Consider the following 57,671-nt stretch of genomic DNA (forward strand, 5'->3'; position numbering starts at 1 on the left):
TGGTTTCCTCCATCTGCTTCGGCGTTGTGTTCTTCGGAAAGTATTTTTTCAGCTTGCTTGTGTTGATTTTCAAGGTTTCTTTCTGGTTGCCCTTTTCCTCCGTCATAATCGCAAATATCGTATCCATGTCAAGCCGCCCGCTCTGGCTTAACTGTTTCATCCGCTGTGCCTGTGAGAGTGAGGGCGTTGCTTCTTCGCTCTCCATCGTGGCAAAGAGGTTTTCCTGCTCGTCTTTCTTCAAGAAGGACAGTTCCACCGCAGGCGTGAGGGCGATTTTCCCCTCGTCCACCATCTGCAAAATCGGCGGTATCAGTTCCGTCAGGCGGATAAAACGCTGCACGGTCATCCTGCCCACGCCGAAGCCCTGTGCCACCTTGTCGTCCGTCCGCAACTTCGTCACAACTTGTGACGAGGTTAAGTCTGTGCGGAAACCCTGCCGCTTCATGGCTTCGGATTTCATCTTGTAAGCAAACGCCCGCTCCGATGGCAGGATATTCTCACGCTGCAAATTGCTGTCTACAAGGGTGATGATGGCTCGGTCACGGTCTAAGGGCAGGACAAACGCAGGCACGGTATTTATCCCTGCAAGTTCAGAAGCACGGACACGCCGCTGTCCTGCAATCACTTCATAACCGTCCCCGTCCTCTTTCGGGCGTGTGATTATCGGCGTGACAATGCCAAATTCCTTGATGCTTTCCGCTAACTCTGACAGTGTTTCATCTTCTGCCACATGAAACGGATTGTCGGGGAACGGGTACAAGTCTTTGGTCTTTAACACCTTAAAATCCTGTTTCTTCATTCACATATCTACCTTTCTTTCGCTCTGCTTCTATGATTTTTCTGCAATTCTTCCAACACTTCGGGCGGTATTTTTGACAGCAGCCGCCCCATCTGCTCGTTGGTTCTCTGCAATTCAAATATCTTCTGATTCGCTTTCTGCACCTTTAGTTCCTGCTCGTACTTTTCATCACGCATACGCCCCGCATAGTCTGATTCCTGCCCAATTCTCTCTTTCAAACTGTCGATATACGCCTGCTGTTTCCCGATTTCCTTAGAGAATTTCTCCACGTCTGGCAGCCATGCAGAGAGTAAATCTAACGCTTTATCCCTTTTCTTCCCTGCGTTAAAGGCGTTGATGTCGGATAGGGCAGACACGATTTCTTCATACTGTTTATCAAGCCTGCCGCCTAATTTATAGAGCCATGTGGGGACGTGTTTCCGCTTGGTTTCCATTGAGGACTGCCCCCGTTCAAGCTGATTCCACCGTGAGGACATCCGCTCATGGTAGGCGGTCTGCCACTCGGATAATGATTTCTGGTTGCCTAAGATAGCTTTCGCTGACAGCTTATTGTCTGGCGTAATCGGCACAAAGCAGAGGTGCATATGGGGCGTTCTCTCGTCCATATGGACGACAGCGGAGAGGATATTCTGCTTTCCAACACGCTCCGAAATGAAGTCAAGAGCCGTCTGGAAATACGCTTTTTGTTCTTCGGGCGGTAACTGGTTCATAAATTCTGGTGAAGCTGTGATGAGCGTTTCCACCATCATCACGCTGTCTTTCCTTGTCCTGCACCCCGCTTCGGCTACCATGCGGTTAATCTCTTTCTTGTAGGTGTACTTTGGTGGTGCTATGAGATGGTAATTGTTTTTAGAGCGTTCCATATCTATATCTGGGTTGCTTTTGTAGGCTTCTTTCTTCCGCTCGTTGTGGCGTTCACAAGCCGCAACGCCGCCCGCTTTTCGTTTCTGGAAACGCAGGATTGCATAAGGCATAGGCGGATTCCTCCTTTCTTTCGGCGGGTGACCGTCCTTTGGGGTGACAGCGGTGACGGTGGTGACAGCAGTTTTGGGATACCCCCTGCCGACTGCCGCAACTGTCACCCTCACCCCCTGCATGACGGTCATGTCGATGATGACGGTGTTTTTGGGATACCCCCCTCGCAAGAGCCGTCACCGTCATGCCGCCATTCTTTTATCCGAAGCCGTAAGGCGTAGGATAGCAGGGCACAGCCCTGCCTTAAGGGAGTCCAGAGGGAACGTCTGGCACACGACTTTGCAGGGCAAAGTGTAGTGTGTTACACCCTGTAAACGCAGTCGGAAAAATCGGAATGATTTTTCTGACCGCAGGGGTGGTTTTACACGACCGAAAAGGGCGAGTAAATCTCACGCCTGCATTTTGCGTTTACGGGGTGTTCTCCCGTAGGGATGACAGCGGCAGGGTATCCTAAAATCACTGTCACCACCGTCACTGCTGTCACCCGCAGGGCAGAGCCGCCAGCTTTACATGGCTTTAAGCGTCAATGACAGTAACAGGGGGGTATCCTAATATCGCTGTCACCACCATCACCGCTGTCACCCGCCCTCCTTGCAAGGGCAATCCGCCTGCCGTCTTTCCTGCGGCTGTACTGGTAGCAGATACGGTTCTCGCTTAAAAATGTGGTGCGGTATTCATTCAGCCATTTCGTAATCACCGTGGGTATGGTTTCCGTTTCCCCCATAGCGGCTAACAGTTCCGTTGCCGTGCCTATCCATTCTTCCTTATCCCTCATAAAATCCACCAACCGAAAAAGGACATCTGGTATCGTTTCTTTCGCAAGCTGCTCCTGCGTTTTCCGCTCCACAAGCTCCCAACGGCAATCACGGAAACGCAGCGTGTATTCCTGATAAGGCGTGTCCCTGCCCGTCACATACAGCTTGGCGGTGTCAGACGCACGTTTCTCCTTTTCCAGAACAAAGGTAGCGTCCGCACTCCCCGTTAATCCTGTCGTCCCAGACACCTTGTTGAACACGTCGCTGTCATTCTGCTTTCGGATGTGGTGTACGACAATGACCGCCAGAGAGTGCCTGTCGGCAAAGTCTTTGATGAGGGAGATGTCCCCATAGTCGCTTGCATAGGCATTGTCTTTTGAAGCTGTACGGACTTTCTGCAAGGTATCAATGACAATGAGCCTGCTGTCTGGGTAATCTTTCAGATAATCTTCAAGCTGCACGATAAGACCGTCTGACAGCTTGCAGCTTGCCACGGCAAAGTGGAGCCGCCCGCTTGCTTCGTCCGTCAAACGAAATAACCTGTCCTGTATGCGGCAGAACGTGTCCTCAAGGCAGAGGTAAAGCACATCGCCCTCCATTGTCGTCATGTCCCATAAGGGGATTCCCTGCGACACGCATAAGCACAGCTTCAGCATGAGCCAGCTCTTGCCTATCTTCTGTGAGCCGCAGAACAGCGACAAGCCTGTGGGGATAAGGCTGTCCACCACAAAGGACGGCTTCTCAAGCGGCTCATAAAGGAGCGTTTCGGCGTTGACTGTCTGTAACTTCTGCATGGGTTTCCTCCTTTCGGGCAGTTATCTTGTTTTTGTTGCACATAGGCGTTGACCTCCTTAAAAATAGATTTACTCCCACGAAAAAAGTGAGAGTATGTAATGCCGCCAATCCCACACAAATAAAAAACAGATTTCTTTTTCGGGCGGTGTCGGTCACGGTTGGAGATATTTCTTCAATTTCCGCCTTTACTTTCTCCTTTGCAATCGCAACAGATTTCTGTATTGCCGAAGCGGTGCAATGCTCCATAGCGGCGATTTGGTAAAAATTGAACTCATACTCGTAGTAGAGCAGGAAACGCCGCCTTTGTATCTCTGGAAGGCTCCCAACCGCCTTATAGAGCGTTTCATTCCGTTCTTCCTCAACCATGCGTTCATCAAGGCTCTTAGGCACACGCAACGCCCGTCTGTAAAGGGTTTCGTCCCATACCTCGTTAAACTCCCTGTGCCGCTCGTCCCATTAGAAAAGATTCCTGTTCCTGCGCTCCATCTGCCGAAACTCCATAAAGAACTGTTCCGACACTTCCAACTCGTGGGATTTGCCCTGCCCGTCCTTAAAGCTGATAAAATACCTTGTGCCGCTTTCCGTGGATTCCTCCCGAAGCGTGTATGCCTTAACCCTGTATGCCATCCTGTTGTCCTCCTGCAAAAAATGAGTGAGGGGATTTCCATCCCTCACCCAGTAGCCCGCAGGATGGCAGGCTGTTTTAGAAGCTATAAAATTTTCCGCAGCTTCTTCCGCAGATGGTCTAACCTCGCATAGATGGCACCAGTTGTCAAATGCACAAGCGGGGCAATCTCCTTTGTGGAATACCCCTGCATTTTCAGCAGGACGATTTTCAAGGTACGCCCGTCCACCGTGACTAATACTTGATAGAGATTTTCGCTCTCAATCTCTTCCAGTAACTCCGCAACCGTACCCACTTCCGCCTGCCGCTCCCTGCCTGCCATGTCCTCAAGATATTCCGCAACGTCATTCGTCCATCGGTAAAACCGCCTGTTGGAATTGAAGTCTGCCCTGTCCGCCATGCGTATCTGCTCAATGGTCGCTTCATCAACGCCGCACTCACGCAGCAGCTTTTCCTCCGCTTCTTTCCAGATACGCCATTTCCTGTCCTCCCGTCCGTGGTTGTATGCCATTCTTACTTCCTCCAATCAGAATTGATTGAGAGGGCAGAGAAAAGCCCCCTCATCTTCCCAAAGGAAAAAACAAGGGGGCTGAACGCCTTAAATTTTAATTTTCTATTATCTTTCTTAGTTTTATTAGGATTCTGGCTTTGCGTTTGTTTACAACGCTCTGGGTTATGCCCAACCTCGCCCCGACTTCACGCTCGGAAAGTCCGTCAAAAAAGATTGCCTGTATCAGCTCCTGTTCACTATCCGACAGCAAAGGCAGGGCGGCTTTCAGCCTGTCCACCATGACCGCATTGACAACGGTTTCTGCAATGTCCACCGCTTCATCAGTGATAAAGTCCAGAGGATTCCCCTCGCTGTCCGTAAATCCGTCGAGAGATAGCAGTCTATTCTTTGTATCTAATTTTTGCAGATAACGCCACCGTTCCTTGTCACGGTAGAAGTCTGTGTATTGCTCCCTCACGACTTCAAGCAGACAGCCTTGAATGGGGATAAACAGCTTGTCCATATAGGTCTGGTCGGATTCCCTGCAACGGCAGAACTCCGTGTAGGATAATTCCACATAGCCGCCACTTTCTCTGATATATACCTTTCTTGGTGCATATTTCACCATAAATACCTCCCATCTGAATTTTTGAAATGTAAAAAATCCAGATGGAGAGGCGGAGAACGACACCGCATATCAGAAACAGCCCTACGGCACTTTCCAACAAAAATCGACAAAAGAAAAACCGCAAAGGCTCTGTGACCTTTACGGTTATAGGAAATAGTAATTCTATTGTATGGAGATTGTACTTCTACTTTCAAGGTGAGAAGTACCGTTGCACTGGCAGAAATTTTTTTAACTGGTTTCCTGCCGTTCTCTGATATGCTATGTATTGATAAATTTTGCTTCGTATGAGCAGATAGATAACTGCCCGAAAAAAGGACATAAAAAAATCCCTCCAAATTTAAAAACAAATTCAGAGGGTAATTTAGGGTATAACAAAATAACCCACCCGAATATCGTTTTTTTTATTTGGTGAGTTTGTTCTTTCAAATACGAAACAAAAAGAGCCGATGATTCGTGAATTGTTCCACAATTTCATCGGCTCTGCGTCTTAAGCGTCTGGCTCTTTGATGACAGTTATCTTCAAGTTGTCAACTTTAATCAATCTTTCTTGTCTGCATTTTGGACAATAAAGGGGATAATTCTCCAAAACAGTGTCCTTCCTAATTTTATTACGGGTTTTGCTCCCACAAACAGGACACAATATCCATTCGCATTTCATCATAATTAGTCTCTAATCCTTTCAAATCTCATTTTATATGACTTTTGCAAGCTGTTAAGCTAACTTGTGGAACATATGCCGAACCTTATCTATACGGCTATTCGGGCGGCGGGGTTGGCAAATAAATTTACCAATAGCTGGCTGGTATCCTTTTAACTCTGTCAAGCAGACTCCCTGCCCATTTGTGAAATAAGTTAAATCGTTCCTGTATTCTTGAATACATCTAGCAGGGATTTCTCCTTTCAGAATGACCTCGTCATTCTTTATCTGAGTACTTACAATATCTGCACAATACCTTGGAGCATCATGATACGCCCGTGAGAGATATTCCTGCGGTGCATAAATTTCAAAGTGGAGATATGGCTCTAATAGTTCTGTCCCTGCTTTTTTTAAAGCCTGCTCCAATACGATAGGGGAAAGCAGCCGAAAGTCTGCGGGGGTACTTACAGGACTATAATACAATCCATATTCAAAACAGATTTTACAGTCTGTCACTTTCCATCCATACAGCCCCTGCTCGCAGCCATAAAGAACCCCCTCCATAACCGCATTTTGGAACGATTGATTTAAATATCCAAGTGAAACTCTGCTTTCATACTGCACTCCGCTTCCAATAGGGAGCGGCTCTATGGACAACCCGACAGAAGCCCAGAAAGGATTTGGCGGGACTTCTATGTGGATGGTATATTCTGCTTTTCTAAGCGGTCTTTCCATATATATAACAGTAGGCTCTTTTATTTCTGCCTCCACATGATATTTTTCCTCAAGGATGGCACAAATGACTTCCATCTGCACATTCCCCAAAAAAGAAAGTATAATCTCATGCGTTGTAGTATCCACGTAATACTTTAAAAGAGGATCGCCATCTGAGATTTCTGTAAGTGCCTCAAGCAACACTTCCCGCTGTTCGGATTTCTTTACTTCAATTGTTGTTTGGAGCATAGGGAGCGGATTTTCAATAAATTTTCTCTGCGGCAACAGTATTTCGTTCCCCAAAATACTGTTTAGCTGCAAAACATCATTTGGTAAAATTACAATATCACCAGAGTAAGCCGTATCTGCTAAACACAATTCACCGTTTGTAGGAATACTCATCTCTGTAATTTTTATTTTCTCTTTTTCTGATATTCTGACAACGTCCCTCGAATGCAATGCGCCGCTGTACAGACGCACATAAGCCAAACGCCTCCTTTTTTCTGAATATTCAATCTTAAAAACCTGCCCGCATAGTTCAGACTGTTCTTTGGGCGTTGATGAATAAAGCCTGCCTGTAATTACTTCTATAAGCTGCCGAATCCCCAGATTGTTTTTAGCACTTCCGTGATAAACGGGAAATAACGTTCCGTTTTGGAATCTCCTGTTTTCTTCCTGTTCCAGTTCTGACATTTTAAACGGTTTCCCTGACATATATTTCTCTAATAGTTCATCGTTTCCCATAATTACCGCATCCCACTGTTCCATATCGTCATTGTCCGTTACATTTATATGGGGATGCTGCCCAACCTTTTGCTTCACTATAATTTCCGAAGAAAGCTTTGCTTTCATTTCTTGATATACCATTGGCAAATCAATCCCCTCTTGGTCAATTTTATTGATGAAAAAAATTGTCGGAATCTTCATTGTCTGTAGTGCATGAAACAGTATACGGGTCTGTGCCTGTATGCCATCCTTTGCAGAAACTAATAATACTGCTCCGTCTAATACGGATAAAGAACGGTATACTTCCGCCAAAAAATCCATATGGCCTGGCGTATCTATAATGTTGACTTTTACATCCTCCCACTGAAAAGATGTCACTGCTGTCTGGATAGTGATTCCCCTTTGACGCTCCAAATTCATTGTATCTGTCCTTGTTGTGCCTTTATCTACGCTCCCTGGTTCTGCAATTGCACCACTGGTATACAATAAACTTTCCGTTAATGTTGTCTTTCCTGCGTCAACGTGAGCCAGAATGCCTAAGTTAATTATTTTCATGTGATTTTCCTCCTATCAACACCCAAAAAAGGGCATAAAAATACCCAGTGATAAATACTCCTATCACTGGGTAAATAACTCCAATAGCCCCAAAACACTTATATGTTTTCGGGCATATAAAATTACATGATAAAAGTATTCTTAAACTGGGTACAAAAAACTAAGCCCCATATTAAAAGTGAAACGGGACTGCTACTTTTTGTTCCCACTATCAAATTGACAGTTTATTTAAGAATACCTTGCCGCATATTTATTAACTCCTTGTATAATACTGAATCTAATTATATTCCTTAACCCTTTATTTGTCAAGCTGACAAACTAAAGCAGAAAAAGCGGCAGGATTTCCCCCTGCCACTAATCATCTGTTTATGCAAAAATAATTTCCTTTTCCACAATCTCCCTCGCACAAGCCCTTATGTTATTGAGGCATCCTGTCCATTCTAAGGCGTTTTCTGCCTTTAGCTGTTCCGTTATGCCCTGTGCCTGTTTCATACCCTCTATGAGCCTTTCAAAGCGTTCCTGTGCCTGTCTGTTGATGTCGGCAAGGTAGGCGTTTAGCCTGCCGCTTGTAAGAAGATTGGTGTATGTAACTTTACGGTACTGTTTTAGATAATCTAAATGCCGTTGCCCCCAGATGCCTATTGCCTGTTCTTCTTCGGCGGGTACAGTTAAGCACGGTATCAAATAATCCCCTTGCCTTTCGTATTTGCCGCCCAGTTCCTCAAATAATGATTTTGCCATTGTCTGTTACCTCCACATTCTTTTTTATTTTGAATGTCCGCAAAATCCGTCCTACATCCTTGAATCGTTGGTATGCTGGAATTGGCTCCATCTGTTGCTTCTTTCATGTCCTCCAGTTTCCCATTCCAAATGGTCAACTGATTAACCAGGAGCTTGTCGGAAACTTTGGAGTAGGATAACATAACCGTCTTGGTTTCTGTCTGAGTAGTTCGCTGTTGCTGCTCACTCAAGTCAGATACATAGGTCACTTGATAGGTAACTTCCGCAAGTGCAACATTGCTTTCTGTATTGACATAGATACTCGCTGAGTCAAATCGGTAGTCCAGCATATAATCTTTATAAACTTGATTGATCGCTTTATTCTGATTTGCTTCCTCTTCTGAAAATGCCGAGTCCGTCATGTAGGGCTTGATACGAGTGTTATTTTCTCCTAGTTGGACCTTGGTGAAATATTGTGTGAGAAATTCTTTGACAAGCTCATCTGATAGGACTGTCGCTCTTTCCTCTTGCTTTTCCTTTGTCACAAGTTTATTGGCTTCTGCTCGTATTTGGTGCTCAGTTTGTTTTGAAACGGATTGTGAGCCAATCGTATAGCCAATCATGACCATAAAACTGACTGCGATTAAACCTCCTACTCCAATCAGAAATCGAGCTTTCACTTTATTTAACATGGCTTACTCCTTTATTAGTGATAGCCAAATCATAACAAGATTATCTTGGAAAATTTATCACAAGAAAAAGGACTACCAATCGGTAATCCTCCGTGTTAAACTATTCTATTTCTCCACCACTTTATAATAAAGCTTAAAACGAGAAATAGATTCAAAGCAATAAAAAATCCTGTAAAACTCCAAACTCCATTAGTTGCTAAATCTTCTGAATAGAGGTATCTCTCAGTAAAGAAGAGGTAAACTCCATAGATTTCAATAAAGACTAATCCACTGATGAGTCCGATAAGAAATAAAGCACCTGAAACTTTCACAATCCGATAAAGGACAAACAACATCAGTCCTATTGCTGCGATAATCAAAAGGCTTTGTAGAATTTGCTCCAACATCTTACACCTCTTTCTAGGCTAATTGCTTGCGATAGTAGTCAGCCTGTCTCTTGTCTAAATCATCAAGTTGGGCAACCAAATCAAGGTATTCTGCCTTCGTCACCTTATCTAAGCTTGGAAAATCATTCTCACGATTTGTGATGATGATTTCCAGCTGTCCAGTAATTTCACGCCTTGAAAAACTGTAATCAAAGGTCTCATCTTCATACTGTTCCTTTAAAGTTTGGTAGTTTGCCCTATCTTCTGAACTCGTAAAGCCTTGTGACAACCATTCTTCAAGTTGATAACGCATTTCTTCTACTGTTTTGGTCATGGTCTGTTCTCCTTTTGTGATTTCTTGACTTCATTTTACCGCGTTCAAAAATATTTGTCAGCCTTTTTTCTTATATCTCGAGTGCTAGTTGTTGCTTCTTTTGGGCTGTTGTATCTTCACTAAACTTGGCCAAAGCTGCATCTATCTCTTCAATCTCTGCTTCTTTTTCAACCAAGGGAGCCAAGACATCATACTTAGCCTTTACAAGCTGATATTCCTCTTCCTTGGGAAAGATTTTCTCAACTTCAACTTTGGCTACTTGTAGCTTATCTTTTAAATCCTTTACCAGCTCTTGCGTCTTTTCTTGGTCATCCAAAATATGGTCAATGGCATTACTGATCCGTTGAATGGTTCCCACGTCTGATTTCAAATCAAGGGCGACTGTATATTGGTTATCGCCTACAATCATCAAAGAAACAGTCTCTGGTAAAGGCTCACTAGGACCACGTGTTGTCATTTTCAAATCAAATCCTCTAAAGCTGGCAAGCGTTTTGACTTCCTTGGTCTCTGAGCGGTTATAGGTGATGAGTTTACGCAGATAGTCCCCAGCTTCAGCACGATTATCTATTGCTTGATTGTCAAATTGCATGACAAAATCTTGCGACTTTGTTGCCAAAGATTGGGCAATATCTTTATCATATTGACTCAACCGTTTTTCCATAATAGGGAGGTGCTTCTCGCTATAGGAAATGGTATGGCGATACTCGTCTTTGGAGCGATTAAAGGCGCGTTTTTGATTTTCTAAAACTGTCAGTTCATTTTCCAACTCCATTTTGAGCTTAAGGTAGGGATTACCAGTGGCTAAAGCCTTAAAGTCAGAAGCAGTCATGGTTTGTTCATCAATGTCTTCAGCTGATCTCACAGGATCTTTTGAGGTCATTATCTGCGTAATGTATTTGAGCTTATTCTCCTGTGTCTGCCAGAGGTAATTGTCGAAGCTCCCTTTAGTAATATAGTGATAAATATCTACCTCCTGGTGCATGTTTCCCTGACGAATCAATCTACCATTTCGCTGGACAATGTCTGAGGGACGCCATGGAACATCTAAATGGTGAACAGCTTTCATGCGTGATTGTACGTTTAGACCCGTTCCACCTTTTTCAGTCGAAGCCATGAGAATCCGTACTTCCCCACTATTGACCTTTCGTGAGAGAGAGTTTTTCTTCTCATCGGTATTGGCATCATGGACAAAGGCAATTTCTTCTTTTGGAATCCCTCGATCAACCAGCAAAGCTTTCAGTTCGTTGTAGACATCAAAGCCTTCTTCCTTACTTTTAGGTGTTCCAATATCAGAGAAAATCATCTGAGTGGCTTTGTATTCAGCTCCTTCACGGTAAATCCGCTCGACATTATCGACTACTTGAAGGATTTTCTGATTATCCGATAAGGAGTAAGCAGGGTCAATCAACCGCATATCAATGGCTAGTTTTCTGGCTTCTCCTGTGTAGGGTAGGATACTAGCGAGGTAGTCATTGCGACCCCTTTTCCATCATCCCCCCACCGAACCGGACATGATACTTTCGCATCATCCGGCTCTCCAGTAATTTCATTTCATAAACGTGTATTTATTGAACCATTATGTATTGCATGGTGACAATCCCGACAAGTCACTAGCGTTTTTCGACATCTTGCTGACATGATTTCTTTCCACTTTGGAACTAATTTCCCATTGTGTTTGTTCAAGTCTGCTAATTTTCTGATATGATGTACCTCTATGTTCTCCTCACTTCCACATAGCTCACACTTATTTGCGAGTAATCGCTTGATAAGCTCTGTTCGACCACCATAAACTTGATACGGAGCATCTTCTATTACAGCTTTCTTTTTATAAGAAAGTGAAATGCCACCCCACGTTGCAACTAGAGGAGGTTTATCTTCTCGAGGCACAACTACCTGTAAACACGGCACAGTTCGGCCATTCGTGCTAGTTGTGGTAGTCTTATATTTAGCTAACATTTTATTAATGGATGACTTATGTTTAAATGCTAATGTTTTAAGGAGTGATGTTTCCATATACCAATAGACTTTTGAGAACCATGACAAATTTTGTGCCAATATATAATATTGAACCAGCCCTCTATATTCTTGTTGGTAAGTTTGAACGATACTAAAGTCATCATCATGCAATAAGTTATTACGATGAATAGCTTTACCATTTTTCATGTATTGGCGGCATTTGCTTTCAATAACTGATGCAGGTACAAATAATGCGATAACACCATTGGCACTCCGTCTCCCTTTGTTATCAATATAATCATTGACACGTTGTGCTTTTATCTCATATCCCAGAAATTTAGCTGATTCTCCAGTCGCATGGGTAATCAAAGTCTTTTCTTGAGAAAGTTCCAAAGATAACTTAGTATTTAAAAAGTCTCCAATTTGCTTCTTTATAGCTTTTGCCTCAGCTTTTGAACCTGTAAAGCCTAGAATAAAGTCATCCGCATACCGAACATATCTTAATCTACGATAGCTGGTATCATAAGTATCAACTGAAGGGAGATTTCTTCTCTCAACAATTAACTGATGAGCTTTTTTATAATCTCCTTTAACCTGATAGCATTTAATTCTTCTACTCAAACGATTATAGGCTGAGTTTGCTTTCTGCTTTTTACCTCTTTTATATTGAGGTATCAGTTCTTCACCGACCCACTTATCAAATTGATGTAAATAGATATTAGCTAATAAAGGACTAATAACTCCACCTTGCGGTGTTCCACTAATAGTCTTGTGAAACTTCCAATCATCAAGATATCCTGCCTCAAGCATATTTTTGATAAGCCTAATAAACCTACCATCCTGAATTTGTCTAGACAACATAGTGATTAATACATCGTGGTCAATCTTGTCAAAATAACTAGAGATATCTCCTTCTATGAACCAACGTGTCCCTTTCCAAGTCTGAATTTCTTGTAAAGCTGTATGACACCCTCTTTTTGGTCTAAAACCATGAGAATGTTCACTAAATTGTGGCTCATAATAGGCTTCTAATATCATGCGAATCACTTCCTGAAGAAGTTTATCACTCCATACTGGTATTCCCAAAGGACGGTGTTTTCCATTCTTTTTAGGAATGTACTCTCTCCTAGCTGGTCTCCAGTAATAGGTTTCTTGTCTTAATTGTTCAATAATCATATCTATTTTTTGAATAGACATTCCATCAATCGTTTCCTCTGTAACACCCTTTGTCATTGCTCCATTATTCGGGTATAACTTTGCATAGGCTATCAGATAGAGTTCTCGATTAAATAGTAACTTATAAACCCTTTCGAGTGGTTTATCTTGTTTTCCACGTTCATGAATGACCGTTAAAATAGTTTTGGCTGTACGCATCCCACGCACCTAATCCTTTCTAACTAATCGAAATTACCTGTCACCCTTCGCCATGTACAAGGATTTCCCTTGCTCGGACTACTACGGTGACTCCGTTACCATAAGGGTCTCCCCTCTTAGGCAATCCTGCTATTCGTTAAAAATGTACGTTCTAGTAACCCTTAGGTTCCTCACTCATTCCTTTATTCATACTTATCGTATGCTCTTTTACTGTAGAAAGTTATTCGTCCAAAATCACAACAACGAATATACAGTAACATCGGTCTCAGTTACTTTCCGATGGGCGATGCTTTGCACCTAGTCAGAATTGAGGTTCAAGCAGTTTAGCCTTAACCATAGGTTACGGAACTTGCGGCACATCAAAGCGTTGTAACTCGCTCCTTATCCGCTTTACTAACATGCTATTGTCCCCTTTGGGTTTCCCCGCTAGGTTAGTTAGTTGTTCCTATTATTTACTTTCAATAATATCCCTCTGTGAGGGAGATACATTTTTACGCTTAACAGCGCACGATTTTAAGCATGTTATCTCTACTTGGATCAACACTACCTGACTTGATAGCGTCCGATCGCTCTACCAGCTCTTCTAAATAGTATTTCTGAGCTTGCGTTAACTCGCTTTCCACCGCAATAATCTTAGCTTCAGGTACAGGTAAGTCGAGCATATCTGAGGTCTGAATATCGGCAGTTTCCTTGTAGATTCGCATGAGTTCAGGAAGGTTGACAAATTTCTTGAACCGTTTCTTGGGTTGGTACTTATCTCCTGTCGGGGCTAGTTCCATAGAGTTTTCAATATTCCCAAAAGCCCCAACCCATGAATCAAAATTGGATACCTGGTATCGCTCTAAAACATCAGGTTGAATGTAATTCATCATGGTGAAAAGTTCACTAATAGAGTTAGAAACTGGTGTTCCTGTCGCAAAAACGACATTTCTATCTCCATGCTCTGCCTGAACCTGTCTCACTTTCATTTCCATATCCACGTTCTTTTTTGAAGTTGTGTTGGTAATGCCAGCTACATTCCCAAGTCCAGTGATTGGACGGATATTCTTGAAGTGATGAGCCTCATCCACAAAAAGAAAATCAATTCCAAGGTTTTCAAATTCGATAAAGGTATCTCGCTCTAGTTTTTGGAGTTCTTTCAACTGGTGTTCCAATCCCTTAATCGAACGTTCCGCTTCTTTCACCGTGTAATCAGAGTCACTTCCTAGTTTAATTTCTCTGAGTTGCTCAAGTTTGTCATTGATATAGGTGACCTGTTTTTCACGACTCATCGGTATCTTCTCAAATTGTGAATCCCCAATGACAATGGCATCATAGTCCCCTGTAATAATCCGAGACACAAACTGCTTACGTTTGGCTTTGGCAAAGTCTTTCTTAGTAGTCACATAGACTTTCTTGGTAGGGAAAAATTTCATGATTTCTTGACCAAACTGGGCAGTCAAACTAGAAGGGACCACATAAAGTGGTTTATGTACCATTCCGAGTTCTTTCAGTTTGAATCCTGCCCCAAGCATGGTAAGTGTTTTACCTGAACCAACTTCATGAGCTAGTAGGGCACGTTTCTCCTCCACAATCCGTTGAATGGCATTCTTTTGGTGAGGACGTAAGGAAATATTCTGGGCAAGTCCATCAATGGTTAAATGGCTACCATCATAGACCTTTGATACTGTACGATTATAGAGACTGTTATAGGTGTCTTCAATCATCTGTTGGACTTCTGGATACCTTGCTACAAAATCTTGAAAGAATTCCTGTAGGTGTGTTTCCTTGGCACGCAGGACTGTTGTTTTCTCTACATCCGTCACATTCTTTTTCTTATCCCCTTCAACAATTTGTTTTGTGATCGTTGGTTGATTGGAATTCAGGAGATTTTCGAAGATTTTTCGACCACTATCATAGCGTGAAGCAGGGACACCTAAACTCCTATCCGTTGCGTTGGAATAGGTGTAGGCAAATTTAGATTGGTAAGTGATAACCCCGTCAATGGGACTAACTTCAAGGACTATTGCTACTTCTTGGTCTGACAGTTCATAGGCTTTCCCCATAAAGGTTTCTTGGGCAAATTTTCCGTAAACAGACAAAGGAATCCAGCGTGAACCGATTCGATAATCAATGTCTGCCAAAGTAATACGTGCTGGTTTGATAGCTTCTAGAAGTCCTGCATAATGTGACCAGTTAAAGTCCTGATTGTCTTGTTTGACGAATAGATCTACCATTTCTAACTTAGTGACGACATCACCTGACAGAAAGTCTTGGCGAGAAACATAGGTCAATTCTCCATTCAAATACTTCTCAGGATCAGGCATAATGAGGTCGCCTAATTCCTCAATCAAGGTCATCTTCGATTCAACCTGATAGATAGACATCATATAATCGAAATCAACACCACGTCCGTCAGCCAAGCTCGAATTTAAGGCATCAAGGGCAGTATGTACCTTTTTAACCTCTTTTTCAGGACGCACTAAAGCCTTCTCAAAAGCAAGGGATTTAGTATAGATAACAGACTTTCCACTTGGATCCAGACTTTCATCTTCCAAACTAGCAAGAAGCGAATACTTATCATCACTATCAAAAAGATTGCGGTTCACAGCACTATTCAAATACCCATAGTGTTTGACAAAGCTATCATAGGTACGATTGAGTTTGCCTAACAAGTGGTTAAAGGTCTCCTTATCATAGTCATAATAGCGTTGAATGGCAATAACTTCTTGGTAGGCATTGCGAATATCGACCATTCCTTTGATACGTGCCACTTCTTTATAAGACAATGGAGCTTCATAGAAAACTGTCTTTTTATAATACCCCTTAAACTGACCACGTTTGGCTGCATCATCGGTCACATAGACATCCAGAGCAGTGTTATCAGTCACTTCTAAGGCATTAAAGCGATCAATCTGCTTTTGAGAATGTTTGGTGTCCCATGCTTTGAAGTTGCCCTCTTCATCGACATAGTAACTGATTTCTTCCGTCTTGGTTCCGACTCGAATGCCTTTGTTATCTCGATAGTAAACTGTAGAACCCTGATAACCAAAACTGTACTGACCTAGATTTTCCCTCATTTCAGCTGGAATGGAGGTATCATTGACTTGTTTGGTCAACACATCTGGGTTAATGATGACCTCATTTCTATCAATCTCTCTTGGGGCCTTAACGTGATTTAGAGCTGTTTCAACACTTGCAATCAAGTCATCACTAGTCCCCTTAACAGAAAGTGTTCCGCCGTTAAAATTTCTGATCTCGTAGGTTCCTAGCACTTGGCTATTGTATTCCCCATCAAAATAAGGATTGAGCCAAATGCGACTATCCTTATCATAACGAATGGAACCTGAAAAGGCTAAGTCGTCTGCCACATATTCCTTGTTCAGGTGTTTCTGGAAGAATAACATATCCGTTGTGACACTCGTTCCCGCAATGGCCTTAAAGGCAGAATCAGGCAGTCGAACCCCACCAAAAAATTCAGTTGTCTCACGAATATCTTGTAAGATGTTTTCTGTTCGCTTATCCATAGTTCCTATGGAAGAGATAATCGCTACTTGTCCACCATCATGGACCAAATCAAGTGACCTTTTGACAAAGTAGTCATGAATCATGTAAGGCCTATCGTACCTGTTATCCGCAATTCGAATATTGGCAAAGGGCACATTTGAAATCACCAAATCAAAACTATTGTCGTTAAAAGCCACCGTCTCAAAGCCCTTAATTTCAATGTGACTATTTGGATGAAGGTGTTTGGCAATAGCTCCTGTAATAGTATCTAATTCCACACCATATAACTCACTCTTTTCTCTTAAGTGCTTGGGCATTGCTGCAAAAAAATTCCCTGTTCCCATGGAAGGATCTAGGATTTTGCCACCTGTAAAACCATCTCTTTCCAACTTATCCCACATCTGACGAATCAGGGCTGGGTCTGTGTAATAGGCTGTCAGAGAGGACTGTTTCATATCCGAATACTCTTTACCTGTGACTAGGCTTTTCAGTTCTTCTCGTTCCTTATAAAATTTTGGATTATAGTCATCAAAAAATTCATTGGCTAGTCCACCCCAGCCTACATACTTGGCAAGGAGTTCTTGTTCATTTTTACTTGCCTGACGGTGTCCCGTTTCAAGTGTTTTAACCAAACGAATGGCCGCAATGTTTGTCTCAACCTTATCTCTAGCAGTCTTTGGATAAAAGTCCGTCATATCTTCTGGAAAATAAAAGTCCATTACTGGAATCTCTGGAATTGTTTCGACGACTTCCTCTTCAGGAATTTGATTATCTGTTTCTTCAAGATCAGTATCGTTATGACCTTTTTCTGAACCATCTGGTTCCAATAGTCCAATACTCTGAACTGGCTCCTCTTCCAGAAATGAAAAAAGATTTAGTTCTTGGTCCGCTTCTTCTAACTCTGTTTGTGGTTCTGCCTTTGGCTGATGAAGTGCCTGACTGACTTCTTCCCAGGTCCTCACATAAAGAACTGGATTTTGTTCAATGATATCCGAAAAGTCATTGACTAACTCAATCCGAATCAAACCGTTCAATCGAGCATCGCTGACGGACACGACCTCAAAGTCCTGTCCCTTATAGGAAACCAATGACCCCAGAGGATAAGTGTCCAAGACTCTCTGAACCAGTGGATTTTCCGCGAATTCTTCATCAACTACTTCTTTCGTCTCAGCTTTCTCTAGCTTGCTTTTCCAATCTCTAAGGGTTAAATCTGGCTGATTACCTTTATCTTTTTCAAATTGCTCCGCATCTTCTCTGCTGAGTTCTTGGTGTAAAAAGGCATAAGCAACCTGTCGCAACTCTTCTAAAGATAGTTGACTGCCAAAGAAAAATTCAACCTTTTCATGATTTAGTCCCATTTGGAGTAGTTCTGTCGCAAGGGCTAGTTGAGTTACCGAGGCTTTGGGATAGCCACCTAGTAAAGCAAGGTCCGCATTTTTTAAACGAAAACGACCAGCCGCATCCAATAAAATACCGACTCGGTCTGGGTCAAACTGAGATAAATCAATCCCTAGCTGAGTCAATTTTTCTTGATTTTCTGTCCTAATGGCTCGTCCAATTTTTTCTAATTCCTTTTCTTCGACTGTAGTCAGCGTTCGTTTCAGCTCATAGGGACTGCCACCAGCCTCGAGATAGGTAAGTAATTCCTCGCCATCAAAGACTGGTGTCATTTCCATCTCTGTGTCAAAATCACCTCGTCTAAAACTTGGGACTTTGGAACGTTCATTTCGAATTTGGTCAAAATATGTTAGTATCTCAAATTTACGTCGTAAAGATAACTCCTCATAAGCTGGCAGATGACTGGTTTTTCCTGTTTGAACATCTAGTTGAGACAAATCTACATCCAAACTAGCAATAACCAGAGAGCCCTCTTCTCGAAAAGATATTGCTTGATGAACACTTGTTTTGTGCTCATCAACAGTTTCTTCATTTTCTAGAATAGTTTCATCGGCTCTTGTTTCAAGCTCAGGCTCGTAAGTTAAGAGAAACTGTTCAATATCTCGGCTAATACGATCCGCTAAATTATTAGCCACACGATACACATTGACCAAATTAGCTCCCCTACTCTTTTGTAATAGAGAATCTGGTGAAATAGTTTGGTAGTGTCCATTTGAGTCTAATAGTTGAAAACGAGTGGCCAGATTGAACAAGGCCACTTCAATCACCAAGTCTTTTTCAGACGGCGATAGTTTGTCGAGTTTTTGGAGACCAGTTTGGCCGAAAACTTGTGTATAGGTCAATAGATCATGAGCAGTATCATAAGGACTAGCCTGGACAAAAGCTGAAACATCTGTCTCAAAGTGAAGTACCTGAACAGATCTTTTGATTCCCTGCCTATTGGTCAAAAACTGACGAATAAGACTATCCCACTCCTCATCAAAATGCTCTGCTTGGTAATATAAAAATTCCTCAAGCAGGGCTCTATCACGAGGAATGGTGGCTCTCATCATTTGTAGTAAGACTTCTTGATTCATTTTCCCTCCCATTTTAAAAGGGCTGAGAGTTTTTCTCAGCCCTTTGCGTTAATCTAGGACCAAGGCTCGTTGGTCTCTTTCTTGTGGAATACCTTCCATTACAGTTGCCACATAGTGTTGTAAGAAATGACTTTTCTGGTCTAGTAAATCTTTTTGCAAGGCAAGGTGAACCAAATCTCCAAAATAATCCTGACTGGAAATAGCCAAGTCCTGTTGAATCATGGCCTGTAAGGTTTCAAGGCTAAGTGGTGAATAATCGTCACTATCCAAAACCTCATACTGTTCCAAGGTGTCTGAGAGACTATTGGAGGACATTAAATCCATAATAAAACTAGAGCCTTCACCTGTTCGGTACAGCTTTTCCAGAATATCAGTCATATCAGCTTTTACTTCATCCTGATAACTATCAACTTTAACTCGTAGCTCATCACTAATCAAGGATAGGTCACCCTCATCCATATAATCTTGATAAACCTGATTGAGGATTGTTCTATCAGAAATACTTAATTCCAAAGAGAGAAAGGCTTTGATAAACTCTTGGTAATTAACCTTCTCCATTTCAGACAAAGCCTCTTTTATGGTGTCAAAGTTCCAAGCCATCACACAACTCCTTTTGTGGGACTAGTGGTGAATGTCCAGATTGTAGCTCTTCTAAATCAGCTTGACCATCACCATCTGTGTCAACAGACTGCGGATTGGTTCCCAAAGCTAGTTCCTGAGCATCTGTCAGACCATCCAGGTCTGAATCCTTTTCATAAATGCTTTTTGGATTCATCTACTTCTCCTCCTTTCTCTTCAGTCCATAAGCCGTACCAAGTAGAATACCAGCTCCAATTAAGCCCAAAAGGGATTCCTGTTCCCCTGTATTTGGCAAAATGCTTGCTGGAACAGGTGGTTCAAGAGACTCAATCGGTGGTTGAGGTGGAGTGGGTTGATTTGGACTTGGTTCTTCAGGTTGAGGTGTATGTGTTACAACTGTATTTGAACTGATGACATAGCCATTCACTGTATGGAGATAGGTATTCTCCACCTGACCAGCCGCAATCCGTTTCATTTGAAGGTAAACATCTGCCTGAAAGGCTGAATCATCAGAGACAGTCTCTAAGAAGGATTTATCAAATGAAATTGACACTAGGCCATTTTCTGTATCCACTTGTTGCAAGGTATATTTCGTAACCTCCGTTCCTTCTTTTAAGACAGAACCGTCTTTGAGGATGACATCCGTCATCAGATAGCTGCGATAAACACCATTATACTCATCATGCTTTTCATCATAGTTATCTTCAAAACCATATTCAAATAAATCAGTCGCACGATTGCTTGGAATCATCGCTCCAACCAAGCGATAGTTAAAGGTTTGATGCAAGGCCACTTCTTTCCCGTCAAGGCTCTCATCCTTATGAGACAAGTCAATCACCACATCTTTTTGTGGGTCTAGTTTGGGAACATTATTGACCACTGTTTCCGTGACATAGGCCAAGCCAAAATCAATCTGATAGGCTGTATTTTCATACTGACCACCTGTTTTGGTCAACTCATTTTTTACCGTCATCGGAAGCGTGACAACTAAGGTTTGACCAGTCTTCACATAGGTCTCATAAAAGGTTTTGGGATCATCGCTACTAAGGACCTGAATGGCTCCTTTAGGTGTAAACTGACGTTTAGCCATGGCATCTTGGACGACTTTCGGAGCTTCTGACAAACTAGCGTATGTGCTGACAGAGATACCAGATACACGATTGCCAGCCTTATCCAAAACTTGAATGCCATCAGGATTTAGGGTAAGGGCTTCTTCTGGGTAATCGTCTACCATGTAAAATCCCTTGGCAAGAACATCATCCGTCACGACCATGTCCTTGTATTGACTGTAATCCAAGACAATTTTGTAATAATTGACCGTATTCGGAAGAACAGTCTTTCCATCAATTGAAATACCTTCTTGATTGGTATTAGACTTATGTGGAGTTACTTTAGGGACAAAATTTGTCACTGTATTGGTTTCATAGGCTTGCCCAAAGTCCACCTGATAAGCCACATTTTCATAAGAGTTCCCTGAATTAAGCATGGTTTCCAAAACCGTCATCGGAGTGACAATGATAATATTCTTCCCCTTGGTCACATAAGATTCATAAAAGGCTTGTGGGTCTTCAGGCATGAAAACTTGAAAAGCTCCTTTAGGCTGAATTTTTTGTTCCAAAAGGGCTGCTTGTAGCGTTTTAGGAGCTTCTGATAATTGAGAATAAGACTTCACCGTGATTCCTGAAACTGTTTTGCCATCAGATGTGACAAACTGAATAGCTGCTTCATCCGGCAATAAAGCTTCTTCTGGATAATCATCCACAAAGTAAAAACCTTGTGCAATCTGAGAGTTGTCTGCTTTAATCCCTCGGTATTGGTCCAAGTCCCATGAGAGAGTATAGTGATTTTGACTTCCCACTAACATGGGCTTCCCATTGATGTCCACTTTGTCTTTATTGAGGTTCTGTTTCTTGGGTTCTGGAGAAACAAGGGTGTTGGTCACTTCCTTGGTTTCATAGCCATTTCCAAAATCAACTTGATAAGCCTTGTTTGTATAGATCTTAGTTTGACCATAGAGACTATCTTTCACCGTCATTTTGGTCAAAAGAGCTAAAGAAGTTCCTGTTTGAACATACTGGTCATAAAAGGCTTGGTTGTCATCCGGCAAAAAGACTTGAAAGGCACCTGTCGGTGTAATCTTAGCACGAGCTAATTTATCTTGAAGGTCTTTAGGGGCTTCATTTAGTGAAGCATAGTTTTTAACCGTTATTCCTGATACCTTCTGACCATCAAGGGTTGTTATAGCCGTGCCATTTTCCACCACATCGAGCACTTCCTCTGGGTAATCGTCCACAAAGAAGAAGCCTCGTGCAATTGTCTCTTTAGCAGAACGATCTCCCTTATACTGGTCCAAATCCCAAATCAATCGGTAGTGGTTGGTTGTGCCAAGGGCTACGACCATGTCATTAATGAGGACACCATCCGCATTTTCATTGTTTTTATCTGGTGTAATGAGTGTGGTTGTCTCCCCATCACCTGGTGTACGAACCGTTACAACATTTGAAGTGACTGTGTAAGCATTGGTTGTACCCTTGTTCAAAAGGAGTTTGTAACTATTGGAATAGGTTGCCCCATCATTTTGAACAGAACCATAGAGTTTTGGAGCGGTCAGTTGATAAACCTTGGTTAAATCTTTATTTACCTCCTGCAACAAGTTTTCCTTGTTCAAAAGGAGTTTGTAACTATTGGAATAGGTTGCCCCATCATTTTGAACAGAACCATAGAGTTTTGGAGCGGTCAGTTGATAAACCTTGGTTAAATCTTTATTTACCTCCTGCAACAAGTTTTCCTTTGCGGTCAAGGTCACAAAATTCTTAGTCTCATCAAAGCTAAGGACATAGTTTCCATTCTCTTTTTGTGTTGTTTCCTTATCAAAGAGGTAACCAGCAGGCAAGTAGTCCTCAAAAATGAGACTAGTCGTTTGGGCACGATTGGGCGATAAGGCATCAACTGTTAAGGGATAAATCACCGTTGAATCTTTTGCGACAGTTTTCTCATGAAGATTAGCTTGGTCACTATTGACCACTTCTTTCATAATCTCTGGAGTTGTCGTCAAACGGTACGCATGATAATGGACAGTTGGTACTTGTGGTGGCGTTGGAAGTTCTTTTGGAATAGGTCTGACAGGTAAGGTTACCTTAGTCAAGGTCAGATTAGGCTGCACTACTTCATCCAAAGGCTTTGGCGTGAAGGTCACAGGCTTTTCTGGTGTAAAAGTTTTTGGAATATAGATATCTGGTGTTACCGTAATAGGTTCTGGAATGGGTTCAAGTTCCACCGTTACATGAGGTTTGGGACTATATGGTGTTACTGTACGTGCCACTGGTAGGGTATTTAAAGCAAACCAGTAAGACAATCCAACATTCTGTGGCATATCGCCTTGCCCAAAGGTTACTGTGTAGGTATTGCCTGATGTAACTATTGAGACAATAGCTCCTTTATAAGCATAACGACTTGATGTGGTATCCCATTCCTCAGGTAAATTCAAATCACTTGCACGGTTGGAACCCAAAGAACGTGCTAGACCTTCATTAGTCACTTGAACGGTTGAGCCATTAATCGGCACAAATTTCCCAGATGAATCCTTGACATATTCTAGACCAATGTCATTATGATTGAGGGAAGAATGTGTGAAGACTCCAGGCTTTTCTTTGGAGAAGGTAACTTGTGAACCGTCTTCCAAGAAATACTTGGCAACTACACGAAACTCCATCTTGTCTGTTCGCCAATCACCGTTTCCGTCATTTCGATAGGCAATGAAGCCTTCGGTAGGATCATTTGGCACAACCAATTTCACGGCATCGGTTCCAGCTGGTGATACAAGGTTGGTAATATCGTAAGTCACTCGATTAATCTTTTTACCATCAAATCGTGCATTTTGAAGATTTTGATAGTTAAAACTAAGAGTCTCACCTGTTTTGAAGCTGTCATAGACAAAGAATCCTGTTGAATCCAAAATTCTTGAGTAGCCACCCAGCATAGCATCGCCAGTTGAAATAATCTGATCAGGATTTCGGGTAATGGCCCCATGTTGTGCTTGGGGTTCACCGTTATTGAGATTGAGGGCTTGAGCAAGGGCTTCAGAAATATAACCTTCTTCACCTTTCGAAATCTCGGCCAAGTCACGTTGATAGCGTTCCAATTCTTTGGCATTGTAGGCATCAATCGCTTCATTCTCTTTTCTGGCTGTGGCTTCTTTATCTTGATTTCGTTTAGTAATAGCTTCAATCTCGGCTGCACGATTTGAAACTAATTGTTGTTTCTCCTGATTTGCTTGATCTACTGCGGCTTGACCTGTACGGTTTTCAGCATCAACAGCTGCTTGACCTACCTGATTACGCCTTTCAATGGCTTCATTATCTGCCTTTGCCTTAGCAAGTCCAGCTTCGTTTTCTTTTTGAATGGCTTGGTTTTTCGCAACAATATCATCTGCCTTGGTTTTCTTTGTTAGATAATCCGCTACAGCTTGTTCGTTAGTTGATTGAATGGTTTCAACAGCCTTGCCATATTTTGTATAGTCAAGTACAGATGTCCCATTTCCTGATGAAACTACTTGTTCTTTTACTGTCACATCAGCATCTGCATACCGAGTTTTTAGGTCATTGACTTTAGTATCAACCCAAGCATTTGTCTCTTTACCAGTTTGGTTGACCCCTTCGTAGGCCTGTGACAGCTCCATATTTTCTTGTTCAATGCGGGCTTTATTCGATTCGTATATCGCTTTGTCAGCTTTGTAGGTTTCAGTAACTTCATTGATAGCCACAACTTGGTTTTGGGCATCTGCTTCTGCTTTTGAAATTTGTTGGCTGGTCTCTGACACAGATCTTGTATTCCCTAAGTCCATTGGACTATCTTCAACCGTAGAAACACCTTCAGCCTTTGCCTCTTCAACTGCTTGTGTTACCGTATCATGCGGTACGGTGACTGCAATTGCACCGTTAGATTGCCCAGTTGACCCTAAACTTTCAGTTTGTTCAGAAACAGGGGTTGGTTGTGCTTCTGGTAAATTCGTGGCTGGATTCTCCGTTCGTTGAATGGTGGAGTCAACTGAAGTTGTAACTTCATCAGCATGTGCAACCGTTCCTCCCCAAGCAACAACAGCCGTCACCATGGTTCCAAGGGCAACGGAACATAAAGTACGATATTTTTTACTCTTGCGAAAGACGTGTTTCTCGCCTTTTTCCTGATTGACAAGAAAGTGATGATTACATGTTTTGGTCATAAATAGTCCTTCTTTTCTTTTTTATGTAGCAACAAACTGTCACTCTTTATTAGATACGAGGGCGTTAAGCGAGCACGACAAAAATAGGAGTTTTAACGAAGAACTTTCCGTTCTATGAGAAACTCTCTTTTTTGTACAGCTCGTAGCCCAAGTTCAATACCATCATAAAAAAGAAGGCTTGATTTTGTTATCACAATACATTAATGTAAAAGAAAATGTTGCTTTTGCACTACAAATATTGTAAAATTGTAGTATAAAAGCAACATTGGAAGGAGTAAGTATGTCAAAAAAAGAGATTCTACTTGAATTTATAGAAAACCACAATGGCATTATCACCTATAAAGATTGTAAAGCTCTAAAGATTCCAACAATATATTTGACAAGACTAGAAAAAGAAGGGATTCTATACCGCGTCGAAAAAGGAATTTTCCTAACCCAGAATGGAGACTACGACGAATACTACTTCTTTCAGTACCGTTATCCCAAGGCTATTTTCTCTTATATCTCAGCGCTTTACCTGCAACAATTTACAGATGAAATTCCTCAATATTTTGACGTAACCATTCCTAGAGGCTACCGTTTTAATACTCCTCCAGCAAATCTGAACATTCATTCCGTTTCTAAGGAATATAGCGAACTGGGAATTACACTTGTAAAAACCCCTATGGGAAACGAGGTAAGTGTGTATGATTTAGAACGTATTATCTGTGATTTTGTGATTCATCGAGAAAAAATAGATACTGAGCTTTTTGTCAAAACACTTCAACATTACGGAAACTATTCTAAAAAAAATCTTACAAAACTCTATGAATATGCGACAAAAATGAACACTTTGGACAAGGTCAAACAAACTCTGGAGGTCCTAGTATGAATAAAGCTAAGCTAACAGCACTCTGTCATAAAATATCAAAGAATACTGGATTAACCTTTAATTCCGTGATGACCTATTACTTTCTTGAAGTGATTTTGAAAAAATTAAGTCAGAGTACCTATTCAAATCACTATATATTCAAAGGAGGATTCCTACTGTCAAATGTTATCGGAGTTGAATCTCGTAGCACGGTTGATATTGATTTTTTGTTCCATCAAATAACACTTTCAGAAGATACTGTGAAGCAGCAACTCAAGGAAATTTTAGCAGATTCCGAAGAAGGTATATCTTTTGTGATTCAATCAATCACAGCTATTAAAGAAAGTGATGACTATGGTGGCTATCGAGCAACAATTTCGTGCCAACTTGAGAATATTAAACAAGTTATCCATTTGGATATTGCGACAGGTGATGTTGTAACTCCTCAGCCGATTACATACGACTATAAAGCTATTTTTGATGAAGACAATTTTCCAATCATTGCTTATACAATTGAAACAATTCTAGCTGAAAAACTTCAAACCATCTATTCACGTAACTTCTTGAACAGTAGAAGCAAAGATTTTTACGATGTTTATATTCTTTCAAAACTGAAGAAAGAAGACATTGACTTCATTCAGTTGAGAAATGCCTGTCAGAGAACATTTTCATATCGCGAAACAGAACTCGATTTTGTAAAGATTATTGAACTACTCGAGAGGTTCAAATCTGACCCTATTCAGAATAAACAATGGCAAAATTATTCAAAAAAATATAGCTATACAAAAGGGATTTCACTTGCAGATGTTCTTGATGAGATGATTCGTCTCATAACAGTTCTCATTTCTATAAATTCTGATTAATCGTGACAAAAAAACACAAAAGATATGCTAACATTTATTCATTTTGTTAGCATATCCTTTTTTATTTCGTCGTATAAGCAAAACTCAAGCTACTATCCACTCCAGATAATTTACGGAAGGTGTAGTTGGGATTGCCATTGTAATTGGTTTCGGAGATAAGGAATGAGCCATCTGGGTAAACTTTTTCGACGAAAGCCACATGTCCGTATTCTGTTGGTGTACCATGTCCTCCTCCCGCAAAGGAAAGAATAGCTCCAGCTTGTGGACTTGTCGCTGTCTCTCCACCGAGACTTGCGGCTGTTCGTACCCAATCTTGGCCATTGCCCATGGTACTGATAATTGGAATCTTCTCACCATTTTTACCTTTGAGTTTTAGCCCCAGTTGGTTGATACGGGCTGCAACTCCCCAAGTACATTGGCCGTAAGCGTAACCCATCCCGTCACCACCTCCTGGAATAGAGTTTTCAAAAAGGTCTCCTCGTACAGCTTCAAGTGCTTTTGGATCACTTTGTGCTGTCCCACCGTTAGGTTGACTAAAGCCTTTTTCAATTTGGTAATACCACTCACTTGCTCGTGTCTGACGTTCAAGTAGCTTATCACCACTATTTCCTTCCCAGTAAATGAGAAAGAGTTGGGCAAGACTAGCTGGACTACCTGTATTTTTGAAGAAGTCCTTTAACCAGTTGGTGTAATAAGGACTATCCCCATGCAACATGAAATCCAGTTGTAAGCCTAAGTCATACCATTTTTGATGTTTTCCTTTGGCATATTCCAACAATAAAGTATGCCTGCGTGACCCATCCGCGGTATCTGTCCATTGGCCTAAGCCTAAACCACGTTTGAGAATATTTGGGTAACGTCCATTGTATATAGTTGGACCATTAAGTGAGAGCCAGCCCTCATCATCCCACGAACCGTCTGTCGCACCAATAGGGGGAGATAGATAGTCGCCCTCCGCACGCTTGGGATTAATAGAGGATTCTACCGACCAATTTCCTAGAATGGCTGCGATAGCTTGATTGGTCGCACCTTTGCTTTTAAGATAGTCATAAATTGCCTTGGCTCTCTCAAACTCATCGCCGCCAAACTGACCGATAGTTGGAAGAATGGTGGTCTGAACCTGAATCACTTTTGGAAAGTAGAAAGCTGGATTGACATAGACCAACTTATCCGTGTCATCATCAACTTTTTGATAGGTGACTTTTAGACCCGTTCCATCCTTGGTCTCACCAATAATGTCTCCTGCCAAGACTTGTTGATTTTCACTCACTCGGCCTGAATGAATGCCAAACAAGGTTAGTTTAGTCTTATTCACTCCCTTACCAGATGTCAAAATAACATTCTCTCCATCAAGAGATACCTTGCCATCCATCGGAGCCACAATGACTTGACCTTCTTTTGCTTCTAAGATGATATGGTGATGAAGCGTTGGTTTCTCATCAATGACCTCATAACCATATCGGTAGGTCATGTTTAAGCTATCCTCATCGGTCTGTCCCTGAAAGGGATTATCCAATTCTTGAAGGGCTAAATAGTTGCCTTCTTCTGTCAACTCCTTTAGTTCTTCTTGGTCCTCATCAGACAGCTTGTAAGCAGGTTCTTTATATAAGTCAGACATGGATTTAATAGAATCTCCACCATTTAAGTCCGTCCACACCTGACTGAGAAATACTTTGTAGGTCGTACCACCTGTTTCCATGAAATCGTCAAGCTGGTAGTCTTGGTATTGATGATTCATGTAAACCATAACCTCATCAATCTTAGTGTAAAAGGTAATTCCCTTTTCGTTGGTTCTTGTATGTTCCGCATCTTCCCACGTCATGTGGGTATAGGCCTTGGTCAATTCCATCTCATCTTGTTGAATTACACTGCTACCTGAAACACTCATGAAAAAGCTCATCATCAAAAGGAGTATCAAGAGAATGCCTGAGACAATCCAAGTCAAAGGATTTCCCGCAAGGACAGAAAAGAAAGTCATACTTCCCTTAATGGCTTGGACAATTCCTTTGAAACCTGCGACACTTTGTTTTCTGGCAAGCTTTAAAAAGGTTTGGTAGCGTCTTCTTGGTTTAAGAGGTTTCTGGCGTGTGAATCCTTTTCCCTTTTTGAAGTTCTGGAATCGTTCCTTTCCATGAGAAAATTTTGTTTTGGTAAACCGCACACCAGTCTGTCCACTTTTTACTGCCACCTTACCTGCTTGATAGGTAAACCTGCCATAGCATCTGACTTTCAGGCTAGTATCCTTTAGGGTTCTAAGTCCATCTAAATCATCATCCTGCGATACCAAGTCAAACGATTCAGATGCAGCCAAGCCTAATCCAGCTTTGATCTTAGTAAACTTTTTCTTAGACTTTTGGACTTTCTTGAGTTGTTTAACCTCACGCTTGGCAGAACTTACTTCTTTTTCTGCACTTAGTCGATCAAATGTTTTTTCTTGGTGAAACTGAAAACGAGACTTCAGGGAAGGATTTTCTTTTTGGAAAGTAAACTTGGGATTAACTGCCTTTTGCTTTTCACTTAGTTTCACGTCTGACAAATGTTTTCTTGCCGTCCGCAAACGCTCTTGAGCTTGCGGAAGTCGATAGTTCTTGATTTCCTTTACCTTCAATAGTCTAGGAGATACATAGGTAATTTCTTTTAGGAACTTCTCTTCTGCTTCCTTTTGGCTACTGAGTAGATTTCCTTTTAACTCTATTTTCTTATCTTGAAAAAGAGAATTTTGGGCTGGTTTTCGAAATCTTCCTTTTTTAGGAACAGTCTGTCTTAAGGTCCTAACTTCTTTCCGATAATGCATACGGGCTGATTTTAAGTTGCTTCGAAAGTTTTGCCTAGCCTGTTTGACTAGCTTTTTATCCTCTTTCATCTCATGTCCTCATTTTTTCAGGATCCGTACTCATGATATCAAAGAGCTTGGTATGTTGCGGAATCTTATTTTTAAATGGAACAACGGTGGAACCGGCCTTAATTAAGCCTGCCCCTTTTTCAGGATTGACTAAGTACTTCTCCAGCTCTTTAGAAAGCCCAAGCATATGCACCAATTCTTCGCGATCGCTCTTAGCCTGTTTTAAAAGAATCATGAACTCGCTATTGGCAATAATGCGTCTGCCATTGGCATCCAAAAGAAGCGTTTCTACATTCTGAGTAATGCCTGTCGGTATCGCCCCATACTTACGGACACGACTCCAAAGTTTGAAGAAGAAATCAGAGGCATACTTGTCTAATAAGAGAAGCTGCATCTCATCAAAGTATATCCAGGTTTTCTTCCCTAGTTTTTGGTTTTTTACCACACGATTCCAAATTTGATCAAAGATAACCATGAGGGCAATTTGTTTTAATTCATCGCCTAACTTTTTGACATTGTAAATCAGGAAATGACTATCTGTTTTAATATTGGTCCTATGTGAAAATATGTCCAGCGACCCTTCCACATAGAGTTCCATATCCAGTGCCAAGTCCTTAGCTTCCTGTTCAGGTTGTTGGGACAAGACAAAGACCCATTCGACCAAGGACGGTGTGTCAAAATGCTTATAGGTGAGTCGTGTCACACGGTCAATCAAGGACTTCTCACGACCATCCATTTTTCGATCCAAGAGCTTCCCAATCCAAGACAAGAGAAATTCGGACTTAACCTTAACAGGATCCTCATCCATATTCTCATCAGATAGATCTAAGACATTTAAGAAGGTAGTGGAATCTGGAGCAATATCAATACTCTCCCCACCAAAGGCTTGGCCGATAATACTGTAGTCGAGTAGGTTAGTGGTATTACTACCACCTTCCTCTCTAAGAACCGTACGTGAGAGTTTCCCCTCATACGGCTCAAGCATTTCATCACTCTTTCGAGCGGCTCTCAATAAATAGTCGCTGACAGTAGCTATGCACATAAGCCATATTATCAACTTCTTCCACACCTCCCTTTGATTTTGGAACTTTAAAGAAAATTTCTCTATCTTCTCCAAGTTCCATCGGGAGACCACAATGATGACAGCGTCCGTTTTGTTTCTTCCAAACAAGTTTAAAACGACCTGTCAAACGCTTCATACCATGATTAAAGGTTCGTTGAGCAAAATATTCTGTATCCAAGTAAGGATTAGCGTTTTCTCTGACCTTTGTGTGTCTGACGATAGCAGTATGGTCAACTCGAATGAGTTCTTTATCGCCTGAAGCGAATACCCAATTTCGATTGCCTCTTCTATGCCAATACTTGGTCGAAACCCACCACTGGCCTTTCTTTGGATGACGACGTTTTGCCCATCGCCACAATAATTCGTATAAATGATAGTCCAGATAGGAGAAGGCTTCACTAGCACACACGGATTGGTGGTAGTTTGTCCATCCTCTTATCTGTTGATTTAGTTTCATGATTAAGACTTCTTGCTCCCATGCTTTTCCTCGCTTGAGGATGGTTTCTGAGAATTTACCAATAACAGTTTGAATAGAATTCTTAGATGGTTTTACAATCAATTTCCCCTTGTACTTCCGAAAATTCCAACCAAGTAGGTCGAAACCATCGTTGATATGAGTTACCAATGTCTTTTCCTCTGACAGCTCTAAGCCTCGTCCAAGCAGAAACTCTCTAATCAATTCTTTAGCCTCTAATGCAATTTCTTGTGTCGCAGCTGTGACGATAAAATCATCCGCATAACGGACAAGATTGACCTTATGGCTATTCTTGAATCGAAGGTCAATTTTTCCTAAACGATTGGTATGAAATCTATCTGATAAGACTTGTTGTAATCCATCGAGTGCCATATTGGCAAGGATAGGCGAAATGATACCGCCTTGTGGCGTGCCGTCTTCCGTTGGGAATAACTCACCCTTGAACACAAAACCTGCTTTAAGGAATTGTTTTAAGATAGATTTATCCATCGGAATGTTCTCTAAGAGCCAGTCATGACTGATGTTGTCAAAACAGCCTTTGATGTCGCCTTCTAAAATCCACTGAGGAGAAGCTTTCCGTGATAGTGCTGTGAAGATATATTCACAAGCATCTTGACAGCTTCTTCCTTTTCGGAAGCCGAATGATTTAGTATCCGCAGTTGTCTCTGCGACAGGCTCTAGTGCTAAAGCATAGAGTGCCTGCATGGCTCTGTCATACATAGTCGGAATCCCTAATGGACGTTTCTTCTTTTTCCCCTTTTTGTCGATGTAAACCCGTCTTAACGGACTGGCTTTGTAGCCTTTGTCCGTTAGGGACAGGAGAGCTTCCATCTTTTGAGCAGGTGTCGTCCATAGTTCACCGTCTATACCAGCTGTTTTCTTGCCTTTGTTAGTCGTTACTCGACGAACGGCAAGTGCCTTGGCATAGAACGAATGGGTTAGTAAATATTGAAGTCTCTTCACTGTGTTAGTGTGTTTGGCTTGAGTAGCCTTGACAATCCTGATTTGTAGCCTATTCACTTCTTGTTCTGCTCTCTTCCAATCAATGCTTTTCCATTGTTTCGCAAGCAGTTGCTTGTGTGATAACTTCTCAGCTGGTGCTGTCGTTGAATGTTTATCATTCATAGGTTTACCTCCATTTTTGTCATGAAATACCATAGGATAAGTCTGCACCCTTTCAGGTCAGGGCAAAGTTTGAACCCCTATCTCCTACCATTACAGTTGGAGCATTCGCTTTTTATCCTTTCCTCTACCCTCTGTATCGTCTATCCCTCTTACGAGTTCAATACCTTCTATCGATTAAAAGGAATACATAGGGCTTACCAAGTTCCGTGTTATAAATAATTGTGAATACCTTAGGTGCCATCTTTGAGCCGGGAAGAATGTGTCCATTTGTCATCAGGTTATGAAAGCCCCAATGACCTCCTCCGTACCTTTTTGGTGTAAGTGTATCAGCCTTATTTCACTTAGTCCCTGTAACGACTCTTGCGATGGTTCACGTCTGTTCACCATAGTATTCTTATCCTAACAGTCCATCCGATTTTAGGCTATCAGACTTTCCATATTGTCCCACAGGCTTCCCAACATAACCGTTACCAGTCAAGCAGGCTGTGGTAGGATTACCCCAAATGGATAGAGTAGCTAAACTAGCAATTTACAACACGACTTCTTGTCGCACCTCATTTTCTGGGTCAACAATAATAATTTCAGTATCACTATCTGCTTCCTTGAGCTTAGTAGAGATGATTTCATGTTTTGTCGCCATCCCTTTTCCAGCTCCAGAAGTCCCTAAAATCAAACCTGACGGAGTATTTAACTTGCCACGGTCAATACTGATGATATTACTTGAGATTTGATTGATGCCATAAAATTTCCCACCCTTGTCCTGAATATCAACGGAAGTCCAAGGTGCATTCACGGTAATATTTGAAGTCAATAGAGACCGAGAAACACCTTCAAGATAGTTCTTCCCAAATGGCAAGAGACTATTAAAAGCAGCTTCTTGCATATAGGTCAAGTTATCGATAATCATATCATTAGACCCTGCCACTTGCTTGATAATATCAAGAGATTGTTTGAGTTGGTCTTCAGTATCCGCAAGCACGCCAATTAGAAATACGGTGTCAAACAGTTTATCTCCTGTTTGGGTCATGGTTTGAAGAAGAGCCTCAGCTTCATCGATGTTGTTCTCAAGAACATGCCCGACCTTCTCCAAATAGATACCTGTCCGAGCCATCTTTTGTTGTTCCCCAATCTTTTGCGATTCCATCAAGGTTTTCTTGGTTCGCAGCTTGGTCATGGTTTCAGACTTGGTAGAGCCTTTGGCATGTAGGCTAATCATCACTTCCAAATCTGACTGCATTAAGTCTCGAATAAATTTATCCCCTAACTCCATACCATAGTCACGAACATAAACAATCTGTAATAATCGATCGTCCAATTCAATATGATTCTTATGTTTAAAGGAAAGGTAGGTTGGGGCAATAAAGTGTTTGGTGGATTGACCTGAGAGGGTCAAATCCTTGTATGAGAACGGTGAATGATTTTCACCACGCAACATATCCGCAAGGACATTCACTCGCTCCTCTCCACCAAGTAAACCAAGAGATACAGCAATCTCTGAAAAGCCACTCTTGAAATATTCCCCAATCTGTGACAGAGAACGAAAAGCTAGTTTTGGTGTTTGGTCGCTCTTGCCAAATGAAAGAAACTTGACAGCTGAAAAGTTGTTCTCACCCGCCTCTAAGTTGGCATCCATCATGCGATTCAATTCATCACGATAAGCATCAAACCCATCTTCCTGCAAGGGATAGAGAATACTCTTACGGAATTTTTCCAGATTGACCTTTTGATTGAAAATGGTCAGTTGGAAATTGGTCTGATCATCCAGTGAATTGATTAAATCGGAATATTTCTCAACAATAGCTCCTTTATCGTCTAAGCCAACTGTTTGATAATTGACATCTCCTAAAAGATAGGTTTGTGAGAAATGGCTTGGACTGACCTGCATAAGGCCATTCTGAAAAAGCCCTTGATAGGCTAACGTATTTACGGTAGAAGGGCTGATTTCCTGTTTCTGTGTTTTCGTCTTTTGCTTTTTGTCATTAGAAGATGTCTTTGGTTTCATTGAGTGTTTTAATTTTTTCACGTTGGTCTCCTTTTCTTCTAGTAAATGTACGATCTGGTACTGTTAGTTCATAATGAAAACGGTACTTGAGGTAGGTTTCAAATGGTAAATCGTTGGGGCGATAGACCCCAAATAACATGAGTGGAATGGTAAAGCTAAAAACAAAACCATAGACAAACCAATCCCCAAATTGCCAGTAAAATAGGTTCAAGCCCAATACCAAAATGGTTATGGCGATGGCTGGAAATACAAAAATAACCTGTCTAGTTGTAAATCCCAGCCATGCTCTGTGTTGAACCTTTGAGATGTCCTTAAAGACACGTGTGTTCATAAATGTTCTCCAATCTAAGTAAGCTATAAAAAGAGGAGGCGGGCACTTTACTCCCTTCCTCCTACATCCCCAAAATACTTCGGGCGGTTCGTTGACTGCCAACTAAGGCAATGATTAACAAGATAGCCTGTACCAAGCCACCAAACATAATGGCGAGTGATTCCATAACTCCAGCTCCATTTGATACGGCAATCTTTCCAGCCGATTCAAACAAGGGAACAAGAGATACAATTAGAAAAATCAAAATACCTTGAACGGCATAGACCATGATGTTTTTAAGGTAACCAATCCCAACACTTCTCCAGTCATCACTAAGGAAGGTCGGAATGGTAACAGGGGCAAAAGGAATCATCAGATAGAGTTGGATAAAGCGAATGGTAATCAAGATATTGACTACCATGATGCTGGCCATTCGTACCAACCAAATGAGAATCGCAAAAAAGCCAATAATCATTTTTCCTACAATTCCAGATCCCTTAATGCCTGAGATGGTATCATAATTAGCACCACCATTCGTGACAAGACTTGCCACTTGTTCAATAACATAAGAGGCAATGGAAATAATGGCTTCCACAATAACCGTCGTATTGGTAATCACGACCGCGACCATGATGTAGCTGACAATCATAGGTGCCATGGCTTCAAAGGTCATTGCACCACCTGAGTTTGCGATTTTCTTGGCCATTTTTGAAAATTCGAGTACGAGAACAACCGCAAGAATAGCTACTCCCAAGGGCTGCATAATCCCCTTGGTAATGGCTGTCATGTAAGACCAAACCGTCGGATTAAAGTCCGCTAGTGACTTAACCAAGTTGGCGGTTGATTCTAAATCCACTTGAAACCCTTCAAAAAGGCTATCGCTAGACACTTTTTCAGAGGCTAGATATACAAAAGATGACGTAAAATTCATTATCATGTCATGTGCTGTCCTCCCCTAAATGGTAATCTGAGTCACAAAAGTACCCGCGGCTCCCACCATGACCCCACCAACAATTTCTAGAATGGCATTTCGGACACCTGGCCCACCATCTTTAATGTTGGTTGAAAGGTTGATAATGCCCATGACAACAAGAAAGGCTCCTACTGCAATTAAGCCTTTTTGTAATAGAGACATGGCTTGAGAGAACATAGAGCTGGCGTCCACTCCGTAAACAAAGCCTGTTAGTTTTTGATTCATATTTTTCCTCATTTCTATTAATGTAGTGACGTTTCTGTGCTTAAATCCCTTATTTTATGGCCTGACAAATCTACTTCTTCCTCAGCAGTTAGGAGATTAATGCGATAGTGCCACCAGCGTTCATCAGATTCCTTATCTGCAAGCCATTTCCAATTCTTATGTTTGAGTGGGAAATATTTCTTGGTCCGAAAAACAGGAACTCCTGCAATGCGTACAAGACACTCATCTCGTTTCATATTCCCTACTTCATCAGCCGTCATCAAGTCACGAGCAATTTTCTGGTGAGAGGTCGAACTTGAACCCGTCTGCCCAAAAGAGCGACTGCTACTTCTGACATCAATGGTTTGTTTACCTAGAAGACCACTCATAAATTTGAAAGTTTCCTCGTCATTTCCACCCAAATAGAGGAGGCTGTCACAGTTCCCCAGTATAGTTTTCCAAGCCTCTTTTTCCTTATAAAGTCCTTGGAGTTGAGCAATATTTTGCAAGATTGGAACTAGACTCATGTTCCTAGAGCGAACTGTTGAGGTTTGTTCGGCAAAGTCTGGGATTTCTCCGACATTCGCAAACTCATCCAGATAGCTTCTAACATGAATAGGCAGTTGCCCTTTAAAGTCAACATCAGCCTGTCTGGTCAAAGTGGAGAAAACCGTAGAGAAAAATAAAGCAGATAGGAAACGAAAGGTAGTGTCATTATCTGGAATAACAAGATAGACCATGGTCTTTTGAGTGCCCCACGTTTTCAAATCCATAGTGTCTCTTTGCGTCAAATCAATCACCGATTGGATATTAAAAAGGGCAAATTTAGCTGTTGTGACCGCAATCACCGAATCCAAGGTCTTGTCCTTATAGTTTTGGAAATCCGCCCAGTTTCGCATGGTAAAGTTTTCGTGACCATATTTTTTAGCATAATCTTCAAACAGGACTTCAAGAACACTTTTGTCCTGATTGTCTCCCTTTGATAAGAGTTTGATGAGTTTCCCAATCTCAGAAAAGGCTGGATAACGGCCATGCTTACGTCTTGCTTCCTGCTCTTGCTTGGAACTTCCTGGAGGATTGTAAAAATCCACCAAATAAGAGGCAATAGCTCTCACCAATGTCATGGAAGCCTCGTCCCAAAATGGATCACTGCGAGAACCAGACCCACGGGTATTGTTAAAATAGACCGTTAACATGCGGTTCAAATCATTCTCAGTTTCTACATAACGAAAGGGATTAAAACCGTCTGAATTGGTCATATTAACCAAGTCTAAAACCTTGACCTGATAACCGTTTTCTAAAAAGAGTTTACCTGTCTTCTCAGCCAAATGGTCTTTAGGATCTACGACAATATTGGAACAATTAAGTTGGATAAGGTTGGGTTTCACAAAGCGAAAGGTCTTACCTGCCCCAGAACCCCCAATGACAATCAAATTTTTATTTCGGTCAAACTGGGGTTTCTTCTTTTCAAACAAGGTTAGACGAACATCACGAGCCAAAATCGTGTCATTGAAAGGATTCTTACTGTAAAAGTTCCGCTTTTCCTTACTGGTTCCAAATCGTGCAGAACCGTATTCTTCCCCTTCTCGATAGACTTTCTGTCCTGTCGATACATAAAGATAGACTAGTGTCATCGTTAGAACCCCAAGGATAAAGGCAAGAAGAGATTTTTGAGTAAAGGAAAATAGCCATAAAGGATTGAAAACCTGATTTAACCCCTCTCCTAAGAGGTAGGCAATACGTTCCATAGGTGGGGCATTGGTTAAACTATCATAGAGCAGGGTTAGACGATGGCAGAAATAACCAAAGGCGAGCCCCAAGAGTCCAAAGACAAATGCTTTTTGCCTGGAATACATTACAAGGTCACCTCCTTGGTCTTGACTGCCGAAGGTTCTGTCACTCTAATTTTCTCTTTGGCCAGTTCTATCTCTTGATCCAAGGTTTTATCATAGGTTAAACCTTCTAACTTTTCTGGGTTAGACACCAGTTTCTTCAACAATTCATCTAAGTGATGATCAAGCAAGGTCTTATCCTTGGCATAGAAGTAGAGATAGTCTTTTTGCCAACTAATAGCAATCGGCAATTTTTCCGACTCCATCAACTCCTTAAATTTCTCCACATCAATTGGCTTATCTAGGATGTCTTTACTAACATTAATCCCTTCAATGGCATAAGGGCTTTGAAGGAGTTCTTCCAGTTTTTGAACTCCAATCTTATAAGCTGAATCTTGGGCTAAGACTTGCCTAGCCGACCATTCTAAGAGTTTTAAGAGGGTTCTGACTGTCAATAAACTACTTCTTTCTACGTATTGCATTGCTTGTCGTTCTTGTTGTTCAGATGACATGGTGACCTCCTCTTCTTTGGATTCCCTATCAAACATAAGGTGCTTCCATAATACGGAAGCACTCTTGATTTTGGTATCACAAGAAAGTTACGACATAAGCCAAACTATTCCAAAGTAAATGTAAGGCGATTGCCGTCATACAATCAGTTTTCAATCGAACAACAGCCAAGGTCAAGCCAAGACAGCTATACATGAGCCAACTCCCTAACTGATTAGGTCCATGGGATAGAACAAAGAGAAAACTGGTCACGCCTATTTGTTCAAAAGGGAATGTCAATTTTTCCCACAGCAATTGCCTATAAACAATCTCTTCAAGGAGACTTGCATTGACCAGAAACAATAAAAAGATAACATGAGGAACCTGTTTTCCAACTTCTACCAATACCGCTTGATTCCTAGTCTGAACTGAAAATAGGAAGCTGATGAAGACTGCAAAAGCAACCATAACCACAAAGCCAAGAAGAAACCATCTTAGGCGATTTCTTAAGGTTATATTTTTTGCTTGAACAGTTTTATGACGGGCAATTTCTAAGCAAGTCACACTTAATAGGACCAATTGTAGCAAGACTATACCCTCAATCGTCATATACTCTTGTAGGTATAAACTTAATAGAAAACCGTTAAGCTGTATGGCTAGATAAAACAACACTATCCTTATCATTGTCACCTCTTGAATAAATCTTCATAATCAATATCTAAGACTAGAACGATTCGCTCAACCCATCTAGTTTGTGGCATCAGACGATTGGATTTGTAATGTCGCAGTTTTTGATAAAGGCGATTAAACTCACTGGGATAGACATATTGACCTTTGAATACCTTTCGAGCTAGTTCTGCCCAAGTGATTTCTCTTTCTGAGAGTATGATTTCTAAATTATCCCAAAATCGTTCATTCATCTTCACACCTACCCTGTCACTTGTTTCATCAGACTGGCCTGAAACAGCTCTTCTTTTACCTGTCTGGGAAGAAAAGTTCGTACTTCGTCTAGCCCAATAGATGGATAGACGTGATTCTGACAAACAATGAGAGGCAGACGAAGGTTTTGGTCTGGCTTTTGGAGAATGAGCTGAATCATCTCATTCAAACTTATCGAATATTGACGCTTAAAGCGAAGAAATCGTGGCGACAGCAACTCAAAACAATCCGTGGTTTTGGCAAAGAGTGACAGTAAGATTTCACGGTTTACATCACACGCTTTTATACAACGATAAGTCACACCATAGGTCGTCAAAATGGTTAGTAAATCTTGATTTGTATTGGCATTATTTCCTAGATATACCTCAAGCATAGGCACCTCCTTATAGGGTTAGGCTATTTTCAACTGTTTGTTCAGGAGTTGAGAAATAGCGACTCATATCAATGGGCATCCGTCCTTCACCAAAGCACTTGACCGTCACTAAAGTCGTTAAAATGCCATCCTTTCCCCTAGCAGAATAATTTTCACCAAAGGCACGAAAGGCCAGGTGATTGTCTTTCGTCAATAGTGTATCTACACCATTTTTAATATCCCTAGTTTCCATAAAATCCGAAATCCGATGAAGATTGGATTCGTAGAATAGGGGATCATTCATCTCTTTGTGGTAATCATCTTCAAAAGTCACCTCAAAGTCACAATCAAAATTGGGGAGCGACAGTATCTTTTGTAATAGCTGATTGGTTTCAACTTGGTGAATACGTTCTTCTAATTCAGTACAATCTAGGATACTTTTCTTATGTAGTAGGTTCATGTTTTTCTTCCTCTTCCGTTCTTCTAAATTCTCTGGCAATGGCTTCAATAACTGTGACAGTCACGCTATTGCCGGCCTGTTTGTATAGTTGGCTCTTACTAGAAACACTCTCTGCTCTTTCATAAGCCCAGTCAGGAAAGCCTTGAAGTCTGAAGCACTCTCTTGGTGTCAGTCGTCTTATTCTCAAGCGATAAAGTTTCCCCTCTAAGACAATGCCTGTGACTTCATACCACTTATCCTGTCGATATTCCAAAGCAGCAACTACCACTCCCATATTGTCTGAAGTCGTCAGGGTATTGGATATTCCCTTTCCCACTCGTCCCCTACGTTTGGTTGAGTCTGGATAAGCCAGATTGACAGAGTCTCCAAGAGTTGCCTTTGCGTACCCTCTTTTTGTGGCTTCCTTGATCTTCAGAAATGGCAGCTCCTCCCTCAGCAAAATCTTTGGCACCTTGTCTCCACCTTGCATGGTGGTCAAGGTCGGTGACAAGCCAGAAATGTCAAATACTCTTCCAGTCTGGTCAAAGCTAGTCGGCAGATTTCCTGCGACAACAACCCCGTGTTTGTCTTGACTGGTCAAAGTAAACATAGGGTCTTGATTGTCCTTAAATCGACGACCATGTTGCCGTTTTTCAAGTCTATCTGGTGTTAAGACTGGAATGGCGATTTTTGCTCCCTCTCCTTTACCTCTCGTTAGTGTAGGAGCAAGTCCACTCGTCAGATAGACTTCACCATTCAAACCACGTTTAGATGGATTGATATTTCCTAGCCTTTCAAGATGAGCTGGGCTGTTTTCTCTTCTGAGAGGAAATATGAATCTGGGACGGTATCTTCTAGAATGTCCGATAATAAAGACCCGCTCTCTGTTTTGCGGGACTTGGAAGTCCTTACTGTTAAGCACCTGCCATTCGACATCATACCCCAATTCATCCATCGTGGAGAGGATTGTGGCGAACGTCCGTCCCTCGTCGTGATTGAGTAGGCCTTTGACGTTTTCCAAAAATAGAAAACGTGGTTGGATTTGTTTGGCCGCTCGAGCAATCTCAAAAAAGAGAGTACCTCGAGTATCTTCAAATCCCAGTCGTCTTCCTGCGAGTGAAAAAGCTTGGCAAGGAAATCCCCCGCAGATGATGTCCACTTGCCCTCTAAATTGTCTAAAGTCCTGGTCTGTGACCTCTTTAATGTCATGGTATTCTATTTCTCCTTCTGTGTTAAACATGGCTTTATAAGATGTTCTGGCGAATTTATCAATTTCACAAAAGCCCAGGCATTTATGACCCTGTGATTCCATCCCTAGCCTAAAACCGCCTATCCCAGCAAATAAATCTAAAAATTTCATTTTTCCTCTCTTTCCAACTAAAAAAGAGCCTTACACATGTAAAACTCTTGCTTATATATGATCATCCATTTCTGGTGCACGAATGATTTCAACAATCAAAATGATGATAGAAATCAGATAGATTCCGCCTAGTATCCACAAAATCACCTTATTCACCTCCCTTTACTTCTTGTCGTCTCAGTTGCTTGGTCCACTCTGATAGCACACCATTAAATACGTATTCAGCTATTACTTCCGCTGACCGAGCAAATCGCATATGTTCCAAAGCATACTGATAACGGTCACTAAAATAAATCATGGCATAGTCACTAGCTGACTGAGATAGACCTGTCTGTCTTAACTGGTCATGAACCAAACCCCAAATATAGTCTCGATCGTACTTGGTCACGCCATCGACTTTTGCAGTAAAGTTTTCTTCTTGTTTCTCATCTACCAGCTGTCTCTCCTCCTCATCCTCAATAAGGAAATCACTCCCTTTAGTTTCACTACATTTAGTCTCACTTCTTTCAGTCTCACTAGGGGCTGAATTTAAGACCGGCCCCGTCTTTCTTTGAGACCCCCCTAGTGTTTTTTTAACACTAGCCCCGTCTGTATGTAAGACTGGGGTATTATCATGTTCTAATTCCCCCAAGTAAATTTTATTTGCCATTCGACCTCTTTCACTAGAGGACTGTTGGACTTCATCAATTAAGCCATAGTCACGTAAGTTTTTTTTGATTGAAAGTAATTTTGACTTTGAACAGCCTAATAGTGCCATCAGATTTGAATTGGAATAAATCAAATAAATAGCCCCATCCTCATCAATCCAACCTTTACTCAAAGACAACTCCAACCGATCTTTTAAAACCGCGTAGGCTACCTTAACCTCCAGCTTCATATCCTTATAACGTTCACTCTCAAACAAGACTTTTGGGAGTTTATAATAACGCTCTGATGTCTGATACTGATTAGCGGTAATACGTTTCATGATTATCCCTCCAAGACTAAAAGTCCAACATTTCCGAATTCATCAAATCGGATTAAACCTACTTGTTCCAATTCATCAACCAGATGAGTTGCTTTCTCAATATCAACTCCTAAAATAGCCACGAGATGGCACATCACGATTTGGCGTGATGATTTTTCCTTCTTTTGCATGATTACCTCCAAAACGCAAAAAAAGGGGTAGACAATTTAATGTCTACCCCCCGAAAATTTATTAAAACAAAAATCCTGCCAAAGAATTTTTGGCAGGATTTTTGGCAGGAAACCAAATCAATTTATCAGTTTCTATCAATCGCTTATCGCTCTCAAAGACTGGTAAATAGGGATTCCGCAATCTAATTATGATGTGACTCTTATTTAAGAGTAACTGAAGCGCCTGCTTCTTCAAGTTTAGCTTTGATATCTTCAGCTTCAGCTGCAGCAACACCTTCTTTGATAACTTCAGGTGCACCATCAACAAGAGCTTTAGCTTCTTTAAGACCAAGACCTGTGATTTCACGAACAACTTTGATAACGCCAACTTTTTTGTCGCCTGCAGATGTCAATTCAACGTCGAATGAATCTTTAGCAGCGCCAGCGTCAGCAGCACCAGCTGCAGCAACCGCTACAGGAGCAGCCGCAGTTACACCAAATTCTTCTTCGATAGCTTTTACAAGATCGTTAAGCTCAAGGATTGAAGCTTCTTTAATTTCAGCAATAATGTTTTCAATGTTCAATGCCATTGTGATTTCCTCCAAATTTTGTTTTTAATATTAAATAGGTTGTAGCATTAAGCTACTAAAGGCGCTATTAAGCAGCGTCTTCTTCTTTGTTGTCTGCAACCGCTTTGACTGCAAGAGCAACATTGCGAACTGGCGCTTGAAGTACAGATAGGAGCATTGAAAGAAGTCCTTCTCTGTTTGGTAATGTCGCAAGAGCAACGATTTCTTCTTTTGAAGAAACTGCGCCTTCGATAGCACCACCTTTGATTTCAAGTGCTTCAGCTTCTTTTGTAAAGTCGTTGATAACTTTAGCTGGTGCAATAACATCTTCATTTGAAAATGCGATAGCAGTTGGTCCAACGAAAATCTCAGACAGGCTTTCAAGACCAGCTTTTTCAGCAGCACGACGTAAAATTGAGTTTTTAACAACTTTAAACTCAACATCGTTTTCACGAAGATTACGACGAAGAACAGTATCTTGCTCTACTGTCAAACCACGTGAATCTACAACAACGATAGATGCAGCTGCTTTCATTTTTTCAGCATAAATTTCAACCAATTCAGCTTTTTTAGCAATACTTGCTTGACTCATTAGTGTTTTACCTCCGTAATTATTTTGGGCTGGATTGTTTCAATAAAAAAACGTATCCAAACCTAGACACGAAAGTACAATACGTTCTTTTTAATGACGTTTTGTGCCTCGGCAGGATTATTATGAGCACGCTCCCCTGCTGTCTTAGGTCAGTTTTATTTCAAAACCTTTTATATAATATCATGTCTAGATACTCTTGTCAATACTTTTTATTAATTTTTTTTAAACCGTATGTAGCATTACAATAGATGTGAGACTTCTAGAAGTAAAAAAGAAGATTCCCTGATATGATAAGAGTACCACCACTCATCAAAAAGGAATCTTCTCATGACTAGTATATCACAAAATCTTCGCTATTTACCACACACTCTGGAAACACGTTACCACGCTGTTAAAACCTACCAAAATGGTGCTTCTGTCGCCTTCATCTGTCGACGATACAAGGTCTCAAAAGCCTCTCTTATGCGCTGGAATAAGCGTTTTGATGGAACCAAAGAATCACTGAAAATCGATCCCATCGACCTCTAACACCACATCCAAAGACTCGTACCCAGCAAGAGCTGACATGGATTAAAAATTGCATCAAAAGAAATCCAAACGCAACCCTCATCGAAATCTTCTACAAGCTCAAAACCAACAAGGGATATGATAGACACCCTTGCTCACTCTTTCGAATCTTGAGAAAACTGGACTTCTTCAAATCCCCTAAAACAAAGCAAAAACCTTATGTACCGAAACCATATGACACTCCTACTAAACTCGGAATCAAGTGGCAGATGGATGTCAAATACGTACCAACTCACTGCTACACAGGAAAACTACCTGACAAGTTCTACCAGTACACCGTCATTGATGAAGCCAGTCGTGAACGCTTTATATTCCCTTTCAAAGAGCAGTCGTCCTACTCAACCGTTCAATTTCTCAAAATGGCGATTAAACACTTTGGATACAAACCCAAAATCCTCCAAACGGATAATGGCTTTGAGTTCACTCATTTCAAAGAGACCAAACACGTTAACCCACTTGACTTACTCTGTCAGGAACTTGGTATTGAGCACAAGTTGATTCGTCCTCGAACACCCAGACATAATGGAAAGGTGGAGCGTAGTCATCGAAATGACAATCGACGTTTCTACCAGCACTTGACCTTCTATTCCTATGACGATCTCATCAAGCAGATGAAAACCTATCTTTATCGTTCTAATCGACTCCCTATGCAAACTTTAGGCTGGAAATCTCCTATCGATATCAGAAAAGCTTTACTAGGAGCTAGCTCCTAGTAAAGCTTAACAAATGGATAACTTCAAAATCACCTTTTCGTCTCACATCATTGACAAAGGTACATATATTATTTAAAAATTTTTAGTTTTCTTTAGCATCCTATATAAGCAGACTCAAACAAAAGTCTAAACTCTTCTAGTTTTTCATCAGCATATAAATCTAATATAACATTATTATCATTGTAGTATTTAACCGTCTCTTCAAACTCTGTATATAAGTTTCCCATCTCCAAATTTGATTCTTTTATTTGTTTGAACTCGTTTTTTATTAAGTCATACGGATTGTCAAAACAATGCAATAATAATGTAACTACCCCATTATTCTTATTATAATATAGTCAATTGAATCAAAAATAGGAAAATGGGAAACAGATCGATTAACAGAATGATTCTATATAACCCCAATTATTTATTGTACTAATATTGATTCATTCCGATATGAAATCGTTTTCGTATAGAAAGCTAAAATCGGTTGCGACAGAAACTATCTCAACCATCTTTTTTAATAGTAGTAACAGATTGATGCAGTGGTTAATCTGAACTCATTTTTTATAAATCAAATGGCTCCAATTTCTTTAACAGTGTCTCTTTATTTATACTTTCCCAATAATTAAAATAAATTACAGAAATGCCATTTTCCTTACTTAGTTTTAATTTTTCCTTATCTCTATTAACTGTTTCTATATACGACTCTTCTCCTCCAAAAAAATTAATTGGCTCAAAATGTTGTTTACCTTGATATTCAATTGCTATTTTCTTTTCTGAAATGTAAATATCATATGGCATCCTCCCCCCATTTGAACTAGTCAAAAACAAAGGATTATGTTGATATAAAATTCTATAATTTGGAAATTGCTTTTTCACTAATTCATATAAATTAAATTCTGAAACCCAGCGTGTTGGAGCTATTTGGTAATTTTCTTTTTTACATTCTTTGTACACAACATCCCAATCTACATTAACATATTTTTCTAGCCACTCTGTCCAGGTAGTATTATATTTATCATAATGTTCAACTTCGAAATATGTAAGGTGTAATTCTAAAGCAGACTTCATATCTATTTCAGACCAGCTTTTTAGTGCAGAATTTAGTTTATTTAAGTCTGATCTATAAATAAAATTATCAGGAAATTCACCATAATTAATGACCTTCCTACAAATAGTATTCAATTTTGCTAATGGTCTTCTATTATCCTTTCCTATAATAAATCGCTCTTTACTACCACTTTTCGATTCAAACTCACAGAATAAATAGTTATATCTGATACCCGGCCATCTATTAAAACGCTCACTTAAGCGTAACTTTGGAGAGTAAGAGTCAAACTCTACAATTGTTTTTGTATATTCTAGCAGGCACCTCTCTATATAGTTAAAACCAATAAATTTTTCATATGTAATGATATCTTCTAGATTTCTTCTTCTAGTTTTTCTACTAACTTTTTTTAAATAAAGAGAATGTTCATAATAATTTCCTATTTCATTAGGAGATAATTCAATAATAGCTGCCCCCGCATAGATTTCATATTCATTACGTGGCTTTTGACGAAAAAATTCACTTGAATATTTCTGTTTTAAAAACAAGATACACAAACTATCATTTATAATATAAATAGTCTCATTAGGATTAACTTGAACTATTTCTATTTCAAATCCATCTAATTCTTCATAAAAAAGCTCTTCAAAAATATCTAACTCTTCACTTGTATATGCCATAATCAGAACTCCCTATATCTACTTTTAATAACTTAATTATAGCAAAAATATTACAACTCAGGCAATACAATTAAATTTGATAGATTACTCTCAAAAATTTTCCACAGTTGACACTGTGGAAACTAATATTACTTTCATGAGAATTTGTTATTATCTTTTGGTGCAAATCTAGATATTTACCATTAACACTAGATACCTATTAATCAGTACAAATATCAACTGACATTTAAGCTAAATTTTTAAATTTTCACCATATCAATTGAATATACCAACTAATAATTGCATATTGTGATAAAAGAGGTAGTATTTCCGAAGCATCCGATGTGTTTCAAATTTCACGCAATACCATTTATCAATGGCTAAAACTAAAAGAGAAAACCGGAGAGCTGAATCATCAAGCAAAAGTAACAAACCAAGAAAAGTTGATAGAGATAGACTCAAAAACTATCTTAATGACCATCCAGATGCTTATTTGACTGAAATAGCTTCTGAATTTGAATGTCATCCAACGGCGATTCACTATGCACTCAAAGCTATGGGATATACTCGAAAAAAAAGAACCACACTTACTACGAACAAGATCCAGAAAAAGTAGCTTTATTTCTTGAAAATTTTAATCGTTTAAAGCACTTAACACCTGTTTATATTGATGAAACAGGGTTCGATACTTATTTTTATCGAGAATATGGTCGCTCATTAAGAGGTCAACTCCCTCCTCCAAGAGAAGATGAATCGAGGGGGGATGAAAATTTTTAATTCCTCAAGAGTAATCTCTCCGTAGGCTCCATTATACTCAGGACCGTCTGCTAAATAGGCAGCATAAGGCCCCACATCTCAAGAAATCAGTGGGTAACAACGTTCCTCTTTTTTTCCATCAGAAAGCTCCCCCATATCTCCCTCCATGCATACTTAGCAAACATCACTGTCATGAATTCTTAAAAAGATGTTATACGGATTTTATAGAGCTTAACATAGTTTTCAACTATAACAAATAGAGCTTAACACGATATCACACCTGGTTAAGCTCTGTTTTTATATCATAAATGTTCTAAAATTATATCCCATGATCGATCTAAGCCTTCTTTGTTAACAGACGAGAAGATGATAAAGGCATCTGATGAATCAAAGTTCAATTTTTTCTTGATAGCCGACTCATGTTTGTTCCACTTTCCTCGAGGAACCTTATCAGCTTTAGTAGCGACCACAATGACAGGAATTTCATAATATTTCAGAAATTCATACATCTGAACATCATCTGCCGATGGATCGTGACGTAAATCAACCAAACTCACAACAGCCCGCAGGTTATCACGACTAGTCAAATATTCCTCAATCATTTTCCCCCACTTAGCACGCTCAGCCTTTGAGACTTTAGCATACCCATAACCAGGAACATCAACAAAACGCAACTTCCCATCAATGTCATAAAAATTCAACAATTGTGTCTTACCTGGTTTACTAGAAGTGCGAGCAAGATTTTTACGCCCCAAAAGTGTATTAATAAAACTAGACTTGCCTACATTTGAACGACCTGCAAGCGCTACTTCAGGTAAGTCATCCTGTGGGTAATGTGCCTTTGAGGCTGCACTCAAAAGAATGGAAGCATTATGTGTATTTAAAACTTCTTCTGACATAAGACCTCCTAAGCCGTTTCTAAAATTGGTTTATCAGTGCCCTCAACTGCAGCTTTAGTGATACGAACAGCCTGAACATCCTCTTGACTAGGGACCTCAAACATAACATCAAGCATAGTCTCTTCGATAATAGAACGAAGTCCTCTAGCACCTGTTTTACGTTCAATAGCTTTGGCCGCGATGGCTTGAAGGGCATCCTCGTCAAATTCTAATTCTACTCCATCATAGGATAAGAGTGTTTTATATTGTTTGACTAAAGCATTTTTAGGCTCTGTTAAAATCATCACAAGATCATCCACTGTCAGTTGCTCTAAGGCAGCAAATACGGGTAAACGACCGATAAATTCTGGAATTAGTCCAAATTTTTGAATATCCTCAGAGATAATTTCTTGCATATAAGAACCATCTTCATCAATTTTACGGTTATTTTGACCAAATCCGATAACTTTTTCACCTAAGCGTTGTTTAACGATTTCTTCTATACCATCAAAAGCACCACCAACGATAAATAAAATATTTTTTGTATCAATTTGAATCATTTCTTGTTGAGGATGTTTTCTCCCTCCCTGAGGAGGGACACTAGCAACTGTTCCCTCTATAATTTTCAAAAGAGCTTGTTGGACGCCTTCACCTGATACGTCACGAGTAATTGAAACATTTTCCCCTTTTTTAGCAATTTTATCAATTTCATCGACGTAAATAATGCCACGCTCTGCACGTTCAATATTAAAGTCAGCTGCTTGAATAAGTTTTAACAAGATATTTTCAACATCTTCACCAACATAACCTGCCTCTGTTAAAGCAGTTGCATCAGCAATTGCAAATGGGACATTCAAACTTTTAGCTAAGGTTTGAGCTAAAAAAGTTTTACCTGATCCTGTCGGACCAATCATCAAAATATTAGACTTTTGCAAATCAACATCAGTCTCATCGGCATTTTCTTTAAAGTTCACTCGTTTGTAATGATTATAAACTGCAACAGCTAAGGCACGTTTGGCACGCTCTTGACCAACCACATATTGATTTAAAATATCGAGTAATTCTTTTGGCTTAGGTGTCTCAGCTAAGTCAGCCAAGACATCTTCTGCTAGTTCTTCTCTAATAATTTCTTGCGATAACTCAACACACTCGTTACAAATAAAAACATTATTACCCGCAATGATTTTCTTTACTTCTTCTTGACTTTTACCACAAAAAGAGCAATGAAACATAAGATCTGTTGTATTTGTCATGATATCCTCTAAACTTTAATTTTCTAAAATAGTGTTCCATAAAAGGCATGGATGGTATTAACAATATTTGTAAAGGCATTTAGGAGTAGAAAAATCCCTAAGCCATAGCGTCTTTTTTGAAATGCTGGAATAGCACACAAGAGACAAATCACAAATAAAAATGCCGTAAAAACGCCGAAAATACTTCTTTGCATTTATTTACTCTCTTACTTTTCTTATATAATGTAAAACTGTGAAAGCATAAGGATTTCCATCATCTTTGTCATAAAAAACCTCAGAGACTTTTTGATAATCATCTAAATTGATATCGCTTGGAAAATAAGTATCACCTTCAAAACAAGCGTGAATCTTTGTCACAATGAGTTCATCATAAACATCCTTAAAGGCTGCATAAACATGGCTTCCACCAGTGATAAACAACGTTTTATCTTGTTGATGGTACCAGGTTAAAACTTCATCAATGGAATGGAAAACCTGAGTTCCCAAGACCTGAAAAGATTGATCACGCGTTAAGATTAGAGTTTCTCTTCCTGGTAAAAGACGTCTTTTCATTCCATCAAAGGTAACACGCCCCATCAAAATCGCCTCTCCCATAGTGGTTTTCTTAAAATGTTGGAGTTCTTTTGGCAAGTGCCATGGCATTTTTTGATTTGATCCAATTAATCGATTTTCATCTTCTGCCCAAATGGCAACTAGTTTCTTGCTCATCCTATCTCCTAAAATGCTTTTTTTCTATTTTATCAAAACTCTAGTGAAAATGCATTTGAAAAAATTTTCTCTGCTCTAAATTGCTAAATCAAATTTCAATTGTGGTTTAACTGGATCATAATCAAGTAATACAAAATCTTCAGGTTTAATCTCAAAAAAATTGGTCTTATCAGGCACGTTTAAGACTAAATGTGGCGAGCAACTCGAAGGCTGACGACGTAGTAATTCCTTAGCTTGTTCAAATTGATTATCATAGATATGTAAGTTATTAACAAAATAAAAGAATTTGCCAACTTTCCAACCAAAATGCTTTGCAATCATCATTTGAAGGGCAACATATTGCATGGCATTGATGTGATGAGCAACGAGCATATCATTAGAACGTTGAGTAAGAGTTGCATCAAGATAGATCTCTTCCCCTACTCGTCTAACATCAAACATCGTTTGAAAGGCACATGGAAGTAAGCCAGCTGAAGTATCAAACGCCTCATAATCCCATAAAGAAATGACATTACGTCTATTCCAAGGATTTTCCTCTAATTGCTTTAAAATTTTATTGATGATGTCGTGTTTTTTAACAATCGCTCCGTATCGCTCTCCGATATGACCGCTTTTATCAACTTCCCAATCATTCCAATACTTGACACCATATTTATTATTTAAAACAGATAAATCGTTAGTTTGATCTTGATAAATCCAAAAAATTTCCTTAATAGCTGATTTAATGGCAATAGGACGCAGGGTCGTAATGGGAAACTCACCTTTTGAAAGATCATATTCTGCAAAAGAGCCTGTAATATATTTCGAATTAGCTGATGTCCCATCTTTATACTTAGGTCTAGCTTGCTCACTCCAAACACCCTCATCCATAATCTTTTGAATATTTTCTTTGAAAATTTGATCTGCTTTAGTCATCATAGCCCCCCTATTTTTTTCACTTTGCTTATTCTATCTAAATTTAAAAGAAAAATCTACTAAAAATATTGCTAACGAAATGACTTACTTTGATGACTCAATGTTTATTTTCATCCATTCCATCAAAATATGATAGAATGAAAGTATTAATGACTTTATTTTAGAGGAGTAAGATTTTTCTTATGACAATCGGAATTGATAAAATTGGTTTTTCAACCAGTCACTATGTACTAAAGATGAGCGATTTGGCCCAAGCAAGAGGGGAAGATCCTAAAAAATTTAGCCAAGGCTTGATGCTAGATGCCCTTAGCATTACACCTATAACTGAAGATATTATCACATTAGCTAGTTCTGCCGCTTCTGAAATTTTAGACGATCTTGACAAACAAGCTATTGATATGGTGATTTTTGCTACTGAATCAAGCCTTGATCAAAGTAAGGCAGCAGCCGTTTATGTACACGGTTTATTGGGAATTCAACCCTTTGCGCGTTCAATTGAGATGAAAGAAGCTTGCTATAGCGCTACTGCTGCGCTTAACTATGCCAAATTACACATTGAAAAACACCCTGAATCCAAAGTTCTAGTTTTAGCAAGCGATATTGCAAAATATGGCATTGCATCAGCAGGAGAATCCACACAGGGTGCTGGAGCGATTGCCATGTTGGTTAGCCAAAATCCACGCATCTTGGCATTAAATGATGATAACCTAGCTCAAACACGCGATATTATGGATTTTTGGCGTCCCAACTATTCCGATACACCATATGTCAATGGCATGTATTCGACTAAACAATATCTTGATTGCTTAAAAACAACTTGGATTGAGCATCGAAAGCGCTTTAACTCAACTCTATCAGATTATGCAGCTTTTTGTTTCCATATTCCATTCCCTAAACTAGCTCAAAAAGGTCTTCAAAAAATTATGGATAAACAGTTATCCGAAAACAGAAAGACCCTTCTAATCCAAAATTTTCAAGAGAGTATTGCCTATAGTCGCCAAGTCGGAAATATCTACACAGGCTCTCTTTACCTTGGATTTTTATCTCTATTAGAAAATAGCCAAAATTTAAAGTCTGGCGATAAAATCGGGTTCTTTAGCTATGGTAGCGGAGCAGTTTGTGAGATCTTCTCAGGACAGTTAGTTGATGGCTTTCAAGATCAACTCAAGCCATCTCGTCTTGAGCAATTAAGTCAGCGAACATCACTTTCAGTTAAAGAGTATGAGGAGATGTTCTATGAGGAAACTCAATTAGATCAAGATGGCAATGCTTGTTTTAGACAATATCAAACAGGACCATTTGCCCTAACTGCTATCACCGAACATCAAAGACAATACCAAAAAGTATAATCATTATGAACAAACAAAATTGGACAGGTTTTTCAAAAAAGACCATTTCACAACGTATAGAACATTTAGAAAAACTTCATTTCTTAACAAATTCTTCATCAGAAACACTTTATCAGCACAGAACGCTACCTCTTGAAACCGCTGATCAAATGGTTGAAAATGTGCTAACAACTTATAATCTCCCCTATGCTCTTGCACCTGATTTTCTTGTGGATGGAAAAACTTATCAGCTTCCTATGGTTACCGAGGAGCCATCAGTTGTAGCGGCAGCATCATATGCAGCAAAAATCATTAAACGATCTGGTGGATTTCAAACAACCATTCAAAATCGTCAAATGATTGGCCAAGTTGCTCTTTATCAAGTTCCTGATTTAGAACAGGCTAAAAAAGATATTTTGGCTAATAAAGAACACCTGCTGCAAACCGCAAATGTAGCTCACCCCTCTATTGTAAAACGCGGTGGTGGAGCTTGTGATCTCCGTCTTGATTTTGTTGGAAATGAGCCTACGTTTTTAGTTGTCTACCTTATCGTTGATACCCAAGAAGCTATGGGAGCCAATATTATCAATACCATGATGGAAGCTTTAACACTAAATTTGGAGCAATTAAGTGGCGGAAAAAGTCTGATGGCCATCTTGTCAAACTATGCGACAGAATCTCTTGTAACTGCACAATGTACTGTTGATTTACGTTATTTGAGCAGAAATAAAGATGAAGCATTGGAACTTGGTCAAAAAATGGCTTTAGCAAGCCAACTTGCTCAAGTGGATGTTTATCGGGCCAGTACTCATAATAAAGGGATTTTTAACGGAATTGATGCGCTTGTCTTGGCAACAGGTAATGACTGGCGTGCTATTGAAGCTGGCGGTCACGCTTATGCTTGTAGAAATGGACAATACCAAGGACTTAGCAGTTGGCACTTAGATGAACAACAACATCAAATTATTGGTCAACTGACCTTGCCTATGCCAATTGCCACAAAAGGTGGATCTATCGGCCTTAATCCTAATGTTGCACTATCATTCGACCTTTTAGGTCAACCTGATGCCAAAACATTAGCCACGCTGATTGTATCCTTAGGTTTGGCACAAAATTTTGCTGCCTTGAAAGCTTTAACCAGTTCAGGAATTCAAGCTGGACATATGAAATTACAGGCAAAATCATTAGCCTTACTAGCAGGAGCTAGTGAAAAAGAGGTTCCCTTATTAGTTCCACAATTACTTAAATCTCCCCATTTAAATCTCGAAACCGCACAAGAACTCCTCGAAAAAATACGCCAATAAGTTAAACAAAAAGTTCTGGAACTTACTTTCCAGAACTTTTTTTAACTTGTTGTGCTAATTTGCCATATAGTAGGTACTCTACATTTTGTAACTCTGAAATGCTTGAGACATTTAAAGCGCACATTAGTATTTTTAAATCCATTTTCCAGCCATTAACGATATCAATAACTTGATCAAGCTCATACTCTTCTACCAAATCAAGCATGGTCCGTGAAAGCCCAACTGCTTTAGCACCTAGAACTAAGGCTTTAATCATATCTAGTGGATGTCTTACGCCTCCTGAAGCTAAAATTTCAATTTCATTTGTCATATCTTGAAGATTTAAGAGCGCCTGAATAGTTGATTGCCCCCATTCGTCTAAATATTGACGATTCCCTCCACGTTGATTTTCAATGTAGGCAAAACTTGTTCCCCCTCTACCAGAAATATCAAAAGTTTTTATTCCTAATGATTTTGCGTAGAGAATAGTTTTTTTATCCATCCCAAAACCAACTTCTTTTAAAACCAAAGGAGTGGTGATTTTCTCACTGTAAGATGTCAAATGCTTCTTCCAATGACTAAAATGACGTTCTCCTTCAGGCATCAGCAATTCTTGCATCAAATTAAGATGAACTTGTAAAAAAACTGGGGATAAATCCTCAATCGCTTTCTGAGCTGCTTGATAAGGTTTGTCGATACCAATATTGGTTGCCAGTTGTACCTTAGGAGCTAGCTCTTTAACGGCATAAGAATCGTCATTTAAATTTTTTAGAGCTGCACTGTAAGAGCCTGTCACAAATAAAATACCACATGCTTCTGCAACCTGAGCTAATTTTCTATTAATAACCTTACCTTTTTCACTGCCACCTGTCATTGCATTGATATAAAATGGATAGTCCCATCGTCTCCCTGCAAATTCTGTCGATAAATCAATCTGATCCAGATCATAATCAGGCAAAGATGAATGAATGAGTTCCATGTCATCAAAACTATTGTAAGGTGATTGGTATTGTCTGGCAAACCTAATATGATCATCTTTACGATTTTGTGTCATTTTCTATAGTTCACTGGCGTATAAAAGCTCAATTCCGAGTCTTTGCCATCTTTCTTTTATTTTTTTTTCGGCAACTTTAGAAAAAACTAAAGCAATACCACAGTCTCCTCCACCAGATCCACTTGATTTGGCAACAGCTTCTAACCCTTCTGTTGCTTGACGTAAGGCAACTAAATCATCTGTGTAGATTAAAGGACTCAGATTAGCCAGTAACTCACTGATACGATTTATTTGTTGAATACTACCCTGTTGATTCCCCTGCTCGATGGCTTTAGTTAATTTCTGAGTGGCTTTTTCTGTTTCAGATAAGAACTGAGGGGTAATGGCTGATTTGACTTGAGTAATCATTTCTGCTGAAATTGATGGCTCTTGCGTCCAACCAACTAAAAATTGACAAGTTAGCTGGGATGAAACTGGCTTGATTTGATAACCCCAATCACTTGCTAACACTTGTCTTAAAGGTATTTCTTGTATCAGTTGGGCTAGGATTTGTCTATCAAAAGATTGATAAAGTATCAAGTCTTCAAAAGCAATACAGGCTAAATCCCCCATTGAACCGTTATCACCGCGTTTTACTAAAATATAGGTTGCTAAGCGAAACAAGCTATCACGAGATAAAGATAAATTATATAGCTCAGCCATAGCCCTAATTGTTAAAAGAACAACTGAGCCACTTGATCCTATACCAAATTTTTTTCCATCCCTTTCCATCTTTCCTGAAATAGATAATCGAATTGGCCTTAGTTTCAAACCTTGATCAGCAAGAAACTCTTCCATGACCAAGATTGTCTCTTGTATAAGCGCATAATTTTGATCAGGATTTAAATCAACAGTGTAGCTAAACATATCCGAAACCAACTGATAGTTTTCAGAAAAGTCAATCTCAGCTTGCATTCTGATGTTGATATTTTTTATCAAAGCTGATTGTCCAGGTGTTAAAACAGCATATTCTCCTGCTAGATAGAGTTTCCCACAAGTTGTCACATATTTTGTCATCTATAATTCCTTGGTTTTTGAAACAATGATGTGATAGTCTTTTGATAAGATAGAGGCTAGCTGGTCTAAATCCTCTTCTAGACAAAGCACCTTAACATTTGGTCCCGCATCCATCGTAAAATAACAGCGATGCCCTTCTTGTCGCAAGGACTTCACCTTTTCCATCGCTTGATAAGAGGCTTCTGTCAGATAAGAGAAACTAGGCGTAGCATGACGTGTCGTAGCATGCATAAAAAGAGCATTAGCTTCTGTTAACTCACCTACTTTTTGAAAATCATTAGCCTTTAAATAGGCCTTCATCGCAATAAAATCTTGTTCAGATTGCTCGACCCATTGATCAAAATTGGTTGATGTTTCCATACAAAGCTTCATACCATCCCTACTTGAGATCGGTTTTTTTTGATCAGTCAGCACTAACATAATCATGGCTAGTTTCAAATCTGTCTCTACAGGGTAAATCTCACCTGTATCTTTGTCCCAAGCAGCCAGTGGTCCAAAGAAGCTACGCGAAGATGAGCCTGAACCGTATTTAGAAATTTGAGCCAGTTCTTTTTGACTAAGGCCTTTTTCAAACAACTCATTGCAGGCCTTAATAACAGCCGATAATCCACTAGAACTTGAAGAGAGGCCTGCTTCAGTTGGCATGTTATTAAACGTGTCAATTTTAACATACTGTGATTGATCCTCTCTAAAAAGATCAATTACCTTACTAATTTTATCATGTTGCTTTTGATCTTGAAGTACGCCGTTCAGATAAAAAAGGTCGCCCTCCACACCACGTTCGGCTAAAGCAGTTTCAGAACTGATAAAAATAGCTTGTGTTTCTGTGAACATGTTATCCAAGGTTAACGAAATACTTGACGTTGATGGAATCATTTTGTCAGCATCAGCTTTTCCCCAATACTTAATAATCGCAATATTGGCATATGATTTTACCTTAACTAAATGTGTTCGATCCATGTATTGATCGCTCCTTTTTCCATGAGATGTTGTGAAATCAGATTAGCTTGGATAGCATTATGAGCAAGAGCGATAATACAGCCTCCTAGACCACCTCCACTCATTTTTGCTCCTAAGGCACCTGATGACAAAGCCTCAAAAACAAGGTAGTCTGCTTTTTCAATGCTGACCCCTAATTTTTGAAGTTCCGTGTGAGCTTTTGTCATTAAAAAACCAACACTAGCTACTGCTTTTTCAGAAATAGCCTGCTCCATCTGTTCAGTTAGATTTCCCAAGCGATGTAAAATAGGAAGAGATTTTTCTTCCATTGCTTCAACTTTTTTTACAGCTTCCTTGGTTTGACCATGAATGCCAGTATCTGCAATGATGAGGTAAGCATCTAAATTTACGGTCAGTTGGCTAAAACCAACATTACGAATAAATTTAATAGCATGATCACTTAAACAGGTTTTTGCATCTAGTCCACTAGGATTGGTGTGCGCAATAATTTCTGCTTGATTAGCAAGTTGTTCTAGTGTCTCCTTATCCACTGTCTGATTAAAATAATCTAATACAGCTGAAATGGCAGCAATACTAACTGCAGCAGATGATCCCATTCCACGCTTTTCAGGGACAGTTGAGGTAATCTGATAATCAATGTTAGCAGTTTTTAAATTTAAATACTCTAAAGCAGAGAAAATAGCAGTTGATAAGGTATCATCAGGCTGAAATATTAATGGACTATCGCTTGCAGTAATCTGACACTCTACCTCTACATTTTTTAATGGCAAAGCAATAGCAGGATAACCATAAACAACCGAATGTTCTCCTATTAAGATAATCTTACTGTGTGACCACCCTCGGCCCACTTTTCTTTTCATGTTACTCATCAAGTTCTATTTTATTATAAAAACAAAAAATTTGCGACTCTTAACCGCAAATTTTGTAGAATCAAATCACTTTATACATCAAAAATTAAGGGTTGAGATTCAAAGACTCTATAGAAACTTCCCTAATTTTTTTGATCTCTTTTAATCCCAATTCAAAAGTTCTGTAGTAAAACCCATTGTGATTTTTTGGGGGTTCTGTATAGCGATAAATTTCCGCTGTAAACTGATAATCTAATTGATTGATGGGAAGGGGAGCAAAGCGTAAGTAGATTTTTTTAGAAACTTTGATATGGTTATGATCTCTAAACAAACGTTTAGATTTGACTTCGACCAAGTTTTTAAAACTAATGATGTAGTAAACAATCGTTCGTTTGCGATCTTTCTTTTTAAAAACTTTACATCCA

48 protein-coding genes, 6 pseudogenes and 1 other annotated feature (2 of these 55 cut by a window edge) are annotated in these 57,671 nt (G+C 40.1%); of the genes and pseudogenes, 6 read left to right on the forward strand and 48 right to left on the reverse strand.

Annotation, left to right across the window (positions count from 1 at the left end; all coding sequences use genetic code 11):
* The 18 genes and pseudogenes from ACEE75_RS05925 to ACEE75_RS06010 all read right to left on the reverse strand — a co-directional run.
* On the reverse strand, positions 1-799 hold the 5' portion of the coding sequence (locus tag ACEE75_RS05925) for a ParB/RepB/Spo0J family partition protein (RefSeq protein ID WP_000743700.1). Its footprint begins 56 nt before the window's first position; 799 of the gene's 855 nt are visible here — the first part of the coding sequence; the start codon lies at positions 797-799; its stop codon lies off the left edge, out of view.
* A gap of 8 nt (positions 800-807) precedes the next feature.
* Positions 808-1,773, reverse strand: a complete 966-nt coding sequence (gene mobV / locus ACEE75_RS05930) for a MobV family relaxase (RefSeq protein WP_001820668.1) — start codon at positions 1,771-1,773, stop codon at positions 808-810.
* 524 nt (positions 1,774-2,297) lie between these two features.
* Entirely contained in the window at positions 2,298-3,323 is a 1,026-nt protein-coding gene (locus ACEE75_RS05935; RefSeq protein WP_014636623.1) for an AAA family ATPase, read from the reverse strand.
* Positions 3,324-3,476: 153 nt separating this feature from the next.
* Positions 3,477-3,951: pseudogene (locus ACEE75_RS05940) on the reverse strand (RNA polymerase sigma factor).
* Between the two features lie 83 nt (positions 3,952-4,034).
* Positions 4,035-4,460, reverse strand: a complete 426-nt coding sequence (locus tag ACEE75_RS05945; RefSeq protein WP_000323895.1) for a sigma-70 family RNA polymerase sigma factor — start codon at positions 4,458-4,460, stop codon at positions 4,035-4,037.
* A gap of 94 nt (positions 4,461-4,554) precedes the next feature.
* Positions 4,555-5,067, reverse strand: coding sequence for a sigma-70 family RNA polymerase sigma factor (locus ACEE75_RS05950; protein ID WP_000241709.1), 513 nt, complete (start codon positions 5,065-5,067; stop codon positions 4,555-4,557).
* Between the two features lie 487 nt (positions 5,068-5,554).
* A complete protein-coding gene (locus ACEE75_RS05955; protein ID WP_002779755.1) occupies positions 5,555-5,728 on the reverse strand; it encodes a cysteine-rich KTR domain-containing protein in 174 nt (57 codons plus the stop codon).
* Between the two features lie 51 nt (positions 5,729-5,779).
* Positions 5,780-7,699: a TetM/TetW/TetO/TetS family tetracycline resistance ribosomal protection protein gene (gene tet(O) / locus ACEE75_RS05960; protein ID WP_248029508.1), complete on the reverse strand. Its 1,920-nt coding sequence runs from the start codon at positions 7,697-7,699 to the stop codon at positions 5,780-5,782.
* Between the two features lie 366 nt (positions 7,700-8,065).
* Complete coding sequence (locus tag ACEE75_RS05965) at positions 8,066-8,440, reverse strand: TnpV protein (RefSeq protein ID WP_001129922.1); 375 nt, start codon at positions 8,438-8,440, stop codon at positions 8,066-8,068.
* Positions 8,380-9,111 carry a hypothetical protein gene (locus tag ACEE75_RS05970; RefSeq protein WP_002935082.1) on the reverse strand — a complete coding sequence of 244 codons (732 nt, stop codon included), beginning with the start codon at positions 9,109-9,111 and terminating at the stop codon, positions 8,380-8,382. Before ACEE75_RS05970 ends, ACEE75_RS05965 begins: the two co-directional genes overlap by 61 nt.
* Before the next feature lie 95 nt (positions 9,112-9,206).
* Positions 9,207-9,497, reverse strand: coding sequence for a DUF5966 family protein (locus ACEE75_RS05975; RefSeq protein WP_002935084.1), 291 nt, complete (start codon positions 9,495-9,497; stop codon positions 9,207-9,209).
* 13 nt (positions 9,498-9,510) lie between these two features.
* A complete protein-coding gene (locus tag ACEE75_RS05980) occupies positions 9,511-9,810 on the reverse strand; it encodes a DUF5962 family protein (RefSeq protein ID WP_024401832.1) in 300 nt (99 codons plus the stop codon).
* Between the two features lie 70 nt (positions 9,811-9,880).
* Positions 9,881-11,269, reverse strand: a pseudogene (locus ACEE75_RS05985) (helicase-related protein); the annotation flags it as partial.
* Between the two features lie 92 nt (positions 11,270-11,361).
* A complete protein-coding gene (locus tag ACEE75_RS05990; RefSeq protein ID WP_044979937.1) occupies positions 11,362-13,140 on the reverse strand; it encodes a reverse transcriptase/maturase family protein in 1,779 nt (592 codons plus the stop codon).
* 509 nt (positions 13,141-13,649) lie between these two features.
* Positions 13,650-19,100 (reverse strand): annotated as a pseudogene (locus ACEE75_RS05995) (DEAD/DEAH box helicase family protein); the annotation flags it as partial.
* A gap of 48 nt (positions 19,101-19,148) precedes the next feature.
* A complete protein-coding gene (locus ACEE75_RS06000) occupies positions 19,149-19,700 on the reverse strand; it encodes a hypothetical protein (RefSeq protein ID WP_449164869.1) in 552 nt (183 codons plus the stop codon).
* On the reverse strand, positions 19,684-19,875 hold the full coding sequence (locus tag ACEE75_RS06005; protein WP_029173155.1) for a thrombospondin type 3 repeat-containing protein: 192 nt from the start codon (positions 19,873-19,875) through the stop codon (positions 19,684-19,686). The genes ACEE75_RS06000 and ACEE75_RS06005 overlap by 17 nt, the downstream gene beginning before the upstream one ends.
* Positions 19,876-24,900, reverse strand: a complete 5,025-nt coding sequence (locus ACEE75_RS06010; protein WP_449173585.1) for an SspB-related isopeptide-forming adhesin — start codon at positions 24,898-24,900, stop codon at positions 19,876-19,878.
* Positions 24,901-25,180: 280 nt separating this feature from the next.
* Here ACEE75_RS06010 and ACEE75_RS06015 point away from each other — a divergent pair, with 280 nt between their 5' ends.
* Together ACEE75_RS06015 and ACEE75_RS06020 are read left to right on the forward strand one after the other, a co-directional pair.
* A complete protein-coding gene (locus tag ACEE75_RS06015) occupies positions 25,181-25,771 on the forward strand; it encodes a type IV toxin-antitoxin system AbiEi family antitoxin domain-containing protein (protein WP_024401254.1) in 591 nt (196 codons plus the stop codon).
* On the forward strand, positions 25,768-26,613 hold the full coding sequence (locus ACEE75_RS06020; protein WP_074390955.1) for a nucleotidyl transferase AbiEii/AbiGii toxin family protein: 846 nt from the start codon (positions 25,768-25,770) through the stop codon (positions 26,611-26,613). Before ACEE75_RS06015 ends, ACEE75_RS06020 begins: the two co-directional genes overlap by 4 nt.
* Positions 26,614-26,674: 61 nt before the next feature.
* Here ACEE75_RS06020 and ACEE75_RS06025 read toward each other — a convergent pair whose 3' ends face one another.
* The 18 genes and pseudogenes from ACEE75_RS06025 to rplJ all read right to left on the reverse strand — a co-directional run bounded on the left by ACEE75_RS06025 (position 26,675) and on the right by rplJ (position 43,295).
* On the reverse strand, positions 26,675-29,476 hold the full coding sequence (locus tag ACEE75_RS06025; RefSeq protein ID WP_061286116.1) for a phage tail tip lysozyme: 2,802 nt from the start codon (positions 29,474-29,476) through the stop codon (positions 26,675-26,677).
* A gap of 1 nt (position 29,477) precedes the next feature.
* Positions 29,478-30,359 (reverse strand): annotated as a pseudogene (locus ACEE75_RS06030) (VirB4-like conjugal transfer ATPase, CD1110 family); the annotation flags it as partial.
* A gap of 85 nt (positions 30,360-30,444) precedes the next feature.
* Positions 30,445-32,118, reverse strand: coding sequence for a group II intron reverse transcriptase/maturase (ltrA, locus tag ACEE75_RS06035; RefSeq protein ID WP_029174920.1), 1,674 nt, complete (start codon positions 32,116-32,118; stop codon positions 30,445-30,447).
* Positions 32,119-32,647: 529 nt separating this feature from the next.
* Positions 32,648-34,120: a VirB4-like conjugal transfer ATPase, CD1110 family gene (locus ACEE75_RS06040; RefSeq protein WP_024381324.1), complete on the reverse strand. Its 1,473-nt coding sequence runs from the start codon at positions 34,118-34,120 to the stop codon at positions 32,648-32,650.
* Complete coding sequence (locus tag ACEE75_RS06045) at positions 34,098-34,451, reverse strand: PrgI family protein (protein ID WP_449164754.1); 354 nt, start codon at positions 34,449-34,451, stop codon at positions 34,098-34,100. The genes ACEE75_RS06040 and ACEE75_RS06045 overlap by 23 nt, the downstream gene beginning before the upstream one ends.
* 61 nt (positions 34,452-34,512) lie before the next feature.
* Positions 34,513-35,367 (reverse strand): conjugal transfer protein TrbL, encoded by an 855-nt coding sequence (locus ACEE75_RS06050; RefSeq protein WP_449164755.1) that lies wholly within the window; start codon positions 35,365-35,367, stop codon positions 34,513-34,515.
* An 18-nt stretch (positions 35,368-35,385) separates the two neighbouring features.
* A complete protein-coding gene (locus ACEE75_RS06055; protein ID WP_001072183.1) occupies positions 35,386-35,628 on the reverse strand; it encodes a hypothetical protein in 243 nt (80 codons plus the stop codon).
* A gap of 17 nt (positions 35,629-35,645) precedes the next feature.
* Positions 35,646-37,463, reverse strand: coding sequence for a VirD4-like conjugal transfer protein, CD1115 family (locus ACEE75_RS06060; RefSeq protein ID WP_449164756.1), 1,818 nt, complete (start codon positions 37,461-37,463; stop codon positions 35,646-35,648).
* Complete coding sequence (locus tag ACEE75_RS06065) at positions 37,463-37,951, reverse strand: hypothetical protein (protein WP_000093701.1); 489 nt, start codon at positions 37,949-37,951, stop codon at positions 37,463-37,465. Before ACEE75_RS06065 ends, ACEE75_RS06060 begins: the two co-directional genes overlap by 1 nt.
* Before the next feature lie 76 nt (positions 37,952-38,027).
* A complete protein-coding gene (locus tag ACEE75_RS06070; protein WP_449164757.1) occupies positions 38,028-38,612 on the reverse strand; it encodes a CPBP family intramembrane glutamic endopeptidase in 585 nt (194 codons plus the stop codon).
* A 2-nt stretch (positions 38,613-38,614) separates the two neighbouring features.
* Entirely contained in the window at positions 38,615-38,848 is a 234-nt protein-coding gene (locus tag ACEE75_RS06075; protein WP_014621275.1) for a hypothetical protein, read from the reverse strand.
* Between the two features lie 8 nt (positions 38,849-38,856).
* The gene (locus tag ACEE75_RS06080; RefSeq protein ID WP_016480096.1) at positions 38,857-39,240 is read right to left on the reverse strand and encodes a hypothetical protein; all 384 of its coding nucleotides are present in this window, start codon (positions 39,238-39,240) and stop codon (positions 38,857-38,859) included.
* Between the two features lie 10 nt (positions 39,241-39,250).
* The gene (locus ACEE75_RS06085; protein ID WP_029175155.1) at positions 39,251-39,679 is read right to left on the reverse strand and encodes a hypothetical protein; all 429 of its coding nucleotides are present in this window, start codon (positions 39,677-39,679) and stop codon (positions 39,251-39,253) included.
* Positions 39,663-41,018, reverse strand: coding sequence for a DNA (cytosine-5-)-methyltransferase (dcm, locus tag ACEE75_RS06090; protein ID WP_449164758.1), 1,356 nt, complete (start codon positions 41,016-41,018; stop codon positions 39,663-39,665). Before dcm ends, ACEE75_RS06085 begins: the two co-directional genes overlap by 17 nt.
* Positions 41,019-41,166: 148 nt before the next feature.
* Positions 41,167-41,985 carry a replication initiator protein A gene (locus ACEE75_RS06095; RefSeq protein ID WP_024401260.1) on the reverse strand — a complete coding sequence of 273 codons (819 nt, stop codon included), beginning with the start codon at positions 41,983-41,985 and terminating at the stop codon, positions 41,167-41,169.
* Between the two features lie 2 nt (positions 41,986-41,987).
* Positions 41,988-42,155, reverse strand: coding sequence for a hypothetical protein (locus tag ACEE75_RS06100; protein WP_032499127.1), 168 nt, complete (start codon positions 42,153-42,155; stop codon positions 41,988-41,990).
* 200 nt (positions 42,156-42,355) lie between these two features.
* The gene (gene rplL / locus ACEE75_RS06105; protein ID WP_354368551.1) at positions 42,356-42,724 is read right to left on the reverse strand and encodes a 50S ribosomal protein L7/L12; all 369 of its coding nucleotides are present in this window, start codon (positions 42,722-42,724) and stop codon (positions 42,356-42,358) included.
* Between the two features lie 67 nt (positions 42,725-42,791).
* A complete protein-coding gene (rplJ, locus tag ACEE75_RS06110; protein ID WP_354368549.1) occupies positions 42,792-43,295 on the reverse strand; it encodes a 50S ribosomal protein L10 in 504 nt (167 codons plus the stop codon).
* 35 nt (positions 43,296-43,330) lie between these two features.
* Positions 43,331-43,462 (reverse strand) — a sequence feature (ribosomal protein L10 leader region).
* A gap of 160 nt (positions 43,463-43,622) precedes the next feature.
* On the opposite strand from rplJ, the pseudogene ACEE75_RS06115 reads away from it, so the two are divergent.
* Positions 43,623-44,575, forward strand: a pseudogene (locus tag ACEE75_RS06115) (DDE-type integrase/transposase/recombinase).
* 92 nt (positions 44,576-44,667) lie between these two features.
* Here ACEE75_RS06115 and ACEE75_RS06120 read toward each other — a convergent pair.
* Together ACEE75_RS06120 and ACEE75_RS06125 are read right to left on the reverse strand one after the other, a co-directional pair.
* On the reverse strand, positions 44,668-44,802 hold the full coding sequence (locus ACEE75_RS06120) for a hypothetical protein (RefSeq protein ID WP_447574534.1): 135 nt from the start codon (positions 44,800-44,802) through the stop codon (positions 44,668-44,670).
* Positions 44,803-45,124: 322 nt separating this feature from the next.
* Positions 45,125-46,288, reverse strand: a complete 1,164-nt coding sequence (locus ACEE75_RS06125) for a hypothetical protein (RefSeq protein WP_447574535.1) — start codon at positions 46,286-46,288, stop codon at positions 45,125-45,127.
* A 263-nt stretch (positions 46,289-46,551) separates the two neighbouring features.
* Between ACEE75_RS06125 and ACEE75_RS06130 the strand changes: the two are divergent.
* Positions 46,552-46,999: pseudogene (locus ACEE75_RS06130) on the forward strand (IS630 transposase-related protein); the annotation flags it as partial.
* Between the two features lie 326 nt (positions 47,000-47,325).
* On the opposite strand, the gene yihA reads toward ACEE75_RS06130, so the two are convergent.
* From yihA to ACEE75_RS06155, 5 genes are all read right to left on the reverse strand, one after another.
* Positions 47,326-47,922 (reverse strand): ribosome biogenesis GTP-binding protein YihA/YsxC, encoded by a 597-nt coding sequence (yihA, locus tag ACEE75_RS06135; RefSeq protein ID WP_354368543.1) that lies wholly within the window; start codon positions 47,920-47,922, stop codon positions 47,326-47,328.
* A gap of 8 nt (positions 47,923-47,930) precedes the next feature.
* Positions 47,931-49,154, reverse strand: a complete 1,224-nt coding sequence (clpX, locus tag ACEE75_RS06140; RefSeq protein WP_447574536.1) for an ATP-dependent Clp protease ATP-binding subunit ClpX — start codon at positions 49,152-49,154, stop codon at positions 47,931-47,933.
* Positions 49,155-49,177: 23 nt separating this feature from the next.
* The gene (locus ACEE75_RS06145; protein WP_354368539.1) at positions 49,178-49,348 is read right to left on the reverse strand and encodes a hypothetical protein; all 171 of its coding nucleotides are present in this window, start codon (positions 49,346-49,348) and stop codon (positions 49,178-49,180) included.
* Positions 49,349-49,352: 4 nt separating this feature from the next.
* A complete protein-coding gene (locus tag ACEE75_RS06150; protein WP_447574537.1) occupies positions 49,353-49,862 on the reverse strand; it encodes a dihydrofolate reductase in 510 nt (169 codons plus the stop codon).
* A gap of 75 nt (positions 49,863-49,937) precedes the next feature.
* The gene (locus ACEE75_RS06155) at positions 49,938-50,777 is read right to left on the reverse strand and encodes a thymidylate synthase (RefSeq protein ID WP_447574538.1); all 840 of its coding nucleotides are present in this window, start codon (positions 50,775-50,777) and stop codon (positions 49,938-49,940) included.
* A gap of 182 nt (positions 50,778-50,959) precedes the next feature.
* Here ACEE75_RS06155 and ACEE75_RS06160 point away from each other — a divergent pair, with 182 nt between their 5' ends.
* Together ACEE75_RS06160 and ACEE75_RS06165 are read left to right on the forward strand one after the other, a co-directional pair.
* Entirely contained in the window at positions 50,960-52,126 is a 1,167-nt protein-coding gene (locus ACEE75_RS06160) for a hydroxymethylglutaryl-CoA synthase (RefSeq protein ID WP_447574539.1), read from the forward strand.
* A 5-nt stretch (positions 52,127-52,131) separates the two neighbouring features.
* Positions 52,132-53,409: a hydroxymethylglutaryl-CoA reductase, degradative gene (locus ACEE75_RS06165; RefSeq protein WP_447574540.1), complete on the forward strand. Its 1,278-nt coding sequence runs from the start codon at positions 52,132-52,134 to the stop codon at positions 53,407-53,409.
* A gap of 22 nt (positions 53,410-53,431) precedes the next feature.
* Here ACEE75_RS06165 and fni read toward each other — a convergent pair whose 3' ends face one another.
* The 5 genes from fni to ACEE75_RS06190 form a co-directional block, all read right to left on the reverse strand.
* Positions 53,432-54,442: a type 2 isopentenyl-diphosphate Delta-isomerase gene (fni, locus tag ACEE75_RS06170; RefSeq protein WP_447574541.1), complete on the reverse strand. Its 1,011-nt coding sequence runs from the start codon at positions 54,440-54,442 to the stop codon at positions 53,432-53,434.
* Between the two features lie 3 nt (positions 54,443-54,445).
* Positions 54,446-55,438, reverse strand: coding sequence for a phosphomevalonate kinase (locus ACEE75_RS06175; RefSeq protein WP_447574542.1), 993 nt, complete (start codon positions 55,436-55,438; stop codon positions 54,446-54,448).
* The gene (gene mvaD / locus ACEE75_RS06180; RefSeq protein ID WP_447574543.1) at positions 55,439-56,398 is read right to left on the reverse strand and encodes a diphosphomevalonate decarboxylase; all 960 of its coding nucleotides are present in this window, start codon (positions 56,396-56,398) and stop codon (positions 55,439-55,441) included. It lies immediately after the preceding gene.
* Entirely contained in the window at positions 56,380-57,258 is an 879-nt protein-coding gene (gene mvk / locus ACEE75_RS06185; RefSeq protein ID WP_354368523.1) for a mevalonate kinase, read from the reverse strand. The genes mvaD and mvk overlap by 19 nt, the downstream gene beginning before the upstream one ends.
* A gap of 94 nt (positions 57,259-57,352) precedes the next feature.
* Positions 57,353-57,671: the 3' portion of a hypothetical protein gene (locus ACEE75_RS06190; RefSeq protein ID WP_449164759.1), read on the reverse strand. Its footprint extends 125 nt past the window's final position; only the last 319 of its 444 coding nucleotides appear in the window; its start codon lies off the right edge, out of view — the gene reads right to left on this strand; its stop codon occupies positions 57,353-57,355.

Source organism: Streptococcus sp. 11273D007BT, assembly GCF_053547195.1.

Excerpts from the sequence above, each read along its gene's own strand:
- mobV (WP_001820668.1), bottom strand. The coding sequence starts at position 1,773 with ATGCCTTATGCAATCCTGCGTTTCCAGAAACGAAAAGCGGGCGGCGTT.
- ACEE75_RS05935 (WP_014636623.1), bottom strand. The coding sequence starts at position 3,323 with ATGCAGAAGTTACAGACAGTCAACGCCGAAACGCTCCTTTATGAGCCG.
- ACEE75_RS05945 (WP_000323895.1), bottom strand. The coding sequence starts at position 4,460 with ATGGCATACAACCACGGACGGGAGGACAGGAAATGGCGTATCTGGAAA.
- ACEE75_RS05950 (WP_000241709.1), bottom strand. The coding sequence starts at position 5,067 with ATGGTGAAATATGCACCAAGAAAGGTATATATCAGAGAAAGTGGCGGC.
- ACEE75_RS05955 (WP_002779755.1), bottom strand. The coding sequence starts at position 5,728 with ATGATGAAATGCGAATGGATATTGTGTCCTGTTTGTGGGAGCAAAACC.
- ACEE75_RS05965 (WP_001129922.1), bottom strand. The coding sequence starts at position 8,440 with ATGGCAAAATCATTATTTGAGGAACTGGGCGGCAAATACGAAAGGCAA.
- ACEE75_RS05970 (WP_002935082.1), bottom strand. The coding sequence starts at position 9,111 with ATGTTAAATAAAGTGAAAGCTCGATTTCTGATTGGAGTAGGAGGTTTA.
- ACEE75_RS05975 (WP_002935084.1), bottom strand. The coding sequence starts at position 9,497 with ATGTTGGAGCAAATTCTACAAAGCCTTTTGATTATCGCAGCAATAGGA.
- ACEE75_RS05980 (WP_024401832.1), bottom strand. The coding sequence starts at position 9,810 with ATGACCAAAACAGTAGAAGAAATGCGTTATCAACTTGAAGAATGGTTG.
- ACEE75_RS05990 (WP_044979937.1), bottom strand. The coding sequence starts at position 13,140 with ATGCGTACAGCCAAAACTATTTTAACGGTCATTCATGAACGTGGAAAA.
- ACEE75_RS06000 (WP_449164869.1), bottom strand. The coding sequence starts at position 19,700 with ATGGCTTGGAACTTTGACACCATAAAAGAGGCTTTGTCTGAAATGGAG.
- ACEE75_RS06005 (WP_029173155.1), bottom strand. The coding sequence starts at position 19,875 with ATGAATCCAAAAAGCATTTATGAAAAGGATTCAGACCTGGATGGTCTG.
- ACEE75_RS06010 (WP_449173585.1), bottom strand. The coding sequence starts at position 24,900 with ATGACCAAAACATGTAATCATCACTTTCTTGTCAATCAGGAAAAAGGC.
- ACEE75_RS06015 (WP_024401254.1), top strand. The coding sequence starts at position 25,181 with ATGTCAAAAAAAGAGATTCTACTTGAATTTATAGAAAACCACAATGGC.
- ACEE75_RS06020 (WP_074390955.1), top strand. The coding sequence starts at position 25,768 with ATGAATAAAGCTAAGCTAACAGCACTCTGTCATAAAATATCAAAGAAT.
- ACEE75_RS06025 (WP_061286116.1), bottom strand. The coding sequence starts at position 29,476 with ATGAAAGAGGATAAAAAGCTAGTCAAACAGGCTAGGCAAAACTTTCGA.
- ltrA (WP_029174920.1), bottom strand. The coding sequence starts at position 32,118 with ATGAATGATAAACATTCAACGACAGCACCAGCTGAGAAGTTATCACAC.
- ACEE75_RS06040 (WP_024381324.1), bottom strand. The coding sequence starts at position 34,120 with ATGAAACCAAAGACATCTTCTAATGACAAAAAGCAAAAGACGAAAACA.
- ACEE75_RS06045 (WP_449164754.1), bottom strand. The coding sequence starts at position 34,451 with ATGAACACACGTGTCTTTAAGGACATCTCAAAGGTTCAACACAGAGCA.
- ACEE75_RS06050 (WP_449164755.1), bottom strand. The coding sequence starts at position 35,367 with ATGATAATGAATTTTACGTCATCTTTTGTATATCTAGCCTCTGAAAAA.
- ACEE75_RS06055 (WP_001072183.1), bottom strand. The coding sequence starts at position 35,628 with ATGAATCAAAAACTAACAGGCTTTGTTTACGGAGTGGACGCCAGCTCT.
- ACEE75_RS06060 (WP_449164756.1), bottom strand. The coding sequence starts at position 37,463 with ATGTATTCCAGGCAAAAAGCATTTGTCTTTGGACTCTTGGGGCTCGCC.
- ACEE75_RS06065 (WP_000093701.1), bottom strand. The coding sequence starts at position 37,951 with ATGTCATCTGAACAACAAGAACGACAAGCAATGCAATACGTAGAAAGA.
- ACEE75_RS06070 (WP_449164757.1), bottom strand. The coding sequence starts at position 38,612 with ATGATAAGGATAGTGTTGTTTTATCTAGCCATACAGCTTAACGGTTTT.
- ACEE75_RS06075 (WP_014621275.1), bottom strand. The coding sequence starts at position 38,848 with ATGAATGAACGATTTTGGGATAATTTAGAAATCATACTCTCAGAAAGA.
- ACEE75_RS06080 (WP_016480096.1), bottom strand. The coding sequence starts at position 39,240 with ATGCTTGAGGTATATCTAGGAAATAATGCCAATACAAATCAAGATTTA.
- ACEE75_RS06085 (WP_029175155.1), bottom strand. The coding sequence starts at position 39,679 with ATGAACCTACTACATAAGAAAAGTATCCTAGATTGTACTGAATTAGAA.
- dcm (WP_449164758.1), bottom strand. The coding sequence starts at position 41,018 with ATGAAATTTTTAGATTTATTTGCTGGGATAGGCGGTTTTAGGCTAGGG.
- ACEE75_RS06095 (WP_024401260.1), bottom strand. The coding sequence starts at position 41,985 with ATGAAACGTATTACCGCTAATCAGTATCAGACATCAGAGCGTTATTAT.
- ACEE75_RS06100 (WP_032499127.1), bottom strand. The coding sequence starts at position 42,155 with ATGCAAAAGAAGGAAAAATCATCACGCCAAATCGTGATGTGCCATCTC.
- rplL (WP_354368551.1), bottom strand. The coding sequence starts at position 42,724 with ATGGCATTGAACATTGAAAACATTATTGCTGAAATTAAAGAAGCTTCA.
- rplJ (WP_354368549.1), bottom strand. The coding sequence starts at position 43,295 with ATGAGTCAAGCAAGTATTGCTAAAAAAGCTGAATTGGTTGAAATTTAT.
- ACEE75_RS06120 (WP_447574534.1), bottom strand. The coding sequence starts at position 44,802 with ATGGGAAACTTATATACAGAGTTTGAAGAGACGGTTAAATACTACAAT.
- ACEE75_RS06125 (WP_447574535.1), bottom strand. The coding sequence starts at position 46,288 with ATGGCATATACAAGTGAAGAGTTAGATATTTTTGAAGAGCTTTTTTAT.
- yihA (WP_354368543.1), bottom strand. The coding sequence starts at position 47,922 with ATGTCAGAAGAAGTTTTAAATACACATAATGCTTCCATTCTTTTGAGT.
- clpX (WP_447574536.1), bottom strand. The coding sequence starts at position 49,154 with ATGACAAATACAACAGATCTTATGTTTCATTGCTCTTTTTGTGGTAAA.
- ACEE75_RS06145 (WP_354368539.1), bottom strand. The coding sequence starts at position 49,348 with ATGCAAAGAAGTATTTTCGGCGTTTTTACGGCATTTTTATTTGTGATT.
- ACEE75_RS06150 (WP_447574537.1), bottom strand. The coding sequence starts at position 49,862 with ATGAGCAAGAAACTAGTTGCCATTTGGGCAGAAGATGAAAATCGATTA.
- ACEE75_RS06155 (WP_447574538.1), bottom strand. The coding sequence starts at position 50,777 with ATGACTAAAGCAGATCAAATTTTCAAAGAAAATATTCAAAAGATTATG.
- ACEE75_RS06160 (WP_447574539.1), top strand. The coding sequence starts at position 50,960 with ATGACAATCGGAATTGATAAAATTGGTTTTTCAACCAGTCACTATGTA.
- ACEE75_RS06165 (WP_447574540.1), top strand. The coding sequence starts at position 52,132 with ATGAACAAACAAAATTGGACAGGTTTTTCAAAAAAGACCATTTCACAA.
- fni (WP_447574541.1), bottom strand. The coding sequence starts at position 54,442 with ATGACACAAAATCGTAAAGATGATCATATTAGGTTTGCCAGACAATAC.
- ACEE75_RS06175 (WP_447574542.1), bottom strand. The coding sequence starts at position 55,438 with ATGACAAAATATGTGACAACTTGTGGGAAACTCTATCTAGCAGGAGAA.
- mvaD (WP_447574543.1), bottom strand. The coding sequence starts at position 56,398 with ATGGATCGAACACATTTAGTTAAGGTAAAATCATATGCCAATATTGCG.
- mvk (WP_354368523.1), bottom strand. The coding sequence starts at position 57,258 with ATGAAAAGAAAAGTGGGCCGAGGGTGGTCACACAGTAAGATTATCTTA.